General features: G+C 44.3%; 49 protein-coding genes (2 of these 49 cut by a window edge). 24 read left to right on the plus strand and 25 right to left on the minus strand.

Annotated features, from left to right (window positions below):
* A protein-coding gene (locus tag R7H07_RS04155) for a D-serine ammonia-lyase (RefSeq protein WP_182016164.1) crosses the window boundary here: on the plus strand, positions 1–431 show its end. It extends 901 nt beyond the left edge of the window; only the last 431 of its 1332 coding nucleotides appear in the window; its start codon lies off the left edge, out of view; it ends in the stop codon at positions 429–431.
* Between the two features lie 97 nt (positions 432–528).
* Here R7H07_RS04155 and cydC read toward each other — a convergent pair whose 3' ends face one another.
* The 3 genes from cydC to trxB form a co-directional block, all read right to left on the minus strand.
* Complete coding sequence (cydC, locus tag R7H07_RS04160; RefSeq protein WP_085569571.1) at positions 529–2250, minus strand: heme ABC transporter ATP-binding protein/permease CydC; 1722 nt, start codon at positions 2248–2250, stop codon at positions 529–531.
* Entirely contained in the window at positions 2243–4030 is a 1788-nt protein-coding gene (gene cydD, locus R7H07_RS04165) for a heme ABC transporter permease/ATP-binding protein CydD (protein WP_042521981.1), read from the minus strand. Before cydD ends, cydC begins: the two co-directional genes overlap by 8 nt.
* A gap of 103 nt (positions 4031–4133) precedes the next feature.
* Positions 4134–5093, minus strand: a complete 960-nt coding sequence (trxB, locus tag R7H07_RS04170; RefSeq protein WP_005377991.1) for a thioredoxin-disulfide reductase — start codon at positions 5091–5093, stop codon at positions 4134–4136.
* Positions 5094–5452: 359 nt separating this feature from the next.
* Between trxB and R7H07_RS04175 the strand changes: the two genes are divergently transcribed.
* The gene (locus R7H07_RS04175; RefSeq protein ID WP_005377989.1) at positions 5453–6109 is read left to right on the plus strand and encodes a 2OG-Fe dioxygenase family protein; all 657 of its coding nucleotides are present in this window, start codon (positions 5453–5455) and stop codon (positions 6107–6109) included.
* The gene (locus R7H07_RS04180) at positions 6093–7328 is read left to right on the plus strand and encodes a cysteine desulfurase-like protein (protein ID WP_005377986.1); all 1236 of its coding nucleotides are present in this window, start codon (positions 6093–6095) and stop codon (positions 7326–7328) included. The genes R7H07_RS04175 and R7H07_RS04180 overlap by 17 nt, the downstream gene beginning before the upstream one ends.
* A 90-nt stretch (positions 7329–7418) precedes the next feature.
* Here the strand turns inward: R7H07_RS04180 and R7H07_RS04185 are convergent, their stop codons facing one another.
* On the minus strand, positions 7419–8243 hold the full coding sequence (locus R7H07_RS04185) for a DUF2797 domain-containing protein (protein WP_206959116.1): 825 nt from the start codon (positions 8241–8243) through the stop codon (positions 7419–7421).
* A 336-nt stretch (positions 8244–8579) separates the two neighbouring features.
* On the opposite strand from R7H07_RS04185, the gene R7H07_RS04190 reads away from it, so the two are divergent.
* Positions 8580–9899, plus strand: a complete 1320-nt coding sequence (locus R7H07_RS04190; RefSeq protein ID WP_054574049.1) for a GGDEF domain-containing protein — start codon at positions 8580–8582, stop codon at positions 9897–9899.
* A 161-nt stretch (positions 9900–10060) separates the two neighbouring features.
* On the opposite strand, the gene R7H07_RS04195 is transcribed toward R7H07_RS04190, so the two are convergent.
* The 3 genes from R7H07_RS04195 to R7H07_RS04205 form a co-directional block, all read right to left on the minus strand.
* Positions 10061–11431: an SLC13 family permease gene (locus R7H07_RS04195; RefSeq protein ID WP_005377981.1), complete on the minus strand. Its 1371-nt coding sequence runs from the start codon at positions 11429–11431 to the stop codon at positions 10061–10063.
* A gap of 219 nt (positions 11432–11650) precedes the next feature.
* On the minus strand, positions 11651–12385 hold the full coding sequence (locus R7H07_RS04200; protein WP_005388862.1) for a vancomycin high temperature exclusion protein: 735 nt from the start codon (positions 12383–12385) through the stop codon (positions 11651–11653).
* A 154-nt stretch (positions 12386–12539) separates the two neighbouring features.
* Positions 12540–14228: an NAD-dependent malic enzyme gene (locus R7H07_RS04205; protein WP_005377977.1), complete on the minus strand. Its 1689-nt coding sequence runs from the start codon at positions 14226–14228 to the stop codon at positions 12540–12542.
* Positions 14229–14441: 213 nt separating this feature from the next.
* On the opposite strand from R7H07_RS04205, the gene R7H07_RS04210 reads away from it, so the two are divergent.
* The 3 genes from R7H07_RS04210 (at position 14442) to R7H07_RS04220 (ending at position 19465) form a co-directional block, all read left to right on the plus strand.
* Complete coding sequence (locus tag R7H07_RS04210) at positions 14442–16796, plus strand: helicase-related protein (RefSeq protein WP_206959250.1); 2355 nt, start codon at positions 14442–14444, stop codon at positions 16794–16796.
* Positions 16797–17084: 288 nt separating this feature from the next.
* The gene (locus R7H07_RS04215; protein WP_005388859.1) at positions 17085–17462 is read left to right on the plus strand and encodes a hypothetical protein; all 378 of its coding nucleotides are present in this window, start codon (positions 17085–17087) and stop codon (positions 17460–17462) included.
* Positions 17463–17791: 329 nt separating this feature from the next.
* Complete coding sequence (locus tag R7H07_RS04220) at positions 17792–19465, plus strand: alkaline phosphatase D family protein (RefSeq protein ID WP_065274402.1); 1674 nt, start codon at positions 17792–17794, stop codon at positions 19463–19465.
* 78 nt (positions 19466–19543) lie between these two features.
* Here R7H07_RS04220 and R7H07_RS04225 read toward each other — a convergent pair whose 3' ends face one another.
* The 7 genes from R7H07_RS04225 to R7H07_RS04255 all read right to left on the minus strand — a co-directional run bounded on the left by R7H07_RS04225 (position 19544) and on the right by R7H07_RS04255 (position 25528).
* Positions 19544–20647, minus strand: coding sequence for a phosphoribosylaminoimidazolesuccinocarboxamide synthase (locus R7H07_RS04225; RefSeq protein ID WP_065274403.1), 1104 nt, complete (start codon positions 20645–20647; stop codon positions 19544–19546).
* A gap of 203 nt (positions 20648–20850) precedes the next feature.
* Entirely contained in the window at positions 20851–21243 is a 393-nt protein-coding gene (locus R7H07_RS04230; RefSeq protein ID WP_017820828.1) for a SulA-like leucine-rich domain-containing protein, read from the minus strand.
* A gap of 412 nt (positions 21244–21655) precedes the next feature.
* Positions 21656–21838, minus strand: coding sequence for a hypothetical protein (locus R7H07_RS04235; RefSeq protein WP_005377960.1), 183 nt, complete (start codon positions 21836–21838; stop codon positions 21656–21658).
* 177 nt (positions 21839–22015) lie between these two features.
* Entirely contained in the window at positions 22016–22990 is a 975-nt protein-coding gene (locus tag R7H07_RS04240) for a J domain-containing protein (RefSeq protein ID WP_206959117.1), read from the minus strand.
* 76 nt (positions 22991–23066) lie between these two features.
* Complete coding sequence (locus R7H07_RS04245) at positions 23067–23726, minus strand: OmpA family protein (protein WP_005377956.1); 660 nt, start codon at positions 23724–23726, stop codon at positions 23067–23069.
* Positions 23727–23943: 217 nt separating this feature from the next.
* Entirely contained in the window at positions 23944–24639 is a 696-nt protein-coding gene (locus tag R7H07_RS04250; protein ID WP_005377954.1) for a DUF2786 domain-containing protein, read from the minus strand.
* Between the two features lie 208 nt (positions 24640–24847).
* The gene (locus R7H07_RS04255; protein ID WP_005388843.1) at positions 24848–25528 is read right to left on the minus strand and encodes a DUF3334 family protein; all 681 of its coding nucleotides are present in this window, start codon (positions 25526–25528) and stop codon (positions 24848–24850) included.
* A 261-nt stretch (positions 25529–25789) separates the two neighbouring features.
* Between R7H07_RS04255 and R7H07_RS04260 the strand changes: the two genes are divergently transcribed.
* Both R7H07_RS04260 and R7H07_RS04265 read left to right on the plus strand, forming a co-directional pair.
* Complete coding sequence (locus R7H07_RS04260) at positions 25790–28825, plus strand: FAD-binding and (Fe-S)-binding domain-containing protein (RefSeq protein WP_206959118.1); 3036 nt, start codon at positions 25790–25792, stop codon at positions 28823–28825.
* Between the two features lie 73 nt (positions 28826–28898).
* Positions 28899–29360: a methyltransferase family protein gene (locus tag R7H07_RS04265; protein ID WP_005377951.1), complete on the plus strand. Its 462-nt coding sequence runs from the start codon at positions 28899–28901 to the stop codon at positions 29358–29360.
* 110 nt (positions 29361–29470) lie between these two features.
* On the opposite strand, the gene R7H07_RS04270 is transcribed toward R7H07_RS04265, so the two are convergent.
* The 6 genes from R7H07_RS04270 to hutC form a co-directional block, all read right to left on the minus strand.
* Positions 29471–30196: a DUF3581 domain-containing protein gene (locus tag R7H07_RS04270; protein ID WP_017821813.1), complete on the minus strand. Its 726-nt coding sequence runs from the start codon at positions 30194–30196 to the stop codon at positions 29471–29473.
* Between the two features lie 335 nt (positions 30197–30531).
* Positions 30532–32067 carry a histidine ammonia-lyase gene (gene hutH, locus R7H07_RS04275; RefSeq protein WP_065274405.1) on the minus strand — a complete coding sequence of 512 codons (1536 nt, stop codon included), beginning with the start codon at positions 32065–32067 and terminating at the stop codon, positions 30532–30534.
* A gap of 11 nt (positions 32068–32078) precedes the next feature.
* Entirely contained in the window at positions 32079–33776 is a 1698-nt protein-coding gene (gene hutU, locus R7H07_RS04280; protein ID WP_054578031.1) for a urocanate hydratase, read from the minus strand.
* Between the two features lie 73 nt (positions 33777–33849).
* On the minus strand, positions 33850–34860 hold the full coding sequence (gene hutG / locus R7H07_RS04285) for a formimidoylglutamase (protein ID WP_170897140.1): 1011 nt from the start codon (positions 34858–34860) through the stop codon (positions 33850–33852).
* 1 nt (position 34861) lies between these two features.
* Complete coding sequence (gene hutI / locus R7H07_RS04290) at positions 34862–36112, minus strand: imidazolonepropionase (RefSeq protein ID WP_170897139.1); 1251 nt, start codon at positions 36110–36112, stop codon at positions 34862–34864.
* A 129-nt stretch (positions 36113–36241) separates the two neighbouring features.
* The gene (hutC, locus tag R7H07_RS04295) at positions 36242–36949 is read right to left on the minus strand and encodes a histidine utilization repressor (RefSeq protein WP_054700691.1); all 708 of its coding nucleotides are present in this window, start codon (positions 36947–36949) and stop codon (positions 36242–36244) included.
* Between the two features lie 248 nt (positions 36950–37197).
* Between hutC and R7H07_RS04300 the strand changes: the two genes are divergently transcribed.
* A complete protein-coding gene (locus tag R7H07_RS04300; RefSeq protein ID WP_170897138.1) occupies positions 37198–37941 on the plus strand; it encodes a sporulation protein in 744 nt (247 codons plus the stop codon).
* Positions 37942–37947: 6 nt separating this feature from the next.
* Here the strand turns inward: R7H07_RS04300 and R7H07_RS04305 are convergent, their stop codons facing one another.
* On the minus strand, positions 37948–38925 hold the full coding sequence (locus R7H07_RS04305; protein WP_170897137.1) for a DUF3187 family protein: 978 nt from the start codon (positions 38923–38925) through the stop codon (positions 37948–37950).
* Positions 38926–39327: 402 nt separating this feature from the next.
* On the opposite strand from R7H07_RS04305, the gene thrS reads away from it, so the two are divergent.
* The 6 genes from thrS to R7H07_RS04335 all read left to right on the plus strand — a co-directional run bounded on the left by thrS (position 39328) and on the right by R7H07_RS04335 (position 44203).
* Positions 39328–41256, plus strand: coding sequence for a threonine--tRNA ligase (thrS, locus tag R7H07_RS04310; RefSeq protein WP_005395892.1), 1929 nt, complete (start codon positions 39328–39330; stop codon positions 41254–41256).
* A gap of 3 nt (positions 41257–41259) precedes the next feature.
* Entirely contained in the window at positions 41260–41811 is a 552-nt protein-coding gene (infC, locus tag R7H07_RS04315) for a translation initiation factor IF-3 (RefSeq protein WP_080276913.1), read from the plus strand.
* A 120-nt stretch (positions 41812–41931) separates the two neighbouring features.
* Complete coding sequence (rpmI, locus tag R7H07_RS04320) at positions 41932–42126, plus strand: 50S ribosomal protein L35 (RefSeq protein ID WP_005377932.1); 195 nt, start codon at positions 41932–41934, stop codon at positions 42124–42126.
* Positions 42127–42166: 40 nt separating this feature from the next.
* Positions 42167–42520 (plus strand): 50S ribosomal protein L20, encoded by a 354-nt coding sequence (rplT, locus tag R7H07_RS04325; protein WP_004727974.1) that lies wholly within the window; start codon positions 42167–42169, stop codon positions 42518–42520.
* Positions 42521–42709: 189 nt separating this feature from the next.
* Positions 42710–43036: a heavy metal-binding domain-containing protein gene (locus R7H07_RS04330; RefSeq protein WP_054700692.1), complete on the plus strand. Its 327-nt coding sequence runs from the start codon at positions 42710–42712 to the stop codon at positions 43034–43036.
* 357 nt (positions 43037–43393) lie between these two features.
* The gene (locus tag R7H07_RS04335) at positions 43394–44203 is read left to right on the plus strand and encodes a helix-turn-helix domain-containing protein (RefSeq protein WP_005377917.1); all 810 of its coding nucleotides are present in this window, start codon (positions 43394–43396) and stop codon (positions 44201–44203) included.
* On the opposite strand, the gene R7H07_RS04340 is transcribed toward R7H07_RS04335, so the two are convergent.
* Entirely contained in the window at positions 44196–44381 is a 186-nt protein-coding gene (locus R7H07_RS04340; protein WP_005377915.1) for a hypothetical protein, read from the minus strand. The two genes, R7H07_RS04335 and R7H07_RS04340, sit on opposite strands and share 8 nt — an antisense overlap.
* Positions 44382–44649: 268 nt before the next feature.
* Here R7H07_RS04340 and R7H07_RS04345 point away from each other — a divergent pair, with 268 nt between their 5' ends.
* The 6 genes from R7H07_RS04345 to pheT all read left to right on the plus strand — a co-directional run bounded on the left by R7H07_RS04345 (position 44650) and on the right by pheT (position 53661).
* The gene (locus tag R7H07_RS04345; protein WP_005377913.1) at positions 44650–45438 is read left to right on the plus strand and encodes a TetR/AcrR family transcriptional regulator; all 789 of its coding nucleotides are present in this window, start codon (positions 44650–44652) and stop codon (positions 45436–45438) included.
* A 249-nt stretch (positions 45439–45687) separates the two neighbouring features.
* Complete coding sequence (locus tag R7H07_RS04350) at positions 45688–48066, plus strand: efflux RND transporter permease subunit (protein ID WP_206959120.1); 2379 nt, start codon at positions 45688–45690, stop codon at positions 48064–48066.
* Between the two features lie 18 nt (positions 48067–48084).
* Positions 48085–48876: an outer membrane lipoprotein-sorting protein gene (locus R7H07_RS04355; protein ID WP_005385474.1), complete on the plus strand. Its 792-nt coding sequence runs from the start codon at positions 48085–48087 to the stop codon at positions 48874–48876.
* Between the two features lie 10 nt (positions 48877–48886).
* Positions 48887–50062 (plus strand): hypothetical protein, encoded by a 1176-nt coding sequence (locus R7H07_RS04360; RefSeq protein ID WP_054574059.1) that lies wholly within the window; start codon positions 48887–48889, stop codon positions 50060–50062.
* Positions 50063–50253: 191 nt separating this feature from the next.
* Positions 50254–51237: a phenylalanine--tRNA ligase subunit alpha gene (gene pheS / locus R7H07_RS04365; RefSeq protein WP_005385470.1), complete on the plus strand. Its 984-nt coding sequence runs from the start codon at positions 50254–50256 to the stop codon at positions 51235–51237.
* 18 nt (positions 51238–51255) lie between these two features.
* Positions 51256–53661: a phenylalanine--tRNA ligase subunit beta gene (pheT, locus tag R7H07_RS04370; RefSeq protein ID WP_206959121.1), complete on the plus strand. Its 2406-nt coding sequence runs from the start codon at positions 51256–51258 to the stop codon at positions 53659–53661.
* Positions 53662–53874: 213 nt separating this feature from the next.
* On the opposite strand, the gene R7H07_RS04375 is transcribed toward pheT, so the two are convergent.
* A complete protein-coding gene (locus R7H07_RS04375; RefSeq protein ID WP_206959123.1) occupies positions 53875–54756 on the minus strand; it encodes an AEC family transporter in 882 nt (293 codons plus the stop codon).
* A gap of 534 nt (positions 54757–55290) precedes the next feature.
* Here R7H07_RS04375 and ihfA point away from each other — a divergent pair.
* Positions 55291–55587 (plus strand): integration host factor subunit alpha, encoded by a 297-nt coding sequence (ihfA, locus tag R7H07_RS04380; RefSeq protein WP_005377899.1) that lies wholly within the window; start codon positions 55291–55293, stop codon positions 55585–55587.
* Positions 55588–55708: 121 nt separating this feature from the next.
* Here ihfA and R7H07_RS04385 read toward each other — a convergent pair whose 3' ends face one another.
* Positions 55709–56488, minus strand: coding sequence for a phosphoribosylglycinamide formyltransferase (locus R7H07_RS04385; RefSeq protein ID WP_206959125.1), 780 nt, complete (start codon positions 56486–56488; stop codon positions 55709–55711).
* Between the two features lie 315 nt (positions 56489–56803).
* On the opposite strand from R7H07_RS04385, the gene R7H07_RS04390 reads away from it, so the two are divergent.
* Positions 56804–57454: a thiopurine S-methyltransferase gene (locus R7H07_RS04390; protein WP_154204661.1), complete on the plus strand. Its 651-nt coding sequence runs from the start codon at positions 56804–56806 to the stop codon at positions 57452–57454.
* A 72-nt stretch (positions 57455–57526) separates the two neighbouring features.
* Here the strand turns inward: R7H07_RS04390 and purT are convergent, their stop codons facing one another.
* Positions 57527–57671, minus strand: partial view of a formate-dependent phosphoribosylglycinamide formyltransferase gene (purT, locus tag R7H07_RS04395; RefSeq protein WP_021033842.1) — the end only. It continues 1031 nt past the right edge of the window; the window shows 145 of its 1176 coding nt (coding positions 1032–1176); its start codon lies off the right edge, out of view — the gene reads right to left on this strand; the stop codon is at positions 57527–57529.

A 57671-nucleotide genomic window follows, 5' to 3' on the forward strand; every position in this document is an offset into this window, starting at 1 on the left:
GTATTTTCGCAGAGCCAACGCACTCACCGTGCATGCTGTTGGGCGTACATACAGGCTTGCATGACGATATTTCGGTACAAGATTTGGGTATCGATAACATCACCGCAGCTGATGGTTTGGCAGTCGGGCGTGCCTCGGGATTTGTCGGAAGAGCGATGGAAAGGCTACTTGATGGTTTTTACACCATTGATGACGCTCGTATGTATCACCACTTGGGTGAGTTAAGTGAACTGGAAGGTATTAATCTAGAGCCTTCTGCATTAGCCGGTATGATTGGTGCAGTGCACGTCTCGAATAACCATGCTTACCAGTCTCGAATGAAATTTGACGAAGAAAAACTCAAAAACGCAACACATCTTGTTTGGGCAACAGGTGGGGGCATGGTTCCGGAAGATGAAATGGCGGCTTATCTCAAAAAATCTGGTCGGTAAATCAGCACTGTATACGTGCTTAATTAGGTAACTAATAATACAGGAATAACAAAAGGGCTCATCGTTTGATGAGCCCTTCTCGTCACTGAAAATCGAATTATAGAGATTGTAATAGCTGGTAGTAACGACCTTTTTGAGCGAGTAGCGTTGGATGGTCGCCTTGTTCGATGATCTCACCTTGTTCCATCAAACAGATGCTATCCATACTTTCTAGCTCTATCAGTCGGTGTGTAATGAATACTACTGTCTTATTAGCAAAGTGTTCATTGAAAAGCGCCATCACTTTTTGTTCCGTACGCTTATCGAGGCCTTCAGTCGGTTCATCTAAGAGTAGGATTGGGGCATCACGTAGCAATGCTCGAGCAATACCGATTCGACGTTTCTCACCACCAGATAACTGACGACCGCCGTCGCCTAACCAAGCGTCTAACCCCGGCTCTTCAAGAAGTCCGCCAAGTTCGACTTTTTGTAAAATAGTAGACAGTTGCTCATCACTTGCATCCGGAGCGGCCATGAGTAAGTTGTCACGTAGTGTCCCGTTTAGTACATCTACGCGTTGACTGACCACAGTCATTGCTGCTCGCAGGTCCGACTCGCTCCAATCTTGCAGTTTTGTACCACCGATTCGAACTTCACCTTGGTTAACATCCCAGTAGCGGCAAAGAAGCTGAATCAGTGTTGATTTACCTGAACCTGTTTGACCTACAATTGCAGTTTTAGTGCCCAACGGTAGTGAGAGTGACAAGTCTTTCAGCACCTTTTGCTGACCGTCAGGGTAAGTAAAATCTATGTTGTCGAATTCAATGTCTAACGTTGTGTCTTTATGTTTCGACTGCTCAGGGAAGACAACGTCAGGTTCAGCCAAAATTACTTCATTTAAACGACGAGCAGAGGTCAACGTTTGACCGAGATACTGGAATGCGCCCGCGATAGGCATCAGAATCTCAAAGCTCGCCATGGTTGCAAACGCAAACAGCGCAATCCAAGGATCAGGAGCACGACCACCTACGCCGTCTGCAGCAAACCAAAGCATCACAACCAGTGTAATGCCGTTCACCAGCATAAGCAGGCCTGAAGCCATGCCCGTTAAGTTCGCGTTCACAAATTGGTTAGACAGCAACTGCTTCTGCTTCTCTAGAATGAGATTACGATAACGTTCTTCTGCTCCAAAGATACTCAGTTCGCTGTAGCCTTGAAGCCAGTCCAGTGTCGCCACTCGCAATTGCGCTTTATGATGAGTGAGATTCTCGCCATTGTTTTTACCCAGTTTATAGAACAGCACTGGCCATACAAACAACATGACGGTAAGAATCGAGCCAAGCAGTAGGGCGAGATGCCAATCAAAGAACGCTAGGACAGCCGTTAAACTCAATATGCCAAAAATACCAATCACGACAGGGCTGATAAGTCGAAGGTATACGTGATCCATCGCATCTACGTCCGCTACTAGACGGTTGAGCAGATCGGCATCACGCATCGTAGAAACACGACCCGGAATCAGTGGTGCAAGTTTCTTAAAGAAGAAGATACGTAGATCGGTAAGCAGCTTGAACGTTGCATTGTGGCTAACGACACGTTCTCCCCATCGACCTGCGGTTCGAGCCATTGCAGCGCCGCGTACCCCGGCACCTGGTAACATGTAGTTGAAGGTCTCACGAGCAACCGTCAAGCCTGCCACCGCTGCGGCTGAAATAAACCAACCTGATAGCGTTAATAAGCCAATAGATGCCGCTAAGGTCAGAAATGCCAGTAGCATACCTAGCGAAAGACCAAACCAGTGTTTCTTATAGAGTTTTAGATAAGGGAGTAAATCACGCATCTAAGTTCCCCTTGTCTGTTTCACGTTGTGCGAGGTTCGCTTCCAACATGTCTTTAAATAAGCCATCTTCTGTCGACAGTGTGGCGTAATCACCACGTTGAACAATCTGGCCGTCCTGCATAACAAGAATTTGCGATACGTTTTGTAAAGGCGCAAGTTGGTGAGTAATCATCAAATTCGTTGTGGCATGCGCATACTTGTTAATGCCTTCCATCACGAGTTTTTCACTGCGAGCATCTAAGCTTGCGGTTGGTTCATCTAATAACCAAAAACGACCATTTTGTAGCATGGCGCGAGCCAGTGCTAAACGCTGCGCTTGGCCGACAGATAAACCACCAGAACGATCAGATATCGGATAATCCAACCCATGCATTTCAACAAATTCAGCAGCGTGAGAGTCATTCAACACAGAATGTACGTCTGCATCCTGAACATTGTGCTTACCTAGTGTGATGTTATCTCGAATGCTACCGTGTAATAGCATCGGGTTTTGACCAATCCAGCTTACTGCCTCTCGCCATGTGGCTAGATCCAGTTGCGACAATTCACAACCATTAATCTTCAAGCTACCTTGATAAGGCATGAAACCGAGGATGGTGTTTACCAAGCTTGTTTTACCTGCGCCACTTGGTCCAACTAAAGCCGTACTTTTGTTGGCTTCAAGAGAGAAGGATAGGGGACCTGCGAGCTGCTTACCTTCCGGACTAAAAATGGTTAACTGGTTCGCTTCAATATGGATAGGGCTGTTTTTATCTAACGCTTGGGTACCATCTTTGATTTGATCGACTTCCAAATCCAGAAACTCGACAATGCTTTCTGCTGCCCCAACCGCTTGCTGTTTCGCATGATAGAACGTGCCCAAATCACGTAATGGCTGATAAAACTCTGGAGCAAGAATCAGAATGAACAAACCAGCAAAGAGCGTAACACCTGTGCCGTAGTAGCCGAAGTCCAGCTCCCCGATATAACTAAAGCCAAAGTAGACAGCGGTAATTGCGATAGAAATGGAAGTGAAAAACTCTAACACCGCAGAAGACAGAAACGCGATTTTCAGAACGTCCATGGTACGAGTACGAAAGACTTCTGAAGCACCCTTTAGCGTCTCAGTTTCAGATTTTGTTCTATCGAATAAGCGAATGGTTGTCATTGCTTGCAAGCGGTCATAAAAGTGACCCGACAAACGCTGCATCGCTTTAAAGTTTTTACGGTTTGCTTCTGCGGCTTTCATCCCAACCAGTGCCATGAAAATAGGCACTAGTGGTGCAGTGACCAGGAAGATCAAGCCTGCTGCCCAGTTTACTGGGAATACGACAACCAAAATGATGAAAGGCACTAGTACCGATAATGACATTTGAGGCAAGTAGCGTGAGAAGAAATCTTGCATATCTTCTACCTGCTCTAAGATGAGCGTTGCCCAACTGCCAGCAGGTTTGCCTTTGATGTAAGCTGGCCCAAGCTTATGAACTTTATCTAAAATGAGTTGGCGAATATAAACTCGAATTTGCTCCCCGCAACGGTAACCGGCAAGCTCTCGACCCCAGGTACAAGCAGCTCGACCGATAACCGTGCCACCGAGCCCAACAAAATGCCAAATGAGCTCGGCTTTGTCGACTTGGTCAATGATTAACTGGTGCAGAATGGAGGCGAGCAGGGCTGCTTGAGCCAATAAAAACACGCTTGAAAGTACGCCTAGGCCTATCGCAATCATAAGCCAGCGCTTGGCTAACTTACTTTGTTGCTTCAGCCACTTATTCAAGCTGCTTTGCTTTTTCTTATCCATCGTGAAGGCTTAATGATAATTGTTTTAATGAGGCGGTAGTATACAAAAGAAAACCCAGCGGGAATACCGCTGGGCTTTAAGGATATGACACAAATGTGAAAAGTTATTTGTCACCAAGTGAGTCTAAGAAACGTTCAGCATCTAATGCAGCCATACAACCTGTACCTGCAGAGGTGATCGCTTGACGGTAGTTGTGGTCCATTACGTCGCCAGCTGCAAATACACCTTCGATACTAGTTTGTGTTGCGTTGCCTTCAAGACCTGATTGAACGATGATGTAGCCATCTTTCATGTCTACTTGGCCTTCAAAGATTTGTGTGTTTGGCTGGTGACCAATTGCGATGAATGCACCCATTACATCGATATCTTCTGTCGCACCGCTGTTCACGTCTTTAATGCGGACGCCCGTTACGCCCATATCGTCACCCAGTACTTCATCGAGAGTGCGATCGGTATGAAGAACGATATTACCGCTTTCAACTTTATCCATCAGACGTTTCACAAGGATCTTCTCTGCGCGGAATGAATCGCGGCGGTGGATCAGGTGAACTTCTGACGCAATGTTAGATAGGTATAGCGCTTCTTCAACAGCCGTGTTACCACCGCCCACAACTGCAACTTTCTGATTACGGTAGAAGAAACCGTCACAGGTTGCACAAGCAGAAACGCCGCGACCTTTAAATGCTTCTTCAGACTCAAGGCCAAGGTATTTTGCTGATGCGCCGGTAGATATGATTAAGGCATCACAAGTGTACTCACCTGAGTCGCCTTTTAAACGAAATGGGCGTTGTGATAGCTCTACTTCATTGATGTGATCAAATACGATTTCAGTTTCAAAACGCTCGGCGTGTTCTTTCATGCGATCCATCAATGCTGGACCTGTCAGTCCCTCAGCATCGCCTGGCCAGTTTTCAACTTCAGTTGTGGTGGTTAGCTGACCACCTTGTTGCATTCCCGTCACAAGCACAGGGTTTAAGTTTGCACGCGCTGCGTAGACGGCAGCTGTGTATCCTGCAGGACCAGAACCAAGAATTAATAATTTACAGTGTTTTACGTCGCTCATTATGGCTCCAAAAAGGGCGTAACATTTCCCTCGATTGTATGGAAATTCTTAGTGCTTTAAAAGCATAAACAACGATTGTGATCGAATAATTGGTTATAGATTAGAACCCACTAAATATTGATTGAGAACGTTGACTTCTAGCATAAAATTCTATTCGTAGTAGAGAAGTCTAGTTTCAAATATTGTCAAAGCGTAAAACTGAAACATGGCTCTGTTTTTGTGGTTTGGTTTGGTTTGTTATGTTGTTTTCGTCGTTTTGTTGAAGCTATCAACGTTAAAAGCTGGTAATTGCAGAATATTTGCGTAACCTAGTTTGTAAATTAAATGTTAATTAATGTGCCTCATTAAAGGAGCAAATGATGTTACATTCACGTGAGAATACTCTACATTTAACACAGCTCAGCATGGCAGCAATTGAGCAGCTTTCCCCATCGTTTGAAGAACTGCCTCGTACCGAACATGCAGATGGTCAGTATCGACTACGACGTTATTCTGTGGTTGGCTTTGATAACGGCAAAGTCATCGACTTAAATAAAAATAGCTTTGTTCAATCCTCTGATATCAACCGATTTCAAGGTGATGTAGTAAGACAATTCGAGCCAATTGAGAAGGATATTCTTACCAGCGATGGATTTCGAGAAATGTGTGAATTGTTTGTCAATGCGAATCATCTGCCAAACGGTCAAGAAATAGAAATTCACCAAATCCGTATCAGGGCACTGGAAGAAGAAACCCAAGTAGCACCTGAAGGTGTGCACCAAGACGGTTTTGATCATATTGCAATGGTTGGTGTGGGACGCCATAACATCATCGGTGGCGACATCATGCTGTACAGCAGCCATAACCAAGCCCCATTTTTCCGTAAAGTGCTAGAAACCGGAGAGGTCGCAATCTTGGCTGATAGCAAGCTGTGGCATAACGCGTGCCCAATCCGCTCTGTTATTGATGACGAAGCGGGCCATATGGATGTATTTGTACTTACTGCTACGGATAAGCGTAATGAACTTCAATCTTAATCAGATCAGAGAGCAATTTCCGGCGTTGGCTCAATACCACAACGACAAGCCCGTGACGTTTTTTGATGGTCCAGGTGGCTCACAAGTGCCTCAACCAGTACTAGACAGCATGGTTGGGTATTTAGGTCGTTTCAACGCTAACTTAGGCGGGCATTATTTTTCTAGCCAAGTGACCGTTGACGTAATGCAAAATGCGCGTGAGTCGGCTCAGGCTCTACTTAATGCCCCTTCATCTGGCAATATTGTCTTCGGTGCCAATATGACCTCACTAACCTTTCAGCTTAGTCGCGCGATTAGTCGAGATTGGCAAGCAGGAGATGAGATCATTGTCTCCGCTTTGGATCACTATTCAAATGTATCCAGCTGGCAGCAAGCGGCAGAAGATAAAGGCGTTACGGTTCATCAAGTTCGTATCAACGAAGAAGATTGTACGCTTGATATGGAGCATTTAAGCCGCCTTCTTTCTGATAAAACGCGCCTTGTCGCTGTGACTTATGCATCGAACACGACGGGCTCTATTGTGGATGTACAGCAAGTAGTCAGCATGGCGCACAATGTTGGGGCACAAGTTTATGTGGATGCCGTCCATTATGCGCCTCATCATTTGGTTGATGTTCAAGCGTTAGGTTGTGACTTTTTAGCTTGCTCAGCTTACAAGTTTTTCGGACCACACGTTGGTATTGCTTACATAGCCGATCAGTGGCTCCACAGTATTCGCCCTTACAAAGTCGAGCCTGCCACTAATATAGGCCCTGGTCGATTTGAAACAGGAACGCAAAGTTTTGAAGGTCTTGCTGGTGTCGTTTCTGCGGTTGAGTATCTGGCTCAATTTGGTGAAGTCGGTTTACCTCTTCGCCAACGATTGGAGCAAAGCTACCAACTGTATGAACAACATGAGCAGCGCTTGAGTGAGCGTTTCTTGCAGCGTTTGAATGCATTAGATGGTGTCAATCTATTCGGTATCGCAAAGGAAGATAGCCAACTCCGCACGCCAACTTTTGCGCTAACGTTTGACCGATATTCTCCAGAGTTCATCGCGAAAACACTGGGTGAACATAACATTTGTGTATGGAATGGTCACTTTTATGCGTTGGGCTTAGTTCGTCAACTTGGTTTAGAAGAATCGGGTGGTGTAGTGCGAATTGGTTGTATGCATTACAACACAATAGAAGAAGTCGATATGTTATTCGATGTGCTAGAAAGCATCCTTGACGCATAACTAACGATTTCTTCCTAATAGAAAAACAAAAGCTCGAGTCAAACTCGAGCTTTTTTCATTTTTATTTGAATCAACGCGTTCTGCAAGCGATTACTCACTAACTTCAACTTCATAGGAAGTGAATTTTCTTACATTAATAACGCCGGTATCAAAGATGAGGTATTGACCTTTGATGCCTTGCAAAGTGCCAGTAACAACCGGGTTTTTATCGAAGTTATGCGAAGTGATCTTCGTTGGGTGCTGTTGTACCGGGTAGCTAAGGTCGGTAATGCTTTCGTTTAATACTTCAATGGCATCTTCGCCGAATTGCTGTTTTATCTCGGCAATTTTCTCTTCGACTAAAGGCAATAGCTCAGCAAAACGGTCCTGCAATGCCATAGGTTCACCGTCACCTTTTAGCAGTGTGCGCCAATTGGTCTTGTCTGCGATATGTTTCGCCAGTTCAACTTCAATTAAACCGGAGATATGGCGAGTTTTTACTTTAAAAATTGGCAAGCCCTGAGTCGCGCCTTGGTCAATCCAACGAGTCGGGATTTGAGTATGACGAGTAATACCAACTTTTAAGCTGGATGTGTTGGACAGGTAGACAAAGTGATCCACCATGCAATTCTCTTCACCCCATTGTGGTTCGCGACAAGTCCCTTGATCGTAGTGGCAGGTCTCTGGCTTCATGATACACATGTCGCAGCTTGCTAGCTTTTTCATGCATACAAAACAGTGGCCTTGCGAATAACTCTTTTTCGTTTTCTTTCCACATGAGCAACAAAAAATATTGCCAGTGTGAGTCAGTGTGAGCGTTTTACCCAGAAACGGAGTTAAGTCGATTTCTTCCTCACCGACAGGAAGACGGTAGTTGACGGCACCGTCCAGAGAAACACGCATTTTGTTTAGCGTGCCAGTTGCAATTAATGACATGACATTACTCATTATTGTGTTTTTGCACAGTATATACTGAAGTGGAGAAGAGATGCAGGGTTGACAGGAGCTTTAAAGTAAATGTCTTGCACTAAATTATTATGCATCGTGTTTTATTTTCTAAAAATTATGGCTGTGAAATGCTTCGCAAATAGAAGTTGAGCTGCACTTTTTAGAAATTTTAAAACGTGATAACGGTTCAAAATCCGTTACTATGTGTCGAAACTAAGAATTGAATGAGAAAGTGATTTTATTTCTTGATAAATCACCTTGATTTCATTTTTTGAAATTATTGAACCTCACGTATTGCATATAATCTCAGCAGGTCACTTGCCCATGAAGTGGATCCATAACTTTATCTTTGCTCTTTCTATTTGCACTATCAGTTTGGTTGCCCTTTATAGTGTGCTTGGCGATACGCGAAAGCTGACCATTACACCTGAGCATTTCAATATCTATGCAACTAAAGATGCCAGTGAAGGAGGTGTGAGTGAGGCTGATATCACATACGATCGGCAAAGCCTAGTTCTTAGCTGTGAACTAAAGCAGAGCTCGTATGCTTGGCCTTACTGCGGAATCTCGGTTTATACCGATTCAGCAACGCCAACACAGGGTATTGACCTTTCCAACTACCATACGATTCGATTGAAGGTGCGATATGAAGAGGCAGGAATAGGGGCTAACACTAGCCACGACCTACGTTTGTATCTTCGCAATTATAATTCTGAGTATTCCAAGCCGGACGACGAGTACACCATTAAATATAATGGCATGCAGTTTTCTCCGTCGGGTTCGATCGATATTGTCGAAATTCCGATTAAAAATCTTCAGGTGATGACCTGGTGGTTAGCAGATAACGGAGTCGCGATTGAACACTCTGCACCTGAATTTTCAAACATCACACGTATTGATATTGCAACTGGGTCTGGTGCGGCACTTGGTAAACATAGAATTGTGATTGATAAAATTGAGTTTGAAGGCGCTTACCTTGCGCAAGAAACATTGTTGTATGCATTATTACTCTCTTGGATGGCGCTTGGACTGGCTTTTTCACTGCATGAGTTACGAAAAAATAGAGTGGCTTATGAAAAAGCGCAAAAGCGTCACCGTCATTTGGAAAAGGTGAATGATACTTTGCGAGCTCAAAACTATGAGTTTGCAGAGTTAGCGCATCGAGATGCTTTGACGGGCGCGATGAACCGATATGCTGTGCAACACTGGCTGGAACAACAATCTCGTCAGGTTCGCTGGGGGCATAACACCTTCAGTATTCTCTATTTGGACTTGGATAAGTTTAAAAAGGTGAACGACAAATTTGGGCACCAAATGGGGGATGACATATTGCGCGAATTTGTCATGGTGGTAGCGACTTCTATTTACTCAGACGATCGACTCGTTCGTTGGGGCGGCGAAGAGTTTGTCGTATTTTGCCCTGATACCAATATTGAACAAGCGTTAGAGAAGGCAGAAATGATTCGCAAAAATGTGGAGGATCATTTGTGGGTGCACGGTGATTCATTAACTTGCAGTATTGGCGTTGCCCAAATGCAGAATGAACGCGTCTCAGAAACCATGGCGAGAGCTGACGAAGTGTTGTATCAGGCGAAGCGCAATGGCCGCAACCGAGTGGAAGCTCATTATGGTTTACTTGCTTGAGAAAAGAAGCAAGCCTGATAGCCGTTCACTGAAAGGAAAGAAAAAAGGTGGCCAACTGGCCACCAAGAGGGAAACTGCTGAACACCACTTAGGGGGGGAAGTTTGGGTTATCGATACGATTACCGTGAGCAGCAGTGTAGTGCTAATCGAACTTGCTATTTTTACCAGAACAACCAAGCGAAAAGCGTTAGTGCAGCAATACACGCAATGTTTAATACGAAACCAATTCGCATCATTTCTTTTTGCTTGATATGACCCGTACCGAACACAATCGCGTTTGGAGGTGTTGCAACTGGTAACATAAATGCACAAGATGCAGCGACGGCAATCAGTGCAGAAAGAATAACCGGAGACATGCCTAAGGCTTCTGCAATGGTCGCAAATACAGGGACAAGTAGCGCAGCACTGGCGGTGTTACTCGCAAACTCAGTCAAGAAGACAACAAAAGCAACCACTGCAAGAATCGTTAAGAGAATACCGGCTTGCTCAAGGAAGCCTGACAAGCTATGAGCCAAAAATACGCTTGTTCCGGTTGCTTTTAGGACGTTACTCAGACAGATACCACCACCAAATAGGATTAACACACCCCAGTCGGTTGTTTTCTCAATATCTTTCCACTCGACGGCGCGAGAAGCACCAAGTAGAAGGATGGCGCCAATAGCTACAAGAGTATCGAACTTCGCGAAGCCACCCAGCATAGCGTTAATAGGCTTACTGAATATCCACAACGTCACGGTCAGTAAGAAAATCGCCAACGTAATCATTTTGCCGTTTGTCCATTCGACTGGTTGATGGTCAAGGTCAAACTTGTGGCTAAGGTCAGGCTTAGTCATCGTGTACAATACGAGGATAGCGATTGGCATTAATACTAGGGAAATAGGTACACCAAACTTCATCCATTCAGTGAAGCTTAGGCCAACTTCAGCGGCTGCAATTGCGTTTGGTGGGCTACCAACCAGTGTTGCAATACCACCAATTGAAGCACTGTAAGCGATACCGAGTAGAACAAACAAAAAGGTGTTGTGGTTTTTCTTGGCGTCTAGCTTTGTCATCACACCCAGCACAAGCGGTAACATCATCGCGGCGGTGGCGGTGTTTGAAATCCACATTGACAGGCCAGCACTCACACCAAATAGCATGAATACAGCGACAGACATTTTTCCTCTTGCCAGCAATAGTACTTTATCTGCAATAGCTTGATCTAACTTTTGTTTATGTAGAGCCGCAGCTAGTGCAAAACCACCCAAAAATAGAAAAATGATGGAGTTGGAAAAGTTATTCAGTGCGGTTTGAGTGTTGAACACACCCAAAAATACCGCAAGTAGTGGTATGAGCAGCGCGGTAATGCTGACGTGAATCGCTTCGGTTAGCCACAGAATAGCAACAAAAACTAAGATGCTCAGGCCGGTTACTACTTGTGGTTCAAAGGGTAAGGTATTAAACAAGATAATGAACAATAGGATATTCGCGTTCAAAATCATGCTGTTGCGAGTGAAGAACCAATTCTTCAATGTCACAGCGAGTGCGGTCATGGGTAGTGCTCCTTTTGCATTGCCTTTTGTCGGTTTTTTTATGGCAAAGTAACTGACTTGTAGTTATTTATTGATGAAATGTTACTTTGAATGCGAAAAAGAGTTTTGCCTGAATCGTAGAGCAAATTAGAAAGTGTGATATTGAGAATTGGAAATGGGTAGAAAACTACCCATTTGTTTTATAGAAATGTTACTAGGCTTGTGAGCCACGTTATTCCTCTATTCGACGGGGACTTGAAGAGGCTCGTTAGCTGCTTTATTTGGCTCTTTTACTGCGACGATAGGTTCTTGAGGGCCAAGAAACTTAGGCTGCGTATTGATAATATACAGGTCTAAAAACGCTTTCACACGGGCTAGCAGTTCTCGAACACGCATCGATGTTTTTTGCTTGTTGGCCGTCGGCCCTGCTACCGCGAGACACTGCGCATCAATGCTGTAAGCATCAGCGATGAACAGTGCGCGTTCGCAGTGAAAGCGTTGAGTCACAATCAGAAATCGCTCCGAAGCAAAAATTTTTTTTGCTCGTACAATCGAATCTAAGGTACGAAAGCCAGCATAATCAAGGTGAATCACTTCTTCAGGCACGCCTGCTTTAAGTAAGTCGCGTTTCATTGTCCACGGTTCGTTATATGAACGGTGGGCGTTATCACCACTCAATAAAAACTGTTTTACTTTGCCTTGGTTGTAAAGCTCAATCGCCGCATTAATGCGATGAGTGTAGTAAGTGTTGAGGATCTTTCCGATGTATTTACTGGTACCAAGAACTACGGCAACCTCATGTTGAGGGATTTGCTCGTATTCAGTGAAAATGCTCTCTTTGGCTTGTAAAACCACCCACCGGTCGATGGCAATAACAGAAACAAGCAGACTAAGTGCAGAGATCGACAAAATCAAAGCAAATCGCTTCCAGGAAAATTTCAGCTTCCACTTTGATCTTATGCGAGAAAACAACAAAACGTTTTATATCCTTAACTAAAAATGTAGTTCTCATCATATCTGATAGAAACAAAAAGAGAGAAGCCCATTTATGCCAAAATCTGGTTAGGATGATAAAAAAATAAAAGCCCCTACATGGTAGGGGCTAATTATTAAACGAATTGTCTCAAGCTTAGAACGCAGTGCGTTTGTAGCGGCGGTAAACAGGTTGCCAGAACGACTGTTCAATCGCCACGTTCAATGCTTCATCAGTAATTTCTAATGCGACACCTTGTTCAATTGCCTTTTTACCAACGGCAAATGCGATTTTTTTCGATACTAAGTGGATCTCTTCCAGTGGTGGAAGTAGTGCCCCACGACCGTTGATTGCTAGAGGAGAGCATGTTGCGAGCGCGCGGCTTGATTCCATTAGCATCTCGTCAGTGACACGTTTTGCATTGACAGCAAGTACACCAAGGCCAATGCCTGGGAAGATGTAGCTGTTGTTACATTGTGCAATAGGGTAAGTGCGACCTTCATGAACCACTGGCTCAAATGGGCTACCTGTTGCAACCAGTGCTTCACCATTTGTCCAACGAATGATGTCGTTCGGTGTCGCTTCCACGCGGCTTGTTGGGTTCGACAGTGGGAAGACAATCGGACGCTTACAGTGTTTATGCATTTCTTCGATGACTTCTTGGCTAAATAGGCCAGGAGCACCAGAAACACCAATTAGTACCGTTGGCTTGGCGTTACGCATAACATCGAGTAGTGAGAAGCCATTTCCTTCATTTTCCCACTCTTTCGTATTGGTATGCTTTTGCACCAAGCGTTGTTGGAAATCAAGAAGGTTAGGCATGCCTTCTTGTAACAGACCCCAACGGTCAACCATGTAAACTTGTGAGCGAGCTTGCTCGTCAGAAATTCCTTCCGATACCATTTGTGCGATGATCGCTTCTGCGATACCACAACCAGCAGACCCTGCGCCTAGGAAGGTAATACGTTGTTTAGAAAGCTGAGTTCCTGCTGCTTTACAAGCTGCAAGTAGAGAGCCAACAGTAACAGCAGCAGTACCCTGAATATCATCATTGAAGCAACACACGCGGTCTTTGTAACGCTCAAGAAGAGGCATCGCATTTTTCTGAGCAAAGTCTTCGAATTGGATCAAAGCATCAGGCCAACGGCGCTGTACCGCTTGGATAAACTCTTCTACAAATGCATCGTATTCTGCACCCGTAATACGAGGATGACGCCAACCCATGTACATCGGATCAGCTAAGCGTTGCGGGTTATTGGTACCCACATCAAGCACGATTGGTAGCGTGTAAGCAGGGCTGATACCACCACACGCGGTATATAGTGACAGTTTACCGATAGGAATACCCATGCCGCCGATACCTTGGTCACCCAAGCCAAGGATACGTTCGCCATCTGTCACAACAATCACTTTAACGTTGTGGTTTGCTGCGTTGTTCAGCAAGTCGTCAATACGGTCACGGTTCGGGTATGAAATGAACAGACCGCGACCACGACGGTAAATGTTAGAGAAGTTTTCACATGCTGCGCCAACAGTCGGCGTGTAGATGATTGGCATCATCTCAGAAATGTGATTTTGCACTAGGCGGTAATACAATGTTTCGTTGGTGTCTTGGATATTACGCAGATAAATGTGTTTATCCATATCGCTTTCGAAACTTTTGTATTGCTGGTAGGCACGTTCCACCTGCTCTTGGATAGTTTCGGTCGACTCTGGAAGCAGACCTTCTAAGTTGAATGAACTACGTTCTTCAGCAGAGAATGCACTGCCTTTGTTCAAAAGAGGGGTTGCTAAAAGAGCCGGACCCGCATATGGAATATATAGTGGGCGTTTATCGTTGTTCATTGGGTGCCTTATGTAGGGTTGAAGGATGCGCACCAAATTTTAACGGGTTCACTATTTAGTTGTAAACATGCGTTGATGCACATCAATGTAATGTCGCAAAAAAATTCAGATACCGACGAAAATATCGGCAATATTGGTTGTTTAGAGATACCTAAAGCAGGATTTTTTTACTTGGGTATAATGTTTTGCATCATCAAATCAAATCCAATTTCTATGTTTCAACTACCTATCGACAGCCTGCAAGCTGAGTTTGACCATCATGTAAGCCTTAACCATCTTGTGGTGGAAGCCGAAACCGGGTCGGGTAAATCTACTCGCTTGCCCATGTGGGCGGCAAAACACGGACGCGTTCTGGTTATTGAACCACGTCGAATTGCTTGTACCTCGCTGGCTGAATTTCTTGCGGAGCAATCTGGAGAGCCAATAGGTCGCAAAGTCGGTTACGCGATCAAGCTTCATGCCTACTTTGATGAAAAAACCGAAGTTGTATTTGTGACTCCGGGGGTTGCACTGCGTTGGTTTTCGGAAAACAAGCTAGCAGACTTTGATGTCGTGATAGTGGACGAATTTCACGAGCGACGCTGGGATATTGATCTATTAACCGCCATTTTGAAGCAAGAAAATCAACATCGATTGATCGTCACTTCCGCTACCTTAGAAGGCGAAAAGCTAGCGCGTTACCTGGATGCTAAGCGTCTGCGTTCGGAAGGACGTTGCTTTCCAGTCACGGTGACACATCGTTCCACAGACAGCCGCTATTTACCGAACAAAAAGGGATGTGAACAGGAAGTTGTCGGAGCGGTAAAAGAAGCACTGGAAGATGAAGATGGCGATATTCTTGTTTTTCTCCCAGGACGTAAAGAGATCGCCCAATGCGCGCAGATGCTACAAAGCAGCAGTGATGTCATGGTGGTTAAACTTCATGCCTCGGTCAGTGATGAAGAACGACATCGTGCGCTGACGGTACAAAAGCAACGGAAAGTCGTATTGGCAACCAACGTCGCGGAAACCTCTCTGACCATTCCTAATATCCGTGTGGTAATCGATAGTGGTTTAGAGCGCAGAACTGTACAACGAAATGGACGTACAGCACTGACATTAACCAACATTTCTAAGGCCAGTGCCGCGCAGCGAATGGGGCGAGCAGGTCGCGTTACCGAAGGGGCTTGTATTCGTCTATATGGTGAGCACGCGCCTTTAGAGTTGGTGACACCTCCAGAATTACACAGAGAAGAGCTCGTCGAGCCCATGCTGGCAGCGGCTTGTTGTGGGTACCGTCTCTCAACACTCGATTTTCTCGACTCAATTCCCCCAAAGTCGCTAGAGGCATCTCATTCGACGTTGTTATCTATGGAAGCGATTGATGAGGATGGCAATGTCACGCAGCATGGGAGAAAAGTATATCCACTACCCATTGATGCACTGTTTGCCGATCTCGTTACCAGAATTCAAGCGAAGCCAGAGAAGGAAGTAATGATTGATTTGGCTGCCGCCTTATCTGTGCCTGCGCAGCTCTATCAGCGACAAAGTGGTGAAGTTGCTGAGCTTCTATCTCAAGAGGAGCCATACGGGTGTGATGCCTCTTTGCTTATCCGTTTGGTTCGGGGGGAGCGACTTCCGGGCATTGTCATTGATGCCAGCGCACTCGAAGAGGCGCAAGGTTTAGCGAAACAAATGCGAGAAGTATTTGAATTACCGGAACTTGACGTTGCCTCTCGATATAAACGTGAAGCGCTCTTTTTCTCCATCGCCTCATTGCACCCTGAGCTTGTGTTTGTCCGACGAGCTCGTCGAAGAGATGCTCTAGGAAATGGCGTAGTCGAGATGCTGGTTGGGCGTAACAGCCGCTTTCCTGATAAAGAAGAAGCGGCCATCGTGCTAGATAGCCATAGCGTGCCAGGACGAGGCGTTAAGCAAACACTAAACCTCGCATCGGTTATGATGCCTATCCCGCTGACGTTATTACGCGAACTTGAGCTAGGGGTATGGCAACAAGGTGAGACGAATTATGAAGAGGAGACCCCAAGAGCAACGATGCATTTTGTCTACGCCGGACGAACAATCTGTACTGAACACCAAGCGTTACAAGGTGATGTTGCTGTTCAGTCTATTGTCGAAATGATAGAAGACGAGACACTGTTACCAGGTTTTGCTTCTCAAAGAAAACAGCAAATCCAACACTGGAAACTCTACAACGCATTGGGCCTTAATGTCGAAGGAGAAGAGGTTAACGACTTGGCCTCCTTGACATTTTCTCGCTGGTTAAAGGATCAGTTGGAAACATTAGGCGTTGAAAACACCGATGATATGGCGTTGTTTGAACCAGAAGACTTAACATTTAACGGTGTTCCAGAATGGGAATACGACGATTTCACGGAGCAGTACCCTTTAGAACTTTCGCTGCCAGAACTCCAACTGGATGTTGAGTATTACGCGTCTCGCAAGCTAGTACAGGTCGTTTATCGAGAGGGAAACCGTAAGGGAGACCCGAAGCGTTGGGAGCTGCCACGTTGGGCTGGTTGGAAGATACAGTATAAAAAGGCCAGTCGAGTGATTGATGTAAAGTAGGTCGGCGGATGACGTTGTGACAAGAATTGATATTTTCTTGGTGAATCTATAATGATTTCATATTGATAGCGTTACTTGCGTGTTGTTTTTAGTTTCTTAATTGAAATATTAATCAATTGAATGCTTATATATGGCGAAGCTGTACATCAGTTGTTACAAAGCTGGTTTTAATATTTCCTTTTGTATGTAAATTAGGGCATAAAAGACGAATGTTTTATATCCCATTGCTATATCAAAACAGTTGAACGATATTTGGTATATCTCATTTTCGAGTGTCGGGGGCATAGAATGGATCAACAAGGAAAGACGTGCATTGAATTCGACTACACTAGCTTTTTAGGAGCGACAGGTAGTAAAAAATGGACCTTTTTAGAGGCATTTGCCACCATCGCGCCTATTTTCGGTTTGATGTGGAAACAGAACATTGCGGAATTGCGCAAGCCTGAAGATCGGTTGTGGGATGCCGCATTAAAATCGATGTCTTCTCGTAAAAGTGATGAATCCAATTTGGTCCGCTTAACCCAGTTAGCTAAACATGAAGGGATCAATGAATTGCGAGTCGTTATGCCATATTCGCTCGATGTTCAGCAAATCGAGTACATAGAATCTCGCAGTCAGTTGAAAGTGGACACGTCAGAACAAGATGTCCTTAACATCAAGTTTTAGGCTGAGCATTTCCACTTCGTCGATGTACCACTTAACAATAGTGCAATGAAAAGCGACCTCAAAGTAGGTCGCTTTTTTATTTTGAGGTTTTTGTCACAGGTCTTGGAAGTGTGATGAATATAGAGTATTTGCACTTAAATTAACAAAAATGTAACGTTTGGAAATGCAATTGTCATAACTAGCTTCTAACTTTGTGTTTTTAGGACAAATTACCGACTAAGTGGTTGGTACTGTAAGTTCGAATTAACGTCCCTTATTGGCACACAAGGATGATTGAGTCACCACGTCATTTGGGCATAAAAACAAACACAATAAGAAAGGAAGTCAATATGTCTTTGTCTCGTCGAGACTTTATGAAAGCTGCCTCTTCAACGGCGATTGTTACCGGGCTGGTGGGCTGTGGTAGCGATGCTAGTGAATCTGTTGCGGTTACCTTTGAGCACGGAGTGGCGAGTGGAGATCCTACTCAAACACAAGTAATCATTTGGACTCGTGTTACAACCTCAGCGAGCTACGCAGATGTAAGCTGGCAAGTTTCATCTAACGAAAATTTTACTGATATCGTGCAAAGTGGCACTTTTGCCACAGACACGAGCCGAGATTTCACGGTAAAAGTCGATGTTCAAAATCTCAACGCAAATTCTCGTTACTACTATCGATTCATGGTTGGTGATGTCACTAGCGAAGTCGGGCAAACTCAAACATTACCAGAAGATGGTGTAGAAAAGGCATCCATGGCGGTTGTTTCTTGTGCAAACTATCCTGCTGGCTATTTCCATGTGTACCGAGAGATTTTAAATCAACATGAGCAAGACCCGTTTGATGTGGTGCTTCATCTCGGTGATTACATATATGAGTATGGTGCTGGTGGCTACGCTAATGAAGATGCTGAGGCACTAGGGCGAGAGCCAAGCAAAGGCACTGAATGCATTACCTTAGATGATTACCGAAAACGGTATGCGCAATATCGCCAAGATGCTGATCTGCAAGCGTTACATGCGAGCCTACCAATGATTGCTGTCTGGGATGACCATGAGCTTGCAAATGATACTTGGAAAAATGGTGCGGAAAACCATCAAGAAGAGGAAGGCAGTTTTAATGATCGTCGTGCAGCTGCGGCTGCCGCGTGGACAGAATGGTTGCCCGTTCGTGAAAACACTTTCTCAAACATGCTGATTTACCGTCAGTTTTCGTTTGGAAGTTTAGTCAATTTGATGATGCTCGACACGCGACTTGTGGGGCGTGATAAACCGTTGGATTATTTCTCGCTCAGCTCACCAACGATGGAAGCTATTGGCGGTTTAGTTGCCCAGTCGCGCAGTCAAGACCGAGAGCTGTTAGGCGGTGACCAACTCGCTTGGCTGATGGATGCGTTCAGTACGCACGACGCAACTTGGAATGTGCTAGGGCAACAAGTGTTAATGTCTCGTATGGAGTTGCCAAGTTCGGTTATGACCGCGATGTTTCAATTGTTTACTGCCACTGAAGAACAAAAAACAGAGGCGTTATTAGCGGTAAACTCTGCGATTACGGGTTATCTCTCTGACCCAAGTTTAGATACCATTGCTTTGCCATATAACCTAGATGCATGGGATGGCTACTACGTTGAGCGAGAGAAAGTTTATCAACTGGTCAAAGCCAGCAGTGGTAACTTTGTCTGCTTGGCCGGAGATACGCACAACGCATGGGCAAGTGAGCTTAAAGACGTATCTAAGCATCCTATCGGGGTAGAGTTTGCGACTAGCTCTGTGAGTTCCCCTGGGTTAGAGGCCTACCTCGCGTTAGACCCTGTCGCGATCGCTCAAATGGAATACACGCTGCCGCACTTAGTGTCAGAATTACAGTGGGCAGACATCAAACAGCGTGGCTTTATGCGCGTTACTTTTACGCCCGGCAAGGCAGAGTCGACCTGGTATTTCGTATCAACGATTAAAGACAAAACATATCAGGTGACGACCAAGTCAGCCTCTACAACAGATGGCACTACGTTAAATATCGGCTAAACTGAGCCTAATACGAAAAAAGTCCGCAAGCTAGTGCGGACTTTTTATTGGAAAGCGTTTAGCAATCTAGCGACAGTGCTAGTCAATCAATCCGTATTCTTTGCTCAGAACTTCGATGATTTCCGCTTTCGGATTCTCACTCAAATGAATCGGCTTGCCTGTAATCTTCTCGGCAATACCAATGTAAGTGCTCGAAATCGCCATCAAAGATTCGACGGGTAAAGCATTATCACGAGCGAGTGCTTCACGCTCTGGCATACGTTCTTTATTTAGCAAGATATCTGGGTCAGGGAAGTGGTTAAGTAGGAACTGGCGGAAACCTTCTTTTGAGTTCTCTACGATGTGACCTGCTTGGTACTCTTTAGCATCCCATATACGAGATGAGTCTGGTGTACCCACTTCATCCATGTAAATCAGCTTTTCATTGCCAGCAGCATCATGAACATAACCAAATTCGAATTTGGTATCGACAAAGATTTGGTCAATTGCTTCTAATGCTTGGCTGATAACGTTAAAGCCTTCTTTCAGCAGTTTTTCGTAGAGTGCGATATCGTCCGCACTTGAGAAGTTAAATGCTTCGTAGTTGTCTACGATATTTTGACGAGTAATATTAACGTCATCCGCTTCTGGCACACCGGGAATGCCTTTTAGAATGCCTTTTGTGGATGGGGTCATTAGCAACTCTGGCAGTGCTTTGTCTTTTTCTAACCCTTCAGGAAGTTGGATTCCACAAAACTCGCGCTCGCCATTTGCGTAAGCGCGCCACATCGAACCCGTGATGTATTTGCGGCAGATGGCTTCGATTTTTACCGGTTTGGCTTTTTGTACAATCCAAACAAAAGGGTGAGGAATGTCTAGAATATGGCTATCTGCTAAGCCATTTTCTTTGAACAGTTTGAACCAGTGATTAGAAATCGCATTAAGCGCCGCCCCTTTACCCGGGACACCATTAAGACCACCTTCAGCATGCCAAATACAATCGAATGCAGAGATTCGGTCGCTAATCACCATGATAGCCAAAGGCGCATCTGGAGCGACATTGTATCCTTTTTCTTTGATCAGTCGAGTGCTGTCTTCTTCAGTTAACCAGTAAACTGAACGAACTTTTCCACTATGAACGGGTTTATGGGTGCGAATTGGCAGGTCGTCATTGACGGCAAGTACTTGATTAGCAAGGCTCATTGCGACATTCCTATCATCTTAATCAAACGTCAGAAAGAGAAGATATTCAGCAAAATGTGGGCGCTGAATAAATCGAATGTGGGCATCATACCAGAACTATTTTAACTCGCCAGAGAAAAAGCAAACGTTTGCCTGTTTTCTTTAATACTAAAAAAGCCCCCTTAAAAAGGAGGCGAGATGCAGGATAGATAACGTCGAACTTATTAGTGGTACTTATTAACTCTGCCTTCGACGAAAAAGACTTCACACTGATAGCGCTGCGCCACGTCGCGCAACATAGATTGATTCATAAGTGCAATTTTATTGGATGCGACAACAGCACTGGCATTACCTGATCGGATGGCTTTTATCACGATCTCGACTTCTGAAAGCTGTTGAGAGGGCTTCATTTGAATAACGTTTTTACAGCAAATATTAGAAGCAGTGAGTTGTTCAAAGTCTGGACGAGGGCAGTCTGCTGTAAACAAAATCCATTGTTTCTGCTGCGATAAAACAGCCAGCTTAGATAGAAGCTGATCCGAAACGGCCATGGGCTTAGTTGCTTGTGCCAATACGTTGTAACGAGAGTATGTATGAGATTGACTTTGTAACTGCATCTTACTGTTCCTTTATACATGCTGTATGTGCATACAGTAGTTTGTTTTGGCGACCTGATCAACAAGTTTCTCAAAAGTTATTTGCGGTTTTTTGAGAAGGAAATAAAAGGATTTTACTTTAAGTAATTGAATTCATTTGTTTATTTTTCATTTCTGATATGTCTAACATCAATTTAAAAATGTGAGGTGAGTAGAAAGTTGGACGAGAGACATACAGGGGTTTACTACTGTATATACAGGTGTTTTTCACGGACAGTGGTTTGTATACAGTGGAAGAGGGCTGATAACCGATGCGACATGCTATGTAGGATAGGAGGGAATACGAGATAGAGATTGGAAATAGGCTTGGGCGATCAAAAAAGCGCCTTATAAAAGGCGCTTTTGAAAATCAGTTCCATTGATTCCGTCTTGCTTAGCTCGCTCGTTGCAAACGTTCACGCATTTGCAATTCGCCTTGGTTAAATAGGCGCACGTCGATTTTCGCCATATCGTAACAAGCTTTACATGAGTAGTGGTGCTTGCCATCTAAATAATCGTGACGAGTTACAAGACTAGGTTTTTTACACCAATCACAGGTGCCTTCTTCAGTGAACATTGATTTTCTCCCCACCTAGATTAATTTGAGTCGTTAGGTGTTATTTTGCGCCGGGCATTATGGCATAAAAGCGCGACTTAAGTTAAATGTCTGTTAATTTCTTTGAGAGGGAGATCGATTGCGGTGCTTGATTATATGGGAATAAAAGCATGGCAGCCAAAGTATCCTGACCTATTTTTACTGTTTTGTAACATTTTGTGAGACGAGCTTAAAGGCATGATTGAGTCGCTTCATTTCTTCTTCACTGCCTCTTGTGTCAGGATGATAAAGCTTTGATAGCTGTCTATAGCGTAGCTTGATTGCTTGTAAATCAGGGATGTGTTGTAGTGTGTAGCCAAACATAGCACACGCGACGCTTAGCTTATGGTTCTCTGCCTGGGTTTTGGATTTCTTAAATTCTTTGAATACTTTCTCTAGCTGGCGTTTCAGTTGCTTGTTCGTAAACTCTAGCTCTTTTATTTTTTTCGCCATTCGTTGATTTTGGCTTTCCTCTTTGGCTTCAAGCGCTTTTCTATTCTGCTTAAGTTTCTTGATTACGAGAAAACTTAAGCCGCTGATGATGAGTATCGCCGCTAGCCAGATCAGCCATAAAAACTGCGAGTGTTCTACTTTGGGGTTTGCAACTGTGCTTTTCTCTTCCTGTGCTTGCTCAGCCTTTTTATCGAGCGACTTTATTTGCGAGACTTGTTTAGCTCGCAGTTGGTTGAAGCGCTGCTCTAACAGTTGATTATAAGCTTGTTCTGCTGCTGGATTATGCTGAGAAGCCATTTGATACAAGGCTTCAGTCAATTGAGAAGTTGTGACCTTATCTGGATTGCGCTGAATAAAATCGGCGAGAAGAAAGCCACGATCGGTTGGGTCATTGAGTGCGATAGAGGTTAGCCAATATAACGCTTGTGTTTCATTTTTTTCGCCATTTATCCCTTTAGCAAAGTCGTTCGCGAGCTGTTTTTGTGCAGGGAGGTAACCTTGGTTGGCGGATTGCTCTAGCCAGTAGCGCGTTTCTGGTGAGGCTTCAGCTTCGTTTGATGCCAATAATTGTTGTGCGTACTCGTATTGTTCGATGGGGTCATTTGGAGCTTGAGAGGCAAGTGAGTAGCCAGAAAAGCTGAGGCTAAATAAGCAGAGTAGGGCAGACGTTTTGACAGACATTAATATGTCAGGCCTAACGATAATGGTTAGGCCTGCTCCGGTAATTTTTTATTATTACCGTTATGGTGCAACCAAATTACTTCAGTGGCAAGATCTGGATTTCAACACGACGGTTGCACGCACGACCTTCAGAAGTTTGGTTTGAGCAAATTGGGTTACGTTCGCCGTAGCCGCGTGCAATTGCACGACCAGGTGCAACGTTTTGAGATACTAGGAATTGACGTACGGACTCTGCACGGCGCTCTGACAACGTTTGGTTGTATGACTCACTGCCTGTGCTATCCGTGTAACCGTCAATAACGAGACTGGTATCTGGGTACTCAACTAGGATGCGAGCAACACCGCGTAGAGTATTATGGATACTAGCATCAAGCTGGTAAGAGCTTGAAGAGAAGCCGATACCGTTTTCCATACGCAGTAAAAGCTGATTTTCACCAACACGCTGAACTTGTACGCCAGAGTTTAGCAAAGCGCGACGTAATTCCGCTTCTTGTTGGTCAAAGTAGTAACCAACGCCAGCGCCAGTCGCTCCGCCTGCGGCTGCACCAATGAGTGCATGCTGACGACGTTCTTTAGCATCATCACCCGTTGCTAGGCCGATTGCTGCGCCAGCGATCGCACCAATAAGCGCGCCTTGCGTGGTGGAGTTAGTTTCGTATTCACCCGTTGTTGCATTTTGGCGTTGAGTGGCTTGACAGCCAGTAAGAGCTAGCACTAGAGCTAGTGCAATAGGCATCTTTTTCAAGGGAAAATCTCCGTATAAAACTGAGGCGAAACCATGCCTCATAGTGGGATGCGAATTATGAATAAACAAGCATTGATATTTGTTATGAGAAAGTAAGATTGATAAGAGTTTCTGTAAGAAAATTCCTATCAATACTGCCAAAGCTCTCAAAGTAAGCCCCATCGACATCGAAGTCATTGCTGCTTATGTGAATCCTTTACTATTCTGGCTATTTCGATGAATCGCCCAACATTTTGCGTGCTTGTTCGCCGCCCACTCCACGGTTAACTGAAACCTTTCTACCTTTCTTTAAGCCCACTTCGTAGTCTTCAGTTAGGTTTTTCATCGCTTCTTTCAATTGCTTCTTGAACGTTTCGCGGTCAATGTTTTGGAATTCTTTATCAATATAGTCATTAATTTTATTGGCCGACTCTTCATCTGGAGAAATAATTGGCAATTTTTCAATCGCGCCTTCCACCCAGCCAGATACAAATGAGTTCACACGGCGAGTCACTTCCTGAGAAGAGGTGCCGGTGCCAGCAAAGCTGTTTCGGAATTGTCCGGTACTTTCGTTCATCTCGCGATAAACAATATCGAAAGCAAATGCAGCAAAAATAGCGCGATCTGCTTCACCGATAAATTCGACACGTTTGAGCCCTTTGTGATTCAACAATACTGCTTCGACACCGAATTTTGTGTTAATGCCGCGAATCACTCGCAATATGGTAGAACTGATGTTCGCTGGTAGCAGATGAGAAGATTGTGTTTTTCCCATTCTGATGAACTCAATATCGTCTTTATCGAGACCATATTTAAGCATGAGGCGATGTGCCATTTTGATAGCATTGGCAGCCTCATTAACATTAGCGGAATTGCCCAGTTCTAAGCACTTGGCGATTTTTTTCAGAGCTTTTTGTTTATCCATCGACAACCAGTAACGAAAGCAGAAAATTTATGAAGTCAGATATATTACCTTTTTTGACATAAAAACGAAATACAAGGTGGGACTGAAGATAATTTCTGCACATAAAAAGAAGCCTCGCATTAAGCGAGGCTGGCGTTTTAGTTCGTCGTAATCAGTATGAAGCCGTACTTGTGTCTAAGAAGCCATTCTTCATTAAGATTCGTTAGAATTACAACCCGAGCTGGTTGAGCAAGTCATCGGCATCATCGTTTGATCCCGACGATTTAGATTCTTTCTCAGCCAACTGTTTACGTGTTGCCTCTAAAATGTCGTCTGGGTTTTCGTCTTCAGCAACTTCAAACTCTTCCAGTTGGATGAACTCAGTTTTATCCATTGCTAGCTCGAGATAGAAAATATTGTTGTTTTCGGTGGAGAACGTCACTCTGCGCGCTTGAGGGCGGTCAAGGTTGGTATCAACTTGTAAGATAACTTGCTTATTCAGCGCCAGCATTTTTGGTTGGTTTTGTGTGATGTTCGTTTGCAGGTCTTTACGAATTTTATTAGTGAAGTCTCCGACCAGTTGATTCATGAGTTCACCCAGAACATCGCCTACCTCGTCAGAAGTATGAGATATTGCCAGTTCTTCTTCTGGCATGCCCATATTACGCATGTAGTTGGTGTAGATCTCCAGTGCGGCTTTTGCCGTAAAATTAATCACAACTAGCCCGGTAAATCCGCCATCAAACAGAACAAAACAGCCAAAATCTGGTTTGAGGCTAGTCTTGTGGATTTTTTGCACCATTGCTGAATAATTTACTTGAGAAGATGTCGCCGAAGTAAGTACGCCAGAAACAGACTGGCAAAGTTTGAGAAGGATATCTTCAGTGGTCACAATTTTATTTTTTTTCATTCTGAAAACTCATCTAGAAACGCGATTCGTTCCCCAATGTAAGGCATCAAGCGTGAAAAAATAAAGCATAAGTTTAATTATTGTATCGAGATTCTGATTTGCTCGTCTTTTTAAATGTTGTAAAGTGACGAAATTCAAAGAATATTACTTCACTAACTCTTTTGTGGTGTTTTTTCGCTTAGCGCCAATTTGTATGAGAAGTGAGCAAATAATTACACAACCCGCAGCTGATCGGATCAGCGTCGTAGGGGCAGGAAGCAAATGTTACCAAGATTACACTCGCAAACTGATGTCGATCCTCTTGTTCTTAGTTTTCTGAAAGAGCTTGAGCACGCCGGATTCACTGGTGATATCGAAAGCCAATATTCAAGTCGACTAGCGGTTGCCACTGACAACAGTGTTTACCAGCAACTTCCTCAGTCTGTCGTTCATCCCAAAACGACAGAAGATGTTTCTCTCCTCGGGAAACTGAGCAATAAAGAAAAGTACGAACGAATTACCTTTTCACCTCGTGGTGGCGGCACGGGGACCAATGGTCAGTCGCTAACCAAAGGTATTGTGGTGGATATGTCTCGCCACATGAACAAAGTGCTTGAGATTAATGAGAAAGAAGGCTGGGTTCGTGTACAAACTGGTGTAGTGAAAGACCAGTTAAATGACGCAGTTCGCCCTTATGGCTACTTCTTCTCTCCAGACTTATCTACCAGTAACCGTGCAACGATTGGCGGCATGGTCAACACCGATGCTTCTGGTCAAGGTTCTCTGAAATACGGGAAAACATCCGATCATGTTTTGTCGCTACAAGCGGTGTTTGCTGATGGCTCAGTTTTAGAATCAGATCTGTCCAACGGCTACCCAAAAGAAGGCGAGTTTGCTGCCAAGGCGCTACGAGTAACGGAATCCGTATGTCGTGAAAAACGCCAGCAGATCGTAGATAAGTTTCCTTCTCTTAACCGATTTTTAACGGGCTACGATTTAAAAAATGCCTTGAATGAAGACGACGACCGTTTCGATATCACACGAGTACTATGCGGCGCGGAAGGTTCATTGGCATTTATTACCGAAGCAAAGCTTAACCTGACGCCAATTCCGAAAGCACGTACTTTGGTTAACGTTAAATACAACAGCTTTGATTCTGCACTGCGTAATGCACCGTTTATGGTAGAGGCGAAAGCGCTGTCTGTAGAAACCGTTGACTCAAAAGTGCTTAATCTCGCGAAGCAAGATATCGTTTGGCACACCGTGAGCGATTTACTTACCGATGTTCCAAATAAAGAGATGCTTGGCATCAATATGGTGGAATACGCAGGTCAGGACGAAGAGGAAGTTGCTGCTCAGGTTGCAGCGTTGACCGCCAAGCTCGATACCATGTTGGAAACAGAAGAAGCGGGCATTATCGGCTACCAAGTTTGTAATGATGTAGCGAGCATTGGGCGTATTTACAACATGCGTAAAAAAGCGGTGGGTTTGTTAGGCGCAGCAAAAGGTCGTGCTAAACCGGTCGCATTCGCTGAAGATACCTGTGTGCCACCAGAAAACCTGGCGGACTTTATTGTAGAGTTTCGAGAGCTGTTAGACAGCAAGTCTCTGAATTACGGCATGTTTGGTCACGTCGATGCTGGGGTGCTTCACGTACGTCCTGCGTTGGATTTGTGTGACCCGCACCAAGAAGCATTGATGCACGAAGTGTCTGATGAAGTGGTCAAGCTGGTGGCGAAATACGGTGGTTTGATGTGGGGTGAACACGGCAAAGGTTTCCGTTCAGAATATGGCCCTGAGTTTTTCGGCGACGAGTTGTTTACTGAACTGAGACGTGTGAAAGCGGCATTCGATCCACACAACAAAATGAACCCGGGCAAAATCTGTACACCGCTGGATAGTGATGCAGAGCTTGTCAAAGTTACCGATACCAAACGTGGTTACTATGACCGTCAGATTGACGTTCAAGTACGTGACAGCTTTAAACAAGCGATGGAATGTAACGGTAACGGTTTGTGTTTTAACTACGATACTAGCTCGCCAATGTGTCCATCGATGAAAGTAACAGCCGATCGTCGTCATTCACCGAAAGGTCGTGCGGGTTTGGTTCGCGAGTGGTTGCGTCAGCTCACTGAACAAGGCATTGATATCCTTGACTTAGAAAAGCAAACGCTAGAAAACAGAACATCAATCAAAACCATGATTGACCGTGTACGTCATTCTATCAATCGTCGTCACGAATACGATTTCTCCCACGAAGTGTATGAAGCGATGAATGGTTGTTTGGCGTGTAAAGCATGTGCGAGCCAGTGTCCGATTAAAGTCGATGTTCCGAGTTTTCGCTCACGCTTTTTAAACATCTATCACTCTCGTTATCAACGTCCTGCAAAAGACTATCTGGTTGCGAACATTGAGACTATGCTGCCGATGATGGCAAAAGCGCCAGGTGTCGTAAATGGTGTTTTGAAGCAGTCGTGGGTGAAAAGTTTAACGGCATCTACGGTCGGGTATGTCGATGCGCCGTTGTTATCAGTACCCACCTTGAAACAACGAGTAGAGTCGCTGACAACGCCTTATGATCTGCAAGCGCTCAGTGGTTTGTCTTCGTCTGAAAAGAGCAAGCATGTTTTAATTGTTCAAGACCCATTCACTAGTTACTACGACGCTGATGTCGTTGAAGACTTCGTTAAGTTATTGAAAAAGCTGGGTATGAATCCGGTGCTTCTGCCGTTTAAGCCGAATGGTAAAGCACAACACATTAAAGGGTTTTTACGTCAGTTTAAGGACACAGCAGCCGACACAGCGAAGTTCTTGGCGATGGTAGCGGATCTGGATATTCCATTAGTTGGCGTCGATCCTGCTTTGGTGCTGTGTTATCGAGATGAATACGCTGAAGTGCTTGGCAGTAAGCGAGGTAATTTCGATGTACTAACAGCCCACGAATGGCTTTACCCAAGACTAGAAGCGTTTGAAAGCGGAGAGCATAAGGCGCAGGAACCTTGGTATCTGTTTGCGCACTGTACTGAGAAAACCAAAATGCCAAATGCGGAAAAAGAGTGGGGCGCTATTTTTGCTCACTTTGGTGCAGTTTTGAATACGGTACCTGTTGGTTGTTGTGGTATGGCGGGTACGTTTGGTCATGAGGTTGATAAGTTGTCGATGTCGAAAGATATTTACAATTTAAGCTGGAAGCCAAGCTTAGATAAGTTGGATAACGAGAGATGTTTGATTACAGGCTATTCTTGCCGCAGCCAAGTTAAACGCTTTGAAGGAACGAAGCCCAAGCATCCCGTTCAGGCGCTGTTAACTTTGTTGTAATCGGACTAAATCAAGCCCAGTTTTACTGGGCTTTTTAGAAACCGTATTTAGACCCTTTCAAAGGATATGAATCTTGAGAAAACTTGAACTCAAAGTCCCACCTGTTGTGGTGTTTTTGCTAGTCATACTTTTGATGTACGGACTTAAAGTTTTGACGCCGAGCATGAACATTCGAGTACCCTTTGTTGAATTTGTAGTAGGTGTATTAACTTTGTTGTCTGGCTACATGGGCATTGCTGGCGTGTATGAATTTCGCAAGGTAAAAACCACAGTGAACCCAGTAAAACCTGAAGCGGCATCTTCTGTTGTAAGAACTGGTGTGTTTGCCTTTTCACGCAACCCTATGTACACGGCATTATTGCTTCTAATCATAGCAACTGGTTTGTGGTGGCAGCACTTGAGTGTGGTGCTTTGTGGCGTGATATTTGTCAGTTATATGAATCGGTTTCAAATCAAGCCTGAGGAACGCGTTTTAGAGCGATTGTTTGGTGAAGAGTATGTGGATTATAAAAACCATGTTCGTCGTTGGCTCTAAGCATTGCGTTTAGTTTTGTTTGGATGAGACATAAAAAGAAAGCCCAACGGTCGACGTTGGGCTTTCTTTTAGTAAACACGTTTTTTGTGCGCTTCTGATAGGGCAGTCGACTAGGCTGCCTTAACGAACTTTGCTAGGAATGCATCCTTACGTTCATTAAAGCGGCGTACAAGGTCGTCAACCGCTTCTTGGTCATATGGCTTCAAGCCACTTGCAACCATGCGCTTAATACCTTTACCAACGACTTCACCGTCTTCTTTGAACGCAAAGTTTAAGGTGACTACACCTCGTTTTCCTTCTACGTCGAATGTTGCGCCAGTGAAATCCACCTCTGGATGCGTAAGGTCTAAGCGTGAAAATTCGACTTCCATGCTTTCATAAATAACTAATGGACGCTGGCAGTTAATCATCATTTGCTTCTCTTCCATAAGAGGAACCATGATGTGGGGGAAGTTCATACCAGAAAATTGCACGTAATTTGTCACTACATGCTCAATAAATGCCGGATCGTGGTTAGTTTCACCTTCACGGGACATGTGTAAGTATTCTTTACCTGCCTCGTCAACAACAGCGCTTTCTTTGTCACACTTATTTTCAATATGAAGTGCTACACCATCGTTTACCATGCCAGAGAAGTTAAAACGCATCTTTTGGCTAACGCCTTCTTTACTAAGAAGCACAGCGAAAAGTAAATCCCCAGGGACACAAAAGCGTTTGTTGTCTTCATCATGAATTGGGTTGTAGTCACCTGCGACACGTTTTGCAAAGTGGCTTGCTTGTTCGCGAGTGAACTGAAACTGGTGATTAGTGTTTGAAAAATAAGGTGTTAGAAACATAATTTTTACGTAGTAACCAAAACTGTGTGGGATTATATGCGAATATCTGCGTAGCAATGGTCCATCCAGTGAAAACTTCACCGTATCCTAACAATAAGACACTATTTCGGCGGATAAACCGTTAAAAACGCATACTTTAGCAACGCTTTTATTTGTTAAAACAATAAACAACGACCTTTTCGCTCGCCTATCTTGTAAAGTATAGCCATCAAAGTAGACAGGTGTTCATAAATAGTGCCATCAATATGTTTAATCGTATATAAAAAGGCTCCACGCAGAACGTAGAGCCTTCAAGTCATCATCTTTTTATTCGGTGAAATGCCAGTTGTACTTAATTATTGAACACTGGGTAACAAGCTCTCTGGCATGAGCGTGTTGTGGATAGCCAGCTTAAGCAGAGTGTTTGCCTGTTCAATGTCTGGAGCAAAGTAGCGATCTTTATCGTAGAACGATACTTTTTCACGCAACATTTGTTTCGCAATCTCAATACGCTCAGAGGACTTGTTTGGCGCTCTAAAGTCTAGGCCTTGTGCTGCTGAGAGGTATTCGACCGCCAGAATACCGCGAGTGTTTTCGCCCATTTCTTTCAATCTGCGAGCCGCGAATGTTGCCATTGACACGTGATCTTCTTGGTTTGCAGATGTTGGCAAGCTGTCTACTGACGCTGGGTGAGCGAGTGTTTTGTTTTCACTTGCTAACGCAGCGGAGGTAACCTGAGCAATCATGAAACCAGAGTTCACACCACCATTGTCGACTAAGAACGGTGGCAGTTTTGATAGCGCGCTATCGATAAGTAATGCCATACGACGTTCAGACAAGCTGCCGATCTCGGCAATCGCAAGTGCTAGGTTGTCGGCTGCCATTGCAACAGGCTCCGCGTGGAAGTTACCGCCAGAGATGATGTCACCATCTTCAGCAAACACCAACGGATTATCTGATACGGAATTCGCCTCTACTTGTAATACTTCCGCCGCATTGCGGATTTGCTGTAAACACGCGCCCATCACTTGAGGCTGACAGCGCAAAGAATACGGGTCTTGCACTTTTTCACAGTTAGTGTGCGAATCACCTATTTCACTCGATGTGTCTAACAAATGACGGTATGCGAGTGCTGCGTCCATCTGGCTGCGATGACCACGTACACGGTGAATGCGCGGATCGAATGGACGTCGGCTGCCGAGAGCGGCTTCAACAGACATTGCACCACAAACGGTTGCTGACGCGAAAAGGTCTTCCGCGATAAACAGGCCTTCCAATGCGAACGCTGTGGATGCCTGAGTCCCATTTAGTAGCGCTAAGCCTTCTTTTGGCGCCATAGTGATAGGCTCTAGACCTGCGATTTTTAATGCTTCTTGCCCGGAAATGATATTACCGTTGTGGCGAGCTTGTCCTTCTCCCAGTAATACAGTGCTCATATGGGCTAGAGGAGCTAAGTCACCTGATGCGCCAACAGAGCCCTTTTTAGGTACACAAGGGTAAACTTGTGCGTTGACTAGGTCGGTCAGCATATTAATGACTTTTAGGCGAATCCCAGAAAAGCCACGAGACAGACTATTGATTTTTAATACCATCATCAGACGAACCGTTTCATCTGACATAAACTCACCGATACCTGCCGCATGAGAAAGAACGATACTGCGTTGCAGTGTTTCTAAATCTTCTGGTGCTATTCGTGTGTTAGCCAATAGCCCAAAACCAGTGTTAATTCCGTAAACCGTTCTATCTTCCGCGATGACTCGGTCTACGACCTGTGTGCTTTCTTCAATGGCCGGAATGGCTTCAGGAACCAAAGTAAGGTTGACTGGTGAACGGCTCACTTGGCGTAGTTCGTTTAAGCTAATATGACCTGGCTTTAGCGTTAAATTTAACATCTCTTTCATCCTTACTTGAGCTTCTTCAGTTCTTCGTTGAGCATTGGCAAATCTAGCCCTTGCTCTGCTGCACATTGTTTAGCGATATCGTATCCCGCATCAGCATGACGCATGACACCAGTTGCTGGGTCGTTATGCAGCACGCGGGCAATACGTTGTGAGGCATCTTCACTGCCGTCACAGCAGATAACCATACCTGAGTGTTGCGAGAAGCCCATACCTACGCCACCGCCGTGGTGCAGTGAAACCCAAGTTGCGCCGCCCGCCGTGTTGAGTAGCGCGTTTAATAATGGCCAGTCTGATACGGCGTCAGAACCGTCCATCATACCTTCGGTTTCACGGTTCGGGCTTGCTACAGAGCCAGAGTCTAAGTGATCTCGACCAATGACAACGGGCGCTTTAAGTTCGCCATTTTTCACCATTTCGTTGAATGCTTGACCAAGACGCTCACGATCTTTAAGACCAACCCAGCAAATACGCGCAGGTAAACCTTGGAACTGGATGCGTTCGCGAGCCATATCTAGCCAGTTATGTAAGTGCGGATTATCTGGAATTAGCTCTTTTACTTTTTGGTCGGTTTTATAAATGTCCTCAGGATCGCCAGAGAGAGCAGCCCAACGGAAAGGACCGATACCTTCACAGAATAGAGGACGAATGTAGGCTGGAACGAAGCCAGGGAAATCAAATGCGTTTTCTACGCCTTCTTCCAAGGCCATCTGGCGGATGTTGTTACCGTAGTCGAGTGTTGCGGCGCCGCGATTTTGCAGCTCTAACATCGCTTGAACTTGCACAGCCATGGATTTTTTCGCTGCTTTTACGACCATTGCTTCATCTTGCAAACGCATTTCTGCTGCGTGAGACATGCTCCAGCCTTGTGGTAAATAGCCATTGAGCGGGTCGTGTGCAGACGTTTGGTCTGTTACTACATCAGGCGTGATATTACGTTCTACCAGCTCAGAGAAAACGTCTGCTGCATTACCTAGTAGACCAACCGATACTGGTGTGTCTGACTCTTTAATGATAGCTAGCGCTTCATCTAAAGAAGTCGCTTTCTTATCGACATAGCCTGTACGTAGGCGGTAATCGATACGTGACTCATCACACTCTACTGCAATCATGGAGAAGCCCGCCATTGTACCAGCGAGAGGTTGAGCACCACCCATGCCACCGAGACCACCTGTTAGAATCCAACGGCCCTTTGCTTCACCGTCAAAGTGTTTTTTTGCAACAGATACGAACGTTTCGTATGTGCCTTGTACGATACCTTGCGAGCCAATGTATATCCAGCTGCCAGCGGTCATTTGGCCGTACATCATCAAGCCTTGTTTATCGAGCTCGTTGAAGTGTTCCCAGTTTGCCCAATGCGGAACAAGGTTTGAGTTTGCGATAAGCACGCGTGGGGCATTTTTATGAGTAGGGAAAACACCAACAGGCTTGCCTGATTGAACTAAAAGCGTTTGGTCATCTTCGAGTCTTTCAAGTACTTCAACAATCTTGTCGTAACATTCCCAGTTTCGCGCTGCTCGGCCAATGCCGCCATATACAACCAGTGAATGTGGATGTTCTGCAACATCAGGATCAAGGTTGTTCATCAGCATACGAAGAGGGGCTTCGGTTAGCCAAGATTTTGCGCGCAGTTTATCTCCGTGAGGTGCACGAATTGTTCTGCTTGTATCAAGTCGTGGATCTTGTCCCTGGCGCTGTGTCATTTCAGACTCCTTTAGTTTCTCGTGATGACCAAGTACTTGCTTGGTCGTAATAATCAGTGGCATCTGGGATGCATTATGGTTTGTGCTGTTTTTCCGCCATTGCGTTGGCGATATCCCAACACAAACGGGCAGCTAATCGTGCTGTTTGACTATCGACGTCATAATTTGGGTTGTATTCGGCGATATCAGCCAGCATTAACTTATTTTTGTAATGAAGAATTCGATCTAAAAAGGGGGCAATTGTGTCGTAACTCACTCCCCGAGCTGCTGGTGCGCTGACTCCAGGTGCGGTTGCGGCAGGAAATACATCCAGATCAATGGTCAAATAGAGGTGGTCACAGTCGTCAATAAAATGCTGAAGCTGAGTTAAGTGATAACTGTGGTTTAAGTAGCAGAGCTGATTGTCCTCTACATACCAAACATTTAACGCATCTGCTTTTTCAAATAGCGCTTTAGTGTTGCTACTGCGGCTTACACCAATACAAGCGTAATGAAAGTCCCAATCGTTACGTTGACAAAAATGATGAATTTGGTTGAAGGGTGTACCAGAGCTCGGTCTTATGTCGGCGAGGTTACTCTCGAATGCGCGCAAATCGAAATGCGCATCGAAATTGATAATGCCGATTTTAGGCTTCTTCTCTGGATGGTGCGCTTTAAAATATTCCGCTAAGCCGGAAAACGAGGCCCACGCAATCTCATGCCCACCACCCAGCACGATGACTGGCGTATGGGGCAGTGCGCTTGAAATGGTTGCTGCACATAGAGCTTGGCTCTCTTCCAGTAAGTCGTCTTCACACACCACAGTACCTAAGTCATATAGTGGGGCGTCTTGGTGCCATGCTAAATTAGCGAGTGCTCGTCGGATTAAGTCTGGCGCTTTTTTCGCGCCAATGCGTCCTTTGTTTCTCGCAACGCCAGCGTCGGTAGCAAAACCGAGTAATGAGACGCCATGCGCAACGGCACTCAACTCATCTGCTTTTTGGCGTTGAACAACGTGATGAATTCGCTGACCAAGCTTGCCGTCCTCGGCATCATGACGGCCTTGCCAATGAAATAGGGGAGAGTGTAGGTCGAATTGAGACATATTATTGGCCTCCGTGTGAAATGTATTCACCATTTACTATACGACCTACCAGACGTTTTGCTCCGACTTGATAGCTTAAATCCGCAGGGCTTTCGATATCCCAGATAGAGAAGTCCGCATCAAACCCTACTTTGATTTCGCCACGTGAGTTTTGATAACCCAGAGCTTTGGCTGCATGTTGCGTTACACCACGCAGTGCTTCTTGCGGTGTAAGGCGAAATAGCGTGCACGCCATATTCAGCATGAGTGTGAGATCAGAAAATGGTGATGTACCTGGGTTGACGTCCGTAGCAATTGCCATCGGCACGTTATGCTCTCTCAATAACTCAATCGGTGGTAACTGAGTCTCTCTTAGAAAATAAAAAGCGCCAGGCAATAGAGTGGCGACGGTGTTTGATCGAGCAAGTGCTTTAACACCTTGCTCATCTAAAAACTCGATGTGATCCGCTGACAGACCGTTGTATTGCGCAGTGAGGGCTGTACCACCGAGATTAGAAAGTTGCTCAGTATGCCCTTTAACCTTTAAGCCGTGGCGTTTTGCAGCTACAAACACTTTTTCTGTTTGTTCAAGATTGAAACCAATCGATTCACAAAAAACATCGACACTCGTAGCTAATTCTTCCTTTGCGACAACAGGGATTATGTCCTGACAAATGTGCTCAATATAATCATCTGCACGACCTTGAAACTCTGGCGGAATAGCGTGAGCGGCGAGAAGTGTAGTGGTGATTTTAACTTTGCGCTCTTGCTCTAGCATTTTGGCGGCACGGAGCATTTTTATTTCATCATTCAGTGTCAATCCATAGCCTGATTTCACTTCGACAGAAGTGACGCCGCTCGCGAGTAGCCCGTCTAAACGTGGCAACGCTAACTCAACTAATTGCGCTTCGGTTGCTGAACGCGTCGCATGTACCGTTGAGAGAATCCCGCCGCCTTGTTTGGAAATTTCTTGATATGGCACGCCGTTTAAGCGCATTTCAAATTCGTTGGCACGATTGCCCGCGTAAATAAGATGAGTGTGGCAGTCGATCAAACCTGGCAGAACTAACTTGCCTTGAAGGTCGATACTCTGAGCGTAATGTTGGGCAGGCAGCAGAGACTCGGTTTGCGGTGCGTCTTCACCAATGGCACAAGTACTGATCGCAACGATTTTTCCAGATTTAATACCAATGCGCGCTGGAGGCGTTGGAAGGTATCCGCATTCTCCCGATTGCATGGTAACTAGACGTGCGTTTTCAATCAGCAAATCCATGTTTGTGTCCCTGTGTTTATTTGTATCATTAAATGTATATACAAATAAATAGAGCAAAATAAGAACACTGACAAGATTGATGTTGCTAAAATGTGATCAAAACGTAGATCTAGAGGACAAATCTTGTCCTTAAATTAGCACTTTTGAGCTCAGCTTATATTTGTTACCAGGGTGATAAAGTAGGGCGGTACTGACTAATTTATCTTGGCTCCACGTTCTGCGATTCAAGAGAAGGCAAGGTTCATTGGCTTGCATTTTTAAGTCTTGCTTAATACGGCTTTCAGGCACAATTGCCTCTACAGTATGTTCTATCGCGCTGAGTGGGCAATTATTTGACAGGTATTGATTTGGAGTGATTTGTGTGAAGTCTTGATTTAAATAACTCGGGGCATATTGGCTATTCACCCAGCGGAGCTCCAATTGAATCGGCGTTTGGTCTTCATAGTGAATAATTTCACTGTAAAACACTGTCGTGCCTAGCATAACGCCGAGTTTTGTCGCAATGTTGTCATCTGCTTTTATGGCAATTTGTTTGAGCACTTTACTGCCATACTTTCGCCCTCTATCGCTGACTTCTTCGGCAATGTTTCGAATGTCTAGCAGGGGAGATTCTGACTTTTCACCAGGATCACACACGAACGTGCCTAAGCGTGGGCGACGTTGTAATCGGCCCTCATTAACTAAATCCCGAATTGCTTTGTTCACTGTCATTCTACTGACACCAAATTGCTCGGTAAGCTCAATCTCGGTGGCGATGCGATGACCAACTACCCACTCTCCAGCCTCAATTTTATCCAGGATAAATTGTTTAATTTGAATGTAGAGTGGTGCAGACATAATCATTTTCCTTTATTTGACTATACAAATACTGCTTAATTTAGGTACAAATTGCAAACATTTCTCGACGAATGTACCGCTTAGTGACCGAACAATCCTATTGCAGAGCTGAATGACTCTTGCTGTTGAGCATTATTTGGCTTGATGATTGAATTCAAGCATTTTCTTGTGGTCTATTGCTTGCACAGCAGAAAACAATTGTGTAAACAAACGATTATTAGAAGAAAAGTCGCTAAAAAAGGAAAAATATGTTTAAAAAATTGAAAGCATCACTGGGGATCGGCTCTGCAAAAGTAGATACCATTTTGGACGAAATGAGCGTGTTTCAAGGAGCGACGCTGAAAGGGCAGGTTTATATCAAAGGTGGAGACGTCGAACAACAAATTGATGCTATTACGATTAAATTGAACACGGAAATGAAAGTCGAAGTGGATGATAGCGTAAGTTATCAAACCTTCACTATCGATCAATTGAAAGCAGTTGACCCTTTTGTGATTCAACCTAATGAAGAAAAGCAGGTTCCGTTTGAGCTAAAACTGCATGACGAAACACCAATTACTGCGGTTAGCGCACTTAAGAATCAATGTCATGTTTGGGTCGAGACGACGTTAGATATTGATTTTGCAATTGATCCGCGTGACCGTGACTATATTGAAGTGAAACCACTACCAGTAGCATCTCGGGTTATTCAAGCGATCGAGCAAGCTGGCTTCACTATGGTTAAAGCCGATGTTGAAAAAGGCTTTTTGCGCGGTGGCTCGTTTGCCTCTCGCTCTGGTATTTATCAAGAGCTAGAATTCCGTAACAGCGGCTTTATCTCATCAAAAGAAATTGAGCTCTCTTTTATTCTGGAAGGGCAGGTCATGCATTGTTTGGCAGAGATTGACCGTTCGCTCAGCTTGGCTGGTGACCAATATCGCTCGTTTACGTTGCCGATCAATGCAACCGATGCTCAAGTCGCTGCCGCAGTTGCACCAACGCTAAATCTATAGCTCTCATCAACTTGATGAAAATATGTACCGATATCCTATTGTGAAAGCGATATCGGTACTGTTATCCATGTTTCTTGCGTTCTCTACGGCTAAAAACTCAAGCGCTGAATTTTCCATTAGATATCGATAGCCTAATACCAGTTCATTAGAGGCATCAGCAAACTCTGTGGGCCCTTCTGTTGAGCCTTGATACCAATGATATTCCAACATCAGGTGATGGTTATCTTCTAAGGCATAACGGTACCCACCCGCAATGGCAATCGTATTATGTCGATAGGGCAGATCGAGCAAGGCACGGTCATCCGAGCGAAAAGTCATGCCAATCATCGAATAAAATGCATGAGCATCACTTAAGTAGCTGTAGTTCAATTGGAAGCCTTGCTCGAAACTGCTACCTTGAAAAGTGCCGTGAACCACATCGTTAAAATACAAACTGCCGCCAATCGATAGGCCGTGATGTTCATTTTGGAACACTTGATACTGTAAGTAAGTAGATAGGTTATTGGCTAGTGTTTGTCCTTCGAAATCATCTTCAAGCACATTATATTGCGGCATTGAAATGTAAAAACGATCTCTGTCTACTTTATCTCGCCCATTTTGTCCGATACCGAAAAGTTTATGGAAGCTTTTCGTCAGTCCATCTAAATGGTTGTCAGCGGCAAAGACCCATCGATAGTTGAGCTCCCACTGCCAACGGTTGCTGACTTGCCATTTGCTGCCTAATTCGATTTGATTGTGGTAATAATCCAGTGCGTATTCATCAGTATGAGCCCAAACACTTGCCACGGTTCCCGAACCATAGGCTTCGACAAAACCATAGGGCAGACTATGTCCTGAACGCAGTATGTTGGTGTGACTAACCACTTGCATTGGGGATTGTGCGTAAGAACGCAGCGGGCCATATAAGTCATTTGATGCGAAGGCTTGCAAAGAACATATCGAGGTGCTTAGAAGCACCATAAAGCGCGATTTGAAATAGACCATGATGAATACCTACATACAAACTACTCTATAAAACAACTATATACCTAAATCGCACGTTGAGCTCTCGCCAAGCGTGTTAAGCTTTGTATCGGTTCAAACGTAATAGGCGATATTGTAATTTGTTGTGTAAGTTCATTGGGGGGCAATTCCGTTTACAAGTTATGCGGTCTCTTAAAAAGCATGATCAGATTGTCGTGACGGGTCTGCGGTTAAGTTCTTATGACAAAACAAAATCGCGCTTTGCATTCTAATTGTGAGCTAGGTACAATCCCATTTTCGATAACGGTCCGGTATTCGTGTTACCGAGAGGCCTTTATTGACTCTCAACTATTTTCAACAAATAGCTTCTAATTTGAATAACATGTGTTGCTTGGTGTGCAACACCACTGTAAAGGACATAGCATGCCTATTATTACTCTTCCTGACGGCAGTCAGCGTCAATTTGACAACCCAGTTTCTACTATGGAAGTTGCGCAATCGATCGGTCCTGGTCTTGCAAAAGCAACTATCGCTGGTCGTGTAAACGGTAACCGCGTTGATGCGTGTGATCTAATTGAAGAAGACGCAAGCCTTGAAATCATCACAGTTAAAGATGAAGTAGACGGTCTAGAAATCGTTCGTCACTCTTGTGCTCACCTTCTTGGTCACGCTCTTAAGCAGCTTTACCCTCAAGCTAAAATGGCGATCGGTCCAACCATCGACAATGGCTTCTACTACGATATCGACTTAGACGAATCTCTAACGCAAGAAGATCTTGAAAAGATTGAAAAGCGTATGAAAGAGCTAGCGAAAACCAAGTACGAAGTGGTTAAGAAAAAAGTAAGCTGGCAGGAAGCGCGTGATACGTTTGAATCACGTGGCGAACCATACAAAGTGGAAATCCTAGACGAAAACGTATCTCGTGATGATCGTCCAGGCCTTTACCACCATGAAGAATACATCGACATGTGTCGTGGTCCTCACGTTCCTAACATGAGCTTCTGTCAACACTTCACTTTGCTGAATGTTGCAGGTGCTTACTGGCGTGGTAACAGCGACAACAAAATGCTTCAACGTATCTACGGTACGGCTTTCCACGACAAGAAAGCACTGAAAGCGCACCTAACTCGCCTAGAAGAAGCGGCAAAGCGTGATCACCGTAAGATTGGTAAGCAACTAGACCTATTCCACATGCAGCAAGAAGCACCGGGTATGGTGTTCTGGCATCACAATGGTTGGTCTATCTTCCGTGATCTAGAAGTATTCATCCGCGCTAAGCTAGATGAGTACGGTTACCAAGAAGTGAAAGGTCCACTTATGATGGACCGTGTTCTTTGGGAACGCTCTGGGCACTGGGACAAATACGCTGATGCAATGTTCACAACTTCTTCTGAGAACCGTGAATACGCGATTAAGCCAATGAACTGTCCAGGTCACGTACAGATCTTCAACCAAGGTCTAAAATCGTACCGCGACCTACCGCTACGTATGGCTGAGTTTGGCTCATGTCACCGTAACGAACCATCTGGTGCACTACACGGTATTATGCGTGTACGTGGCTTTACTCAGGATGACGCTCACATTTTCTGTACTGAGAGCCAAATTCAAGAAGAAGTAACAAACTGTATCAAGATGGTGTACGATACGTACCAAACATTTGGTTTCGACAACATCGTAGTGAAACTGTCTACTCGTCCAGAGAAACGTGTAGGTTCAGATGAAATCTGGGATCAATCTGAAGAAGCATTGAAGCAGTCTCTTGAATCGATGGATATCCCATACGAAATTCAAGAAGGCGAGGGTGCGTTCTACGGTCCTAAGATTGAATTCACACTATACGATTGTCTAGACCGTGCGTGGCAGTGTGGTACTGTCCAGCTAGACTTCAACCTACCAGGTCGCTTAGGTGCAACTTATGTAGGTGAAAACAATGAACGTCTTGTACCGGTAATGATTCACCGTGCGATTCTAGGTTCACTAGAGCGCTTCATCGGTATCCTTATCGAAGAATATGCTGGTTTCTTCCCAACTTGGTTGGCGCCAGAACAAGCAGTTCTTATGAACATTACTGATAAACAGTCAGGTTATGTTCAAGAAATAGTACAAAAACTACAAAAAAGTGGAATTAGAGCTAAAGCGGACTTGAGAAATGAGAAGATTGGCTTTAAAATCCGCGAACATACTTTGAAGCGTGTACCGTATATGCTTGTTGTTGGTGACCAAGAAATGGAAGCTGGCGAAATTGCAGTGCGTACTCGTAAAGGTAAAGATCTTGGTAAATTTAAAGTGGATGATTTTATTGCATACATCCAAGACGAGATCTCTAGCCGTAAGCTCAATCTGGAGGAATAAGCTATTAAAGGCGGAAGACGTGGCCAACAGCCGGTAAAACAAAACCCGCACCGTATCAACGGTGAAATTCGTGGTATTCGTGAAGTTCGACTAACAGGCGCTGACGGTGAATCAGTTGGTGTTGTATCGATTCAAGAAGCCATTGCAGCTGCTGAAGAAGCTGGTATGGATCTCGTTGAGATCAGTCCTAACGCCGAGCCACCTGTTTGTCGTGTGATGGACTATGGTAAGTTCCTCTTCGAGAAGAGCAAAACTGCTAAAGAGCAGAAGAAGAAGCAAAAGCAGGTCCAGATCAAGGAAGTAAAATTCCGTCCTGGAACTGATATTGGAGACTATCAGGTAAAACTACGCAACCTGACGCGTTTCCTTGAAGAAGGCAACAAAGTGAAAGTAACAATTCGCTTCCGTGGCCGAGAGATGGCACACCAAGACATCGGTGTTGACGTTCTAAATCGTCTTAAGGAAGATACTGCAGAAATTGCTGTAGTTGAATCTTTCCCTAAGAAGATTGAAGGTCGCCAGATGATCATGGTGCTAGCCCCTAAAAAGAAGTAATTAACGGCTCATCAAGTAATTAAAACCTAGCCGCTTTCCTTTATATAAAGGCATATGGCTGGGTTTTGTTCGCCCTAATTACGTTGTTTATTAAACCTACTCAATGCGGAGTTATTCATCATGCCTAAGATGAAAACCAACAAAGGTGCTGCTAAGCGTTTTAAGAAAACTGCTGGTGGTATTAAGTACAAGCACGCTACAAAACGTCACATCCTGACTAAGCGTACTACTAAGAACAAGCGTCAACTACGTCCGAATGCAATCCTTCCAAAATGTGAAGTGGCTGCAGTAATCCGTATGTTGCCATACGCTTAATTCTTTTTAGTTATCAATCGTTTAGTTTAGGAGAAGCATAATGCCTCGCGTAAAACGTGGTGTACAAGCTCGTGCACGTCATAAGAAAGTTCTAAAACAAGCTAAAGGTTACTACGGTGCGCGTTCACGCGTTTACCGCGTAGCTTTCCAAGCAGTTACTAAAGCTGGTCAATACGCTTACCGTGACCGTCGCGCTAAGAAACGTCAATTCCGTCAACTATGGATTGCACGTATCAATGCGGCATCTCGTCAAAACGGTCTATCTTACAGCCGTTTCATCAACGGTCTTAAGAAAGCATCTATCGAGATCGACCGTAAGATCCTTGCGGACATCGCAGTATTCGACAAAGCTGCATTTGCAGTTCTAGTTGAAAAAGCGAAAGCTGCTCTTTAATTAGCAGTTTAGGATTAAGAGAAGGAGAGCATTAGCTCTCCTTTTTTATTGCTAAAATTTATACCCAAATGACTTTTAGCTTGGCTATTTAGAGTATTGTTTATCAGTCTTCTCAATTTATTGGTTAGCATCTTATGTTAGTTATAAGGTAGCTTGGGTATAAATTTTTACGTTTATAAGGGATTAAAAATGATTTACACAACGACCGAAAGCATTCCTGGCAAGCAGATCTCTGAAATCAGAGGGGTTGTAACTGGTAATGTTGTTCAATCAAAGCATATTGGCCGTGACCTCATGGCGGGTATCAAGAGCATTGTTGGCGGCGAAATTCGTGGTTACACGGAAATGATGACCGACGCGCGTGATATTGCTATACAGCGCATGGTGGCGGACGCTGAATCTAAAGGTGCCGATGCAATTGTAGGGATTCGATTTACCACAAGCTCAATCGTAGATGGTTCTTCGGAAATTTTGGCGTTTGGTACTGCAGTGAAACTAGCGGACCAGTCTACTTGAATAGCATTGCAAAAATGCTAATAGAGAGCGGTGAATTATTATGCATTTACCGTTCTGTTCCTTTTAGGTTAATTATTCTAGATTTTTGCAGAGCGAATAGATTTATATTCTCAACTTTACGTTACTATTAAAATTAATCACGATAATTTAGAGTGATTGCTTTACTTTTGTTTTGCATATTATTTTATACCTATAATGAAATTGAATTCATATTGAATTTTTCATTTGTTGTGTGAATTCTCCTTTCAGTATATTAATTCATGTTTTTCTTATAAAAATATGAACTTATACCTTGCCAAGCGGTTCTAAATTGTTACAAATACTATACAGCTGTAACATTGCCAAAAGGAATTGTAGATGAGAGATCTGACTCCCGAATACTTGCTAGCCGCATTACGCCAAGCGATTAAAACAAAAGGGCTAACATATCGAGAGCTATCTGAGAAAATGGGTATGCCACTATCTACTTTTAAGAGACATCTTACAAGCACGAATCTCGCTTTAGATAAGTTGCTGGAATATTGTAGAGCGGTTGATTGCACGTTAGATGAACTACAAAAGCTCGCAAATCAATTGCAAGGTGAAGACGAGGATTACTTTAGTCGCACACAGGATGAAGTATTCTTTCAATTCCCTCACCTTTACGACTTTTATCGTGAATTGAGAATGTTACGAGGTAAAGACGGCTATTCTATTTTAAAGAAAAAGTATGACTTGTCTGAGCAGAGCATGTCCGATTACTTAAAAGCATTAGAGTTGTTGGATCTCGTTTACGTTGATGAAGATAAAAATATAACGCTGCACGGACCTTTATATTATAGCTATGCAGAGAACTCCAAGCTCAACGACAAATATACCGAAATCATAAAAGAGCAGACGACTACCCACGATAAGTGTGTTCGCGTTGCTTTGGCGCGTATGAAAATTACCGAAGAACAGCTTTTGTTACTGGAAGATCAAGTCGCAAAGACCGTCATCGATTTTCATTCCAAAAATGTTGTAGCAGAGAACTTTAATGTCTCTGATTTTACTAATATTGTTCTACTTGCTGGGCCACATCAGCCAGTCACATTCTCTGACGGCATTATTGAGACAGAGGGGCGATTTATTGATGATATTCGTTATGCCATCGCATCTGCAGGTGATAAGCCAAGCCTATCTATATAGATTTTGAGCCTTTTTTGAAGAGAGTTTCTGAAAGGGCGTTGCAAAAGAAAAAGCCTAAGACAGCAAATACTTTGTAAGTAGGGCATTCAGCGGTGTTTGCTCTTAATTCAGACTTAAAGTGTTTTGGGCTTATTTCGAATAATACCTGTTCAGCATCTACTTTCGTTATTTTTAACATGCTGACTTCCTTCGTTGTTCCTCCCAAAGCCTCTCTCTTCCCCTACAAAGAAACCATTCTCGTTGAACCAAGCATCCTGTAGCTACTTGGGTATGCATAATTGGTGGCTATTTATTTTCTAATTATAAATTCATACTTGAAATGTTTGTTTTTTGATCTATTATGACGAAGTGTCATTTGTGACGGTTCGTCAACTTTAGTTGCGTTCCTGTATTAAAGAATCGTGTTACAATTATTGGGAGTGTGTTGGTATACGGATCAAAGGATTATGTTTAACTTTCGCTGTAAAAAATATAGCAAGCAAGACGGATGTCGTGTGTCTTCAGGGCTAACAAAAAAGCAACAGGCGATTGCTGATCGTGAGATAGAGCTTATTCAATTGGCTAAGTCTCTAGTTCAAGAGCAAGGCTTTGCCAACTTAACGATGGACAAGCTTACAGCGTCAAGCCCTTATTCTAAAGGGACGATCTACAATCATTTTTGCAGCAAAGAAGATGTGATTCTTGCGCTTTGTATTCATTCGCTGAAAAGCGAAGCAATATTTTTCGAACGTACCGCCAAATTTAATGGCAATACCAGAGAAAAAATCATTGCGATGCATGTAGGTTATCGTATTTACGCTCGTATGGAGCCAGTACTATCAACCTGTGCGATTGTTGCAAAGACGCCTTGGGTTCTAGAGAAGGCTTCGCCTAAACGTGTGAATGAACTGAATAACTTGGAAGAACAAGTAATAGATGGTGCTGATGCGCTGGTGAACAATGCAGTAGAATGTGGTGATCTTAAGTTTTCTCCCGCAATTGGTTCTGATGCTATTGTATTCGCCAACTGGTCTATTGCATTCGGTTCAAACGCTTTGGCGCAAAATGCATCGAACAGTCGATGTATTCAGCGAATTCAGGACCCATTCTCAGTACTGCACAACGCGAATATGTTACTTGATGGTTTAGGTTGGTCGCCTTTATCTACAGAATGGGACTACCGTAAAACCTGGCGTCGAGTGGAGCAGGAGTTATTTAGTGAAGAGCTTGCTTATTTAGAGTCAGTGAATCGCTAATAAACTGGAAAGGCCAATCTGACGTTATGGTTGGCTTTTTTATCGCACTATTGTGACGAATCGTCATTAAATCTCGAGGGTTGGCGTTCAGCCAATGATCACGAGAAGCATAGGAAGTTACTAAAAACTGACTTATGTAGCCAAATTCATTCGATCTAAAGTTTGCATGTCGAGTTTGTCTGGTTATTTACAGCATTTGCTGTTTTTTTAGTTTTTAAATTTGACGAAACGTCACAAAAGGAGAGTGTGATGCCACATCACAACGTTCAACAATACGCCCGTTCAGGGTGGGGTAAGCTACCAACGAATTACAGTGTATTGGTGATGCTTGCTACCGTTTTATTGATTGTCATAGCAACTATTGGAGGAAAAAACCTTTACTTTAGAGGAGATTACGACATCTTCTTTGATGGAACAAATGAGCAGTTACTTGCGTTTGATGAAATTCAAACCACCTTTGCAAAATCTGACAGTCTTGCTTTGGTTATAGCGCCAAAGAGCGGCACTGTTTTTACTCCTAGCACATTATCTCTTATTCAGCAGATCACTGACGAGGCGTGGCAAGTTCCATACTCCACCCGCGTTGATTCCCTCGCCAACTACCAGCATACCGAAGCGTTTGAAGATGATCTTCTTGTCGAAGACTTACTGTATAGCGAATATGAATTGACACCTCAACGAATAGAGAAAGTCAAAAGTATTGCGTTGAGTGAGCCGGTTTTGAAAAGTTCACTGATTTCTGAAAAAGGAGATGTCACGGTCGTAAACATTACGGTCCAACTCCCTGAAATAGATAAAACTGCTGAAGTACAAGAGGTGGTTGCTTATATAAACGGAATGATTGAACGTTATCAGCAAGTGTACCCAGACACGGAATTCCACAAGGCTGGTATTATTGCAATGAACTACGCGTTTATGACCGCAGCCCAAGATGATAGCGCAACATTAGTGCCTACTATGTTACTAGTGATATTGGTGTTTCTGACCATCATGTTGCGCTCATTGCTTAGCGTCATCGCGACGCTCATCGTTATTATCGGCTCGGTTATGGTGACAATGGGCTTGTCAGGATGGGCTGGTATGTTCTTAAGCACGGCGACCGTTAATGTGCCTACCTTGGTGATGACGCTTGCCGTCGCAGACTGTGTACACATCATCGCGACAATGCGTCAGTCTATGCAAAACGGCTTTAGTAAAGCCCACTCTATTGAGCGAAGTATTGCGCTCAATTTCATGCCTATCTTGATTACCTCCATTACCACCGCGATCGGCTTTTTAATGATGAATATGTCGGATTCTCCAATCCTGAGAGATTTCGGCAACCTATCAGCCCTTGGCGTCATGGTTGCTTGTTTCCTTTCCATCACGTTACTTCCCGCCTTGCTTAATATCCTTCCGGTTACGGTGAAGTCGGATACTTCTGATGAAAGAAAGCACTTTATGGATCATTTAGGAGATTTCGTGGTGTCAAAGCGACATGCGTTATTGCCGTTGTCGGTGCTTGTTATTGTCGCGAGTGCGAGCTTGATTCCGCTGAACAAAGTCAATGATGAATCCGTCGAGTACTTTGGCCATAGCAATGAATTTCGCCGAGCGGCTGATTTTATGGAAGAGCGAATCAGTGGCATGGCGAACATCAGTATCGCGATAAAAACTAACGAATCGCAGGGCATTGCCGATCCTAATTTTCTCAATTCCGTGGGTAAATTTACTGACTGGCTAAGGTTGCAGCCAGAAACGGACCATGTTGCGACCTTGAGCGATGTTTATAAGCGCCTAAACAAGAACATGCATGGAGATGATCAGGCTTATTACTCGCTCCCTCAAGACAGAGAATTAGCGGCTCAATATCTGCTGCTTTTTGAAATGTCACTACCGTATGGTTTAGATTTGAACAACCAAATCAATGTAGATAAGTCGTCGATCAAGATGGTTCTCACCGTGGAGAACTTGGGCAGCGTCGAGCTTGTTGATTTGGAAAATCGCATTTACCAATGGTTTAACGAAAACGCGCCTCAATATGATGTTGTTGCGTCTAGTCCTTCATTGATGTTTGCGCATATTGGTGAAACGAATATGGCCAGCATGCTGTCAACCTTGCCCATTACTCTTGTCTTAATCTCTGCATTACTGATCTTTGCCTTGCGTTCGTTCAAGCTTGGCTTAATTAGTCTTGTCCCGAATATTGCTCCTGCGCTTATTGGTTTTGGTATTTGGGCGCTGGTTTCTGGCGAGATTAACTTGGGATTGTCTGTCGTTGTGACATTAACGCTTGGTGTTGTTGTCGATGACGCCGTTCACTTTCTTTCTAAATATCAACACGCTCGTAAAGATGGCCACAGTGCGGAGCAAGCGGTTCGCTACGCCTTTCGTACCGTGGGGCGCGCTCTCTGGATTACGACGGTCGTGCTTGTTGCTGGTTTCTCTGTTCTGGCGATGTCGAGCTTCCGTTTAAATGCCGATATGGGACAGTTGAGTGCCATTGTCATCTTTATTGCCCTTGTTGTGGATTTCATCTTTCTACCGACTCTACTGATGTTGTTTGACAAAGGCGTCTACGACGAGGTGGACCGCCGAAACAAGCTTAAATCAACTGACTCTCAAACCACGGCTGTTACTCAGTCATAACGAATCAAAGGATTGAACATGAATTTACTAAAAAATGCCTTAAAAGTATCTGCACTTTCTGTCTCGCTTTTTATGAGTCATGCGGTGTTAGCGGATGAAGCGAAAGGATTAGAGATTGCTCAAGAGCGCAAAGCCCGTGATGAAGGGTGGGGGGATTCTGTTGCTACGATGCAAATGATTCTGCGAAACGCGCAAGGAGAAAGCAGCACACGTTTAATGCGCTTACAATCACTCGAAGTTGATGGTGATGGTGACAAAGGGCTCACGATATTTGATGAACCGAGAGATGTAAAAGGCACGGCGTTTCTCAACCATTCTCATACGGTGGGTGCCGATGACCAATGGCTTTACCTTCCTGCACTGAAACGTGTGAAACGTATTTCCTCGCGTAACAAATCAGGTCCTTTTATGGGCAGTGAATTCGCGTATGAGGATCTCAGTTCCTTTGAGATTGAAAAATACCGTTTCAACTACCTAAAAGATGACAGCATAAACGGGCAAGATGTTTTCGTCGTAGAGCAAATTCCGACCGATAAGAACTCAGGTTATACCAAGCAAACGGTGTGGTTAGATAAAGCGCATTATCGTCCACTTAAAGTTGAGTTTTACGACCGCAAAGGCTCTTTGTTAAAAACGCTTTCTTTTTCCGATTACAAGCAATATCTCAACCAATATTGGCGAGCGCACACTATGGCGATGACAAACCATCAAACAGGAAAAAGTACTGAGCTAACGACTAGCGAAATGCGTTTTAACACTGGATTACAAGACAATGACTTTCATAAGAATGTGTTGAAGCGAGTGAGGTAGTGGAGGAAAAATGAAGCGATTAAATGCTGGGTTGTTGCTTAGTGCAGCAGCCTTTTTTTACTCGATGCCTCTGACTGCCGTCGAGCTCGCAGGACAAGTCAATATTGAGCATCGTCAGTTTTTTAAAACGGGCTCTCAGGGTCAGAGCAAAGCGCAAACGTCATTGGTTTTGCAGCCAGAATTTTACTGGGAGATGCAAAATGGTGATGCAAACTTTACTTTCACACCTTTCTATCGTCTGGATGGTCTAGACGATGAGCGAAGTCATGGCGACATACGAGAGGCACTTTATCTGACTTATTGGGATGATTATGAGCTTCGAGTTGGGATTAGTAAGGTCTTTTGGGGAGTGACTGAATCAGCCCATTTAGTTGATGTCGTAAACCAAACAGATGCCATTGAAGCCGTCGATGGTGAAGATAAACTCGGTCAGCCGATGTTACATTTTACCTCTTTCAAAGACTGGGGCACCGTCCACGCAATGTTGTTACCTTACTTTAGGGAACGAACGTTTGCGGGTACAGATGGCCGCTTGCGAACCGAACCCGTTGTCTCTGATGATGCTATCTATGAATCAAGCAGAGAAGAGAAGCACGTAGATGTGGCTTTTCGATATTCGAAAATGCTTGGCGATTGGGACGTAGGCCTAAGCTATTTATATGGAACAAACCGGGATCCTTACTTTCGTTTAGAGTACGGAGAATTAAAGCCTTACTACGCTCTGATGAGTCATGTCGGTCTGGATGTGCAAGGAATTGTTGGCGATTGGTTATGGAAACTAGAAAGTGTTTATCGAGATAGCGCTGATAATCATGTCGGTCTTGTGACGGGTTTTGAGTATACCTTCGTCGGTGCATTTGACACGGTTTGGGATGTGGGAGTTATTGGTGAGTACCTCTATGACAGTCGTGGGAACAACGCACAAACTATCGGTCAAAATGATGTGTTTGCAGGTATTCGTTGGGCGCTCAATGATGAGGACGGAACGGAAGTATTGACGGGAATTACGAAGGATTTAGATAACGATGATGTTTACAATGCTAAGTTAGAAGCATCGAGCCGAATATCGAATCACGTTAAGTGGCAAATTGATGCTTGGTTGTTTAAAAATGAAACACCAAATGATTTGCTCTACTTCGCTAGAGATGACGATTTTATCGAGCTATCTATTCAATACTATTTCTAAAAAAAAAGGGCACAACTAAACGGCAGATTAACTAAAGATGACATTTTTGACGTTTTTGTGCTCTTTTTATTCAATAACCTCTTCTTTTCGTAATTCAATTTGGCATTGGTGCCCGGTTTGGCTACTATGTACAGCTATCAAAAAACCAATCACTCCCTTATGGACACTACCTACAGGTAGATGAGGAAACGATGCAACATCTAGAAGAGATCATTGCTAGCGCGAGCACTGCAATTGAAGCTGCCGAATCGCTAGTCGCACTTGATGAAGTGCGTGTTCAGTATCTGGGTAAAAAAGGTGAGCTAACTGCTCAACTTCAAAGCCTAGGCAAACTACCACCAGAAGAACGCCGTGAAGCTGGTCAAGAGATCAACAAAGCGAAAGGCGTAGTTCAGCAAGCTATCGCAGCTCGTAAAGATGCACTACAACGTGCTGAGCTTGAAGCGAAACTAGCAGCAGAAACAATCGACGTAACACTACCAGGTCGTCGTATTGAAAACGGTGGTCTACACCCAGTAACTCGTACTGTAGAGCGTATTGAGAAGTTCTTTGGCGAACTTGGTTTTAACACCGAGGCTGGCCCAGAGATCGAAGATGCATTCCACAACTTCGATGCGCTAAACATCGCAGCTGATCACCCAGCGCGTACTGACCACGATACTTTCTTCTTCAACCCAGACTTGATGCTTCGTACTCATACGTCAGGCGTACAGATCCGTACGATGGAAAATGGTAAACCACCATTCCGTTTCATCGCACCAGGCCGTGTATACCGTAACGACTACGACCAAACGCACACGCCAATGTTCCACCAAGTGGAAGGCATGCTGGTTGATGAGAACGTAAACTTTGCTCAGCTGAAAGGCATCCTGCACGATTTCCTATGTAACTTCTTCGAAGAAGAAGTAGAAGTACGTTTCCGTCCATCTTACTTCCCATTCACTGAGCCTTCAGCTGAAGTAGACGTGAAAGGCAAAAACGGTAAATGGTTAGAAGTACTAGGCTGCGGTATGGTTCATCCGAACGTGCTACGTAGCGTAGGTATCGATCCTGAAAAATACTCTGGTTTCGCATTCGGTATGGGTGTTGAGCGTCTAACAATGCTTCGTTACGGCGTGAACGACCTACGTGCGTTCTTCGAGAACGATCTTCGTTTCCTAAAACAGTTCAAGTAATCCAGAGGGTTCATCAACATGAAATTCAGCGAATCATGGCTTCGTGAGTGGGTAAACCCTGCGGTTACTACTGACGAGCTAACTCACCAAATTACAATGGCCGGTCTAGAGGTAGACGACGTTCTACCTGTTGCAGGGTCTTTTACTGGCGTTAAAGTCGGTCACGTTGTTGAATGTGGTCAACACCCAGATGCAGACAAACTGCGCGTAACTAAAGTTGACGTGGGTGAAGAAGAGCTTCTAGACATTGTTTGTGGCGCACCTAACTGTCGCCAAGGTCTGAAAGTAGCAGTAGCAACAGTTGGTGCTGTTCTTCCAGGTGATTTCAAAATCAAAAAAGCGAAACTACGTGGCCAGCCATCTCACGGCATGCTTTGTTCATTCACTGAACTAGGTATCGACGTTGAGTCAGACGGTATCATGGAACTAGCAGAAGACGCAGTAGTCGGTACTGATTTCCGTGAATTCCTAGGTCTAGACGACGTAACAGTAGACGTAGACTTAACAGCAAACCGCGCTGACTGTTTCAGCATTCGTGGTCTAGCTCGTGAAGTTGGCGTACTAAACCGTGCTGACGTGACTGAGCCATCAGTAGAAGCAGTTGCCCCTTCAATCGACGATAAAGTGTCTATCGAAGTGAAAGCTCCTGCTGCGTGTCCTCGTTACCTAGGTCGTGTTATTAAGAACGTAAACGTTCAAGCTGAAACACCACTATGGATGCAAGAGAAACTGCGTCGTTGTGGTATTCGCTCTATCGACCCTGTAGTAGACATCACTAACTACGTTCTTCTAGAGCAAGGCCAACCAATGCACGCATTCGATCTAGCGAAGATCGAAGGTGGCATCGTAGTTCGTATGGCTGAGCAAGGTGAGAAGCTAACGCTTCTTGACGGCAACGAAGCAGAACTAAACGCAGATACACTAGTAGTTGCTGACCACAACAAAGCACTTGCAATCGCAGGTATCTTTGGTGGTGAAGAGTCTGGTGTAACAACTGAGACTAAAGACGTTCTACTAGAGTGTGCATTCTTTGCACCTGACCACATCCGTGGCCGCGCACGTAGCTACGGTCTTCACACTGATTCTTCAATGCGTTTCGAGCGTGGTGTGGATTACGCACTACAAGTGAGCGCAATGGAGCGTGCAACTCAGCTTCTTGTTGAGATCTGTGGCGGTGAAGTAGCACCTGTTGTTGCAGTAGAGTCTGAAGCAGACCTACCTAAGCCAAACAAAGTTGCTCTACGTCGTACTAAGCTAGACAACCTGCTAGGTCACCACATTGCAGATAGCGACGTAGTAGAAATCCTAGAGCGTCTAGGTTTGACTGTTGAAGCTTCAGAAGAAGGTTGGATGGCAGTAGCGCCAACATGGCGTTTCGATATCGCTATCGAGCAAGACCTGATTGAAGAAGTTGGCCGTATCTACGGTTATGACAACATTCCTAACCAACACCCAGCAGCAGCACTTAAGATGCACAACCACGTTGAAGCGGATCTTCCACTGAAACGCGTTCGTGATCTTCTTGTTGACCGTGGTTACCACGAAGCAATTACATACAGCTTCGTTGAGCCTGAGCAACAAAAGCTAGTTGTACCTGGTGTTGAGCCTCTAGTGCTTCCAAACCCAATTTCTGCAGACATGTCAGCAATGCGTCTTGGTCTTATCCAAGGTCTGCTGAACACGGTTGTTCACAACCAGAAGCGTCAACAGCCACGCGTTCGTCTATTCGAATACGGCCTACGTTTCATCCCATGTGAAACTGCAGAAAACGGCATGCGCCAAGAGCCTATGCTTGCAGGTGTTATTGCTGGTAGTCGCGGTGAAGAACATTGGGATATCGAAACTAACACGGTTGATTTCTTCGACCTTAAGGGCGATCTAGAAGCGATTCTAGAGCTATCTGCGAACGAAAAAGCGTACTCTTTCGCTGCACTGTCACCTGAAAGCAAAAAAGCTAACCCAGCACTTCACCCAGGTCAATCTGCGGCAATCATCGTAGATGGCAAAGAAGTGGGCGTGATCGGTACCGTTCACCCTGAGCTTGAGCGTAAGTTCGGTCTAAATGGTCGTACTATCGTATTCGAAATCGAATGGTCTGCAATTAACAGCAAAGTGATCCCAGAAGCGGTAGCACTTTCTAAATTCCCTTCAAACCGTCGTGATATCGCGGTAGTAGTGGATGAAGCTGTTGCATCTGGTGACATCGTTAACGCTTGTCTAGAGCAAGGTGGCGAGTTCCTTAAAGATGCGAAACTGTTCGACGTTTACGTAGGTAAAGGCGTTGAAGATGGTAAGAAGAGCCTAGCAATCGCTCTGACTCTACAGTCACTTGAGCGTACGCTTGAAGATGCAGATATCGCGGGTGCGGTTGACGCTATCGTTGCTCACGTTTCTGAGAAGTTTGGTGCGTCTCTACGTGACTAATCTCGCGTAACGCATCTTCTTAAGAAATGAAAACCCTGCCAGCTCGGCAGGGTTTTTTATTTTTAGGATTACCTTATCGTTGTTCAAGTTCCTTACTGCTCGCACCACCCCTCATTACTTTAAAATACTAGACCAAACTAGGGATGGCCCTTACCCGAGATTAGGAACGTATTGTTTTTCAGCTAATACACGCTAACGATAGCTTATTGGCGGTTAGGCAGCGAGTGAGAGGGTATAGCTAAGCAGAAGAGGCAGCGTAAGAATGCTGAAAAAGTTGCCAAATAGTACCATTGACGCCACTTTCATGGGTTCTATATTCAGCCTTTCCGCAAATAGGTAATTCATGACGGCTGGCGGCAGCATTGTGAAGAGCACCATCATTTGCAATTGCATCGTTGGAAGGGGAATTAACCAATAAATAAGTGCAAAAGCGACAGCACCAGTTGCCAGTGACTGCACGGTACACAACACACCAATCTTTAAACCGTCCAACCTTAAATGACACATTTGTGTCCCCAGAGATAAAAGCATCACGGGTACGGCCGCTTGCCCAAGTAGAGCCGTGGCTTCGTATAAAGGCGCCCATGCACCCACATTTGACACGTTGAGAAACAGAGCCAACGACGCTGCTAAAAAGATTGGCATCTTGACTATTTGCTTAAAAGGGTTGCCATGACTAAGCAGCATTATGCCTAAGCTGATATGCAAGCATGCTGACACGACAAATAAAAGCACTGCTGACGACAGCGCAATTTCTCCAAACGTATAGGTAAACAAAGGAATAGCTAGATTTCCGCTATTGCGAAACATATGTGGTGGCGCCCAGGTTTTAAACGAGAGTGACGTCCATCGACATACCGGGATCATGAGTAGTGCGGGAATTAAAACCGCGACAATTGCCGCCAAAAGAAGCGGCCCCTGATTTGAATTGAGCGGCATGCTAACGAGTGACGAAAATACCAGTGCTGGCGTGAATACCTCAATATTAATGCGGTTTATTGGGCGAAAGTCAGGCTTGATGTAACGACCGACCAAATAGCCAACTCCGACAAGAGCAAAAACAGGGAAAAGAATATTTATGATTTGATTAATCATGGTCGCCTAGAAGCAGTGTAAGAAGCTAATGAGGAAATACACGAACTTCCACATTATCAATCTTTATATATGGCGTCATCGTTAAACAGCGAGAAGCGTGGGTTTAATCAAGCTTTCTAAGCACAGTTACAAAGTACAGGTGGTCATACCTTTTAATCTAATTGTTACGTATCGAGTTACATACAAATCACTGAATTTACGACAAGTTCTATGTCAAGTGTCTGTTAAATAACCAATATCTGATATTTTTATTAAATAGTGTTTAATGTTGATATTTAAACTAATTTTAGTTTTATAATCTGGATGTTTTTCCTGATAAAGATGAAACAAAAACAAAAATATCAAATTTCTGGCGTTTAACAATAATTTACGTAGTGCTATTCCTTTTGTTCGCCAAGAAAAAAGTTGGCGAAAATCATAAGCTTGTCATACACTTCCTGATGTAACCCCGATATGTTGTTGAATTGGTAGGGTAAAACTGCTCTGGCGCTACACTAACGTAGCATTGTTTAACATAGCTTTGAGGAAAGTTTTATGGCGCTCACAAAAGCCGAACTGGCAGAAAACCTGTTTGATAAATTAGGATTTAGTAAGCGGGACGCCAAGGAAACGGTGGAAGTGTTCTTTGAAGAGATTCGTAAGGCACTGGAAAGTGGCGAACAGGTAAAACTGTCAGGTTTTGGTAACTTTGATCTTCGTGACAAGAATGAACGACCTGGTCGTAACCCGAAAACTGGTGAAGATATTCCAATTACTGCTCGACGTGTAGTGACTTTTCGCCCGGGTCAGAAGTTAAAAGCTCGTGTAGAAAACCTGAAGAAAGTACAGTAAGCCGAATAAATGGATCACGCTAAGGCGTGGTCTTTTTTTGCGTAAAATTCGTGTGCATACAAATGAAAACCACCGCAATGCGGTGGTTTTTCTGTTTATGAGAGACGCTTAATTATATCGGTTACGCCGCTTCTAGATGCGTTGTTAAGTATGGTTGCCATGCTTGTTGGTACAAGTTCTTAGACTGTGTACGCATGTTGTGAATAGAGGCAAGCTCTATTTCGCTTAGCTCACGTTTTTCCAACATCGCTTGACGTTCTAGTTTCTGGATTTTTTCGTATAGGTCGTGTTCGGGACCGCTTTTTACATCTGCGATTGCTTTCAAGTGCAGTTGAACTTCGGCTACTAGGTTTGTTTTTGGTAAACGAACGAGCAAGTTCAAGTCTCTATATCCTGAAGGGCCAGGTTTTTTGAATCGATTTTTTACTTTCACAATCGTTGTTTCACGCTCTAACGTTTCATAAATGGAGACTAAACTCGCGACGTCTTCAGCTACAATCGTTGCACGTGCTAGGTCAGTAATACGTTCAACTTTCCCATCTAACTCTAAAGCTATCTTTTCTTCTGCTCGTTGTTTGGATTTCACGCCTGCGAAGTATGGCTGAGCATCATTAAGAAGTGCGGTACTTTTACAGATAGTTTCAAGTTCAAATTGCGCTTGGTGAGCTTTGCTGTAAAGAATGTCGAAGTCAGAATATGGCTGAGTTGGTGTGGTGTCGATTGACTGAATGCCATATAAACCGCTAAGGCTGTGTTTAAAAAGTTTCGAACAAACTTCGTTTTGGCTGGTTGAACGATTTTGTTCGCCACTAGGCGCAGGGGTAATTGGAAGTGCGGCAAATGCCGGTGCACGGCTAAGTACCAAAAGCATCAATGCTGTAGTACGAAGAAATAAGCTCATTCACTCTCCTTAACTTGCTTGTACTTAGAAAATAGGGAACATAAAGGTCGCTAAGTTCGGCAAATCAGGTACTAACTTATAAATGGGGCCATTACGAAAGATTCCAAGGTTTCAGTTTTATCTTGAAGTAGAATCGTGCGTTAGATCACCATTTCTCTTTTCTTTATTCTGATTATCAGATAGAGGCGCGTCTCCTATGAGACCGATTACATCCTATCACCGCAGTATTAACCAAAGATGAACGGCATAGACAAATTGAAAAAAAACGTTAGTCTTACCTCTCAAAATGAAAACAGCCGACAAGTAGAAAGTAAAATGAGAGACCAAGAATTTTGGCATAACAAATGGGCCAGCAATCAGATCGGATTTCACTTGGAAGATGTAAACCCGCTATTACCAGTATATTGGAAACACACTAATCCAAAGCGTGAAGATAAAGTGTTAGTTCCTTTATGTGGAAAGTCAGAAGACTTGATTTGGCTAGCGATGAAGCATGATTCGGTTGAAGGTGTTGAGCTAAGCCATATTGCTGTGCGTGCCTTTTTTGCTGAACATTTTTACACGCCAACGGTAACGCCTCTTAATGGCAAGCACGAGCTTTATCAATTTGATGAGCTCTCTATTTATACTGGGGACTTTTTCACTGCACCACTATCTCAAGCCGATATCATTTATGATCGCGCCGCGTTGGTTGCTTTACCGCAAGATATGCGAGAGGAGTATGTAGAGCGTCTCAAGCAACTGCTGAACCCAGGCGGTCGTATTTTGCTTGTTACACTCAACTATCCTCAAGAAGAGATGGCGGGGCCTCCATTTAGCGTGCCGGTCGAAGAGATTGAGCAGTTATTTTCAGGTTACAAAGTTACTTGTTTGAACGTAGATGAAGCTGACGAGAATCATCCTAAAATTGTGAAAAAAGGCTTAAGTCGCTTCTCTGAAGAAGTGTACTTAATCGAGAGTGAATAGGCTCTCTTCGGTTTGGAACACGAAATAGCGCAGCAATTTGAGCTGCGCTATTTTTGTATGAGTGGTTCGTATTTAATAAATGATATTCACTTTTGAAGCACTTTCAACAGCATCTTGAACGGCTTCTTCGGTGGTTTTTCGTCGCGTAAGGACAACACCTAAACGGCGGCGGCCATCGATTTCTGGCTTACCGAATAGACGAACTTGTGTTTGAGGT

Source organism: Vibrio sp. Vb1127 (genome assembly GCF_033338735.1).
Classification (GTDB): Bacteria; Pseudomonadota; Gammaproteobacteria; order Enterobacterales; family Vibrionaceae; genus Vibrio; species Vibrio alginolyticus.

What these genes read in the sequence shown, in the direction of transcription:
- hutH (WP_065274405.1), bottom strand. Translation starts at nt 32,067, where the DNA reads ATGTTAAATTTAACGCTAAAGCCAGGTCATATTAGCTTAAACGAACTA.
- R7H07_RS04255 (WP_005388843.1), bottom strand. Translation starts at nt 25,528, where the DNA reads ATGAAAAAAAATAAAATTGTGACCACTGAAGATATCCTTCTCAAACTT.
- cydC (WP_085569571.1), bottom strand. Translation starts at nt 2,250, where the DNA reads ATGCGTGATTTACTCCCTTATCTAAAACTCTATAAGAAACACTGGTTT.
- R7H07_RS04390 (WP_154204661.1), top strand. Translation starts at nt 56,804, where the DNA reads ATGAGAGACCAAGAATTTTGGCATAACAAATGGGCCAGCAATCAGATC.
- R7H07_RS04175 (WP_005377989.1), top strand. Translation starts at nt 5,453, where the DNA reads ATGTTACATTCACGTGAGAATACTCTACATTTAACACAGCTCAGCATG.
- R7H07_RS04260 (WP_206959118.1), top strand. Translation starts at nt 25,790, where the DNA reads ATGTTACCAAGATTACACTCGCAAACTGATGTCGATCCTCTTGTTCTT.
- R7H07_RS04330 (WP_054700692.1), top strand. Translation starts at nt 42,710, where the DNA reads ATGATTTACACAACGACCGAAAGCATTCCTGGCAAGCAGATCTCTGAA.
- R7H07_RS04340 (WP_005377915.1), bottom strand. Translation starts at nt 44,381, where the DNA reads ATGTTAAAAATAACGAAAGTAGATGCTGAACAGGTATTATTCGAAATA.
- R7H07_RS04190 (WP_054574049.1), top strand. Translation starts at nt 8,580, where the DNA reads ATGAAGTGGATCCATAACTTTATCTTTGCTCTTTCTATTTGCACTATC.
- R7H07_RS04385 (WP_206959125.1), bottom strand. Translation starts at nt 56,488, where the DNA reads ATGAGCTTATTTCTTCGTACTACAGCATTGATGCTTTTGGTACTTAGC.
- cydD (WP_042521981.1), bottom strand. Translation starts at nt 4,030, where the DNA reads ATGGATAAGAAAAAGCAAAGCAGCTTGAATAAGTGGCTGAAGCAACAA.
- hutG (WP_170897140.1), bottom strand. Translation starts at nt 34,860, where the DNA reads ATGTCTCAATTCGACCTACACTCTCCCCTATTTCATTGGCAAGGCCGT.
- R7H07_RS04270 (WP_017821813.1), bottom strand. Translation starts at nt 30,196, where the DNA reads ATGTTTCTAACACCTTATTTTTCAAACACTAATCACCAGTTTCAGTTC.
- R7H07_RS04240 (WP_206959117.1), bottom strand. Translation starts at nt 22,990, where the DNA reads ATGTCTGTCAAAACGTCTGCCCTACTCTGCTTATTTAGCCTCAGCTTT.
- pheS (WP_005385470.1), top strand. Translation starts at nt 50,254, where the DNA reads ATGCAACATCTAGAAGAGATCATTGCTAGCGCGAGCACTGCAATTGAA.
- thrS (WP_005395892.1), top strand. Translation starts at nt 39,328, where the DNA reads ATGCCTATTATTACTCTTCCTGACGGCAGTCAGCGTCAATTTGACAAC.
- R7H07_RS04355 (WP_005385474.1), top strand. Translation starts at nt 48,085, where the DNA reads ATGAATTTACTAAAAAATGCCTTAAAAGTATCTGCACTTTCTGTCTCG.
- trxB (WP_005377991.1), bottom strand. Translation starts at nt 5,093, where the DNA reads ATGAGCGACGTAAAACACTGTAAATTATTAATTCTTGGTTCTGGTCCT.
- R7H07_RS04205 (WP_005377977.1), bottom strand. Translation starts at nt 14,228, where the DNA reads ATGAACAACGATAAACGCCCACTATATATTCCATATGCGGGTCCGGCT.
- R7H07_RS04245 (WP_005377956.1), bottom strand. Translation starts at nt 23,726, where the DNA reads ATGCCTATTGCACTAGCTCTAGTGCTAGCTCTTACTGGCTGTCAAGCC.
- R7H07_RS04305 (WP_170897137.1), bottom strand. Translation starts at nt 38,925, where the DNA reads ATGGTCTATTTCAAATCGCGCTTTATGGTGCTTCTAAGCACCTCGATA.
- R7H07_RS04195 (WP_005377981.1), bottom strand. Translation starts at nt 11,431, where the DNA reads ATGACCGCACTCGCTGTGACATTGAAGAATTGGTTCTTCACTCGCAAC.
- R7H07_RS04220 (WP_065274402.1), top strand. Translation starts at nt 17,792, where the DNA reads ATGTCTTTGTCTCGTCGAGACTTTATGAAAGCTGCCTCTTCAACGGCG.
- rplT (WP_004727974.1), top strand. Translation starts at nt 42,167, where the DNA reads ATGCCTCGCGTAAAACGTGGTGTACAAGCTCGTGCACGTCATAAGAAA.
- rpmI (WP_005377932.1), top strand. Translation starts at nt 41,932, where the DNA reads ATGCCTAAGATGAAAACCAACAAAGGTGCTGCTAAGCGTTTTAAGAAA.
- R7H07_RS04235 (WP_005377960.1), bottom strand. Translation starts at nt 21,838, where the DNA reads ATGTTCACTGAAGAAGGCACCTGTGATTGGTGTAAAAAACCTAGTCTT.
- R7H07_RS04225 (WP_065274403.1), bottom strand. Translation starts at nt 20,647, where the DNA reads ATGAGCCTTGCTAATCAAGTACTTGCCGTCAATGACGACCTGCCAATT.
- R7H07_RS04350 (WP_206959120.1), top strand. Translation starts at nt 45,688, where the DNA reads ATGCCACATCACAACGTTCAACAATACGCCCGTTCAGGGTGGGGTAAG.
- R7H07_RS04230 (WP_017820828.1), bottom strand. Translation starts at nt 21,243, where the DNA reads ATGCAGTTACAAAGTCAATCTCATACATACTCTCGTTACAACGTATTG.
- R7H07_RS04300 (WP_170897138.1), top strand. Translation starts at nt 37,198, where the DNA reads ATGTTTAAAAAATTGAAAGCATCACTGGGGATCGGCTCTGCAAAAGTA.
- ihfA (WP_005377899.1), top strand. Translation starts at nt 55,291, where the DNA reads ATGGCGCTCACAAAAGCCGAACTGGCAGAAAACCTGTTTGATAAATTA.
- R7H07_RS04180 (WP_005377986.1), top strand. Translation starts at nt 6,093, where the DNA reads ATGAACTTCAATCTTAATCAGATCAGAGAGCAATTTCCGGCGTTGGCT.
- R7H07_RS04210 (WP_206959250.1), top strand. Translation starts at nt 14,442, where the DNA reads ATGTTTCAACTACCTATCGACAGCCTGCAAGCTGAGTTTGACCATCAT.
- R7H07_RS04215 (WP_005388859.1), top strand. Translation starts at nt 17,085, where the DNA reads ATGGATCAACAAGGAAAGACGTGCATTGAATTCGACTACACTAGCTTT.
- hutC (WP_054700691.1), bottom strand. Translation starts at nt 36,949, where the DNA reads ATGTCTGCACCACTCTACATTCAAATTAAACAATTTATCCTGGATAAA.
- R7H07_RS04335 (WP_005377917.1), top strand. Translation starts at nt 43,394, where the DNA reads ATGAGAGATCTGACTCCCGAATACTTGCTAGCCGCATTACGCCAAGCG.
- R7H07_RS04345 (WP_005377913.1), top strand. Translation starts at nt 44,650, where the DNA reads ATGTTTAACTTTCGCTGTAAAAAATATAGCAAGCAAGACGGATGTCGT.
- R7H07_RS04360 (WP_054574059.1), top strand. Translation starts at nt 48,887, where the DNA reads ATGAAGCGATTAAATGCTGGGTTGTTGCTTAGTGCAGCAGCCTTTTTT.
- pheT (WP_206959121.1), top strand. Translation starts at nt 51,256, where the DNA reads ATGAAATTCAGCGAATCATGGCTTCGTGAGTGGGTAAACCCTGCGGTT.
- hutI (WP_170897139.1), bottom strand. Translation starts at nt 36,112, where the DNA reads ATGGATTTGCTGATTGAAAACGCACGTCTAGTTACCATGCAATCGGGA.
- R7H07_RS04250 (WP_005377954.1), bottom strand. Translation starts at nt 24,639, where the DNA reads ATGGATAAACAAAAAGCTCTGAAAAAAATCGCCAAGTGCTTAGAACTG.
- R7H07_RS04375 (WP_206959123.1), bottom strand. Translation starts at nt 54,756, where the DNA reads ATGATTAATCAAATCATAAATATTCTTTTCCCTGTTTTTGCTCTTGTC.
- hutU (WP_054578031.1), bottom strand. Translation starts at nt 33,776, where the DNA reads ATGACACAGCGCCAGGGACAAGATCCACGACTTGATACAAGCAGAACA.
- R7H07_RS04185 (WP_206959116.1), bottom strand. Translation starts at nt 8,243, where the DNA reads ATGTCATTAATTGCAACTGGCACGCTAAACAAAATGCGTGTTTCTCTG.